55 protein-coding genes, 1 pseudogene and 1 riboswitch (2 of these 57 cut by a window edge) are annotated in these 55,844 nt (G+C 60.9%); of the genes and pseudogenes, 24 read left to right on the top strand and 32 right to left on the bottom strand.

The annotated features are described in order from the left end of the window. The 6 genes from recG to HGHM_RS00315 form a co-directional block, all read left to right on the top strand. Positions 1-1,701, top strand: the 3' portion of a protein-coding gene (gene recG / locus HGHM_RS00290; RefSeq protein WP_019139499.1) for an ATP-dependent DNA helicase RecG. 384 nt of this gene lie to the left of the window's left edge; only the last 1,701 of its 2,085 coding nucleotides appear in the window; the start codon falls outside the window, past its left edge; the stop codon is at positions 1,699-1,701. A gap of 163 nt (positions 1,702-1,864) precedes the next feature. Next, positions 1,865-2,812 (top strand): LysR substrate-binding domain-containing protein, encoded by a 948-nt coding sequence (locus HGHM_RS00295; protein WP_019139500.1) that lies wholly within the window; start codon positions 1,865-1,867, stop codon positions 2,810-2,812. An 85-nt stretch (positions 2,813-2,897) separates the two neighbouring features. Continuing rightward, positions 2,898-3,752 (top strand): 4-hydroxybenzoate octaprenyltransferase, encoded by an 855-nt coding sequence (gene ubiA, locus HGHM_RS00300; protein ID WP_026075558.1) that lies wholly within the window; start codon positions 2,898-2,900, stop codon positions 3,750-3,752. 107 nt (positions 3,753-3,859) lie between these two features. Further along, positions 3,860-4,177 (top strand): DUF883 family protein, encoded by a 318-nt coding sequence (locus HGHM_RS00305; protein WP_019139502.1) that lies wholly within the window; start codon positions 3,860-3,862, stop codon positions 4,175-4,177. 4 nt (positions 4,178-4,181) lie between these two features. Beyond that, on the top strand, positions 4,182-4,547 hold the full coding sequence (locus HGHM_RS00310) for a phage holin family protein (RefSeq protein ID WP_019139503.1): 366 nt from the start codon (positions 4,182-4,184) through the stop codon (positions 4,545-4,547). Then, positions 4,544-4,849: a YqjK family protein gene (locus HGHM_RS00315; RefSeq protein ID WP_019139504.1), complete on the top strand. Its 306-nt coding sequence runs from the start codon at positions 4,544-4,546 to the stop codon at positions 4,847-4,849. The genes HGHM_RS00310 and HGHM_RS00315 overlap by 4 nt, the downstream gene beginning before the upstream one ends. 72 nt (positions 4,850-4,921) lie before the next feature. Here the strand turns inward: HGHM_RS00315 and proC are convergent, their stop codons facing one another. Together proC and HGHM_RS00325 are read right to left on the bottom strand one after the other, a co-directional pair. After that, complete coding sequence (gene proC, locus HGHM_RS00320; protein ID WP_019139505.1) at positions 4,922-5,746, bottom strand: pyrroline-5-carboxylate reductase; 825 nt, start codon at positions 5,744-5,746, stop codon at positions 4,922-4,924. Beyond that, entirely contained in the window at positions 5,736-6,440 is a 705-nt protein-coding gene (locus tag HGHM_RS00325; RefSeq protein ID WP_026075559.1) for a YggS family pyridoxal phosphate-dependent enzyme, read from the bottom strand. Before HGHM_RS00325 ends, proC begins: the two co-directional genes overlap by 11 nt. An 82-nt stretch (positions 6,441-6,522) precedes the next feature. Between HGHM_RS00325 and HGHM_RS00330 the strand changes: the two genes are divergently transcribed. The 3 genes from HGHM_RS00330 to HGHM_RS00340 all read left to right on the top strand — a co-directional run bounded on the left by HGHM_RS00330 (position 6,523) and on the right by HGHM_RS00340 (position 9,439). Beyond that, positions 6,523-7,566 (top strand): type IV pilus twitching motility protein PilT, encoded by a 1,044-nt coding sequence (locus HGHM_RS00330; protein WP_019139507.1) that lies wholly within the window; start codon positions 6,523-6,525, stop codon positions 7,564-7,566. A gap of 254 nt (positions 7,567-7,820) precedes the next feature. After that, positions 7,821-8,957, top strand: a complete 1,137-nt coding sequence (locus tag HGHM_RS00335) for a PilT/PilU family type 4a pilus ATPase (RefSeq protein ID WP_019139508.1) — start codon at positions 7,821-7,823, stop codon at positions 8,955-8,957. Beyond that, on the top strand, positions 8,954-9,439 hold the full coding sequence (locus tag HGHM_RS00340) for a glutathione peroxidase (RefSeq protein ID WP_019139509.1): 486 nt from the start codon (positions 8,954-8,956) through the stop codon (positions 9,437-9,439). Before HGHM_RS00335 ends, HGHM_RS00340 begins: the two co-directional genes overlap by 4 nt. 111 nt (positions 9,440-9,550) lie before the next feature. Here HGHM_RS00340 and HGHM_RS00345 read toward each other — a convergent pair whose 3' ends face one another. Next, entirely contained in the window at positions 9,551-10,525 is a 975-nt protein-coding gene (locus HGHM_RS00345; RefSeq protein ID WP_019139510.1) for a LysR family transcriptional regulator, read from the bottom strand. Positions 10,526-10,731: 206 nt separating this feature from the next. Between HGHM_RS00345 and HGHM_RS00350 the strand changes: the two genes are divergently transcribed. Together HGHM_RS00350 and HGHM_RS00355 are read left to right on the top strand one after the other, a co-directional pair. Then, entirely contained in the window at positions 10,732-11,871 is a 1,140-nt protein-coding gene (locus HGHM_RS00350; RefSeq protein WP_051155301.1) for an alkene reductase, read from the top strand. Between the two features lie 147 nt (positions 11,872-12,018). After that, on the top strand, positions 12,019-12,345 hold the full coding sequence (locus HGHM_RS00355) for a DMT family transporter (protein WP_026075561.1): 327 nt from the start codon (positions 12,019-12,021) through the stop codon (positions 12,343-12,345). A 125-nt stretch (positions 12,346-12,470) separates the two neighbouring features. Here the strand turns inward: HGHM_RS00355 and HGHM_RS00365 are convergent, their stop codons facing one another. The 7 genes from HGHM_RS00365 to HGHM_RS00395 all read right to left on the bottom strand — a co-directional run bounded on the left by HGHM_RS00365 (position 12,471) and on the right by HGHM_RS00395 (position 20,012). Next, positions 12,471-13,196, bottom strand: a complete 726-nt coding sequence (locus tag HGHM_RS00365) for an LrgB family protein (RefSeq protein ID WP_019139514.1) — start codon at positions 13,194-13,196, stop codon at positions 12,471-12,473. Next, entirely contained in the window at positions 13,193-13,525 is a 333-nt protein-coding gene (locus tag HGHM_RS00370) for a CidA/LrgA family protein (protein WP_026075562.1), read from the bottom strand. Before HGHM_RS00370 ends, HGHM_RS00365 begins: the two co-directional genes overlap by 4 nt. A 135-nt stretch (positions 13,526-13,660) precedes the next feature. Beyond that, positions 13,661-14,890, bottom strand: coding sequence for a glycolate oxidase subunit GlcF (gene glcF / locus HGHM_RS00375; protein ID WP_019139516.1), 1,230 nt, complete (start codon positions 14,888-14,890; stop codon positions 13,661-13,663). A gap of 2 nt (positions 14,891-14,892) precedes the next feature. Further along, positions 14,893-15,960 carry a glycolate oxidase subunit GlcE gene (gene glcE / locus HGHM_RS00380; RefSeq protein WP_019139517.1) on the bottom strand — a complete coding sequence of 356 codons (1,068 nt, stop codon included), beginning with the start codon at positions 15,958-15,960 and terminating at the stop codon, positions 14,893-14,895. A 2-nt stretch (positions 15,961-15,962) separates the two neighbouring features. Continuing rightward, complete coding sequence (locus tag HGHM_RS00385) at positions 15,963-17,450, bottom strand: FAD-linked oxidase C-terminal domain-containing protein (RefSeq protein ID WP_019139518.1); 1,488 nt, start codon at positions 17,448-17,450, stop codon at positions 15,963-15,965. 210 nt (positions 17,451-17,660) lie between these two features. Continuing rightward, positions 17,661-18,548, bottom strand: coding sequence for a LysR substrate-binding domain-containing protein (locus tag HGHM_RS00390; RefSeq protein WP_019139519.1), 888 nt, complete (start codon positions 18,546-18,548; stop codon positions 17,661-17,663). A 54-nt stretch (positions 18,549-18,602) separates the two neighbouring features. Then, positions 18,603-20,012, bottom strand: a complete 1,410-nt coding sequence (locus tag HGHM_RS00395) for an FAD-binding oxidoreductase (protein WP_026075563.1) — start codon at positions 20,010-20,012, stop codon at positions 18,603-18,605. A gap of 130 nt (positions 20,013-20,142) precedes the next feature. Between HGHM_RS00395 and HGHM_RS00400 the strand changes: the two genes are divergently transcribed. Next, entirely contained in the window at positions 20,143-20,700 is a 558-nt protein-coding gene (locus tag HGHM_RS00400) for a cob(I)yrinic acid a,c-diamide adenosyltransferase (protein ID WP_019139521.1), read from the top strand. A gap of 77 nt (positions 20,701-20,777) precedes the next feature. On the opposite strand, the gene dxs is transcribed toward HGHM_RS00400, so the two are convergent. The 3 genes from dxs to HGHM_RS00415 are packed head-to-tail and all read right to left on the bottom strand — an operon-like array spanning position 20,778 to position 23,842. Beyond that, positions 20,778-22,664, bottom strand: coding sequence for a 1-deoxy-D-xylulose-5-phosphate synthase (gene dxs, locus HGHM_RS00405; RefSeq protein WP_019139522.1), 1,887 nt, complete (start codon positions 22,662-22,664; stop codon positions 20,778-20,780). A gap of 15 nt (positions 22,665-22,679) precedes the next feature. Further along, positions 22,680-23,591: a polyprenyl synthetase family protein gene (locus HGHM_RS00410; RefSeq protein WP_019139523.1), complete on the bottom strand. Its 912-nt coding sequence runs from the start codon at positions 23,589-23,591 to the stop codon at positions 22,680-22,682. Beyond that, the gene (locus tag HGHM_RS00415) at positions 23,588-23,842 is read right to left on the bottom strand and encodes an exodeoxyribonuclease VII small subunit (protein WP_019139524.1); all 255 of its coding nucleotides are present in this window, start codon (positions 23,840-23,842) and stop codon (positions 23,588-23,590) included. The genes HGHM_RS00410 and HGHM_RS00415 overlap by 4 nt, the downstream gene beginning before the upstream one ends. 431 nt (positions 23,843-24,273) lie before the next feature. Between HGHM_RS00415 and HGHM_RS00420 the strand changes: the two genes are divergently transcribed. The 4 genes from HGHM_RS00420 (at position 24,274) to HGHM_RS00435 (ending at position 29,221) form a co-directional block, all read left to right on the top strand. Beyond that, entirely contained in the window at positions 24,274-25,374 is a 1,101-nt protein-coding gene (locus tag HGHM_RS00420; RefSeq protein WP_019139525.1) for an aromatic ring-hydroxylating oxygenase subunit alpha, read from the top strand. 140 nt (positions 25,375-25,514) lie between these two features. After that, positions 25,515-26,450 (top strand): DMT family transporter, encoded by a 936-nt coding sequence (locus tag HGHM_RS20300; RefSeq protein ID WP_081583505.1) that lies wholly within the window; start codon positions 25,515-25,517, stop codon positions 26,448-26,450. Between the two features lie 71 nt (positions 26,451-26,521). Continuing rightward, positions 26,522-28,345 (top strand): O-linked N-acetylglucosamine transferase, SPINDLY family protein, encoded by a 1,824-nt coding sequence (locus tag HGHM_RS00430; protein WP_081583506.1) that lies wholly within the window; start codon positions 26,522-26,524, stop codon positions 28,343-28,345. A 21-nt stretch (positions 28,346-28,366) separates the two neighbouring features. Continuing rightward, a complete protein-coding gene (locus HGHM_RS00435; protein ID WP_026075564.1) occupies positions 28,367-29,221 on the top strand; it encodes a sulfurtransferase in 855 nt (284 codons plus the stop codon). Positions 29,222-29,254: 33 nt separating this feature from the next. On the opposite strand, the gene HGHM_RS00440 is transcribed toward HGHM_RS00435, so the two are convergent. Continuing rightward, positions 29,255-29,989 carry a ZIP family metal transporter gene (locus tag HGHM_RS00440; RefSeq protein ID WP_019139529.1) on the bottom strand — a complete coding sequence of 245 codons (735 nt, stop codon included), beginning with the start codon at positions 29,987-29,989 and terminating at the stop codon, positions 29,255-29,257. On the opposite strand from HGHM_RS00440, the gene HGHM_RS23345 reads away from it, so the two are divergent. Next, a complete protein-coding gene (locus HGHM_RS23345) occupies positions 29,925-30,191 on the top strand; it encodes a hypothetical protein (RefSeq protein ID WP_148415282.1) in 267 nt (88 codons plus the stop codon). The genes HGHM_RS00440 and HGHM_RS23345 overlap by 65 nt on opposite strands. Before the next feature lie 46 nt (positions 30,192-30,237). Here the strand turns inward: HGHM_RS23345 and HGHM_RS00445 are convergent, their stop codons facing one another. Together HGHM_RS00445 and polA are read right to left on the bottom strand one after the other, a co-directional pair. Beyond that, a complete protein-coding gene (locus HGHM_RS00445) occupies positions 30,238-31,122 on the bottom strand; it encodes a dienelactone hydrolase family protein (protein ID WP_019139530.1) in 885 nt (294 codons plus the stop codon). A 57-nt stretch (positions 31,123-31,179) separates the two neighbouring features. Then, entirely contained in the window at positions 31,180-33,924 is a 2,745-nt protein-coding gene (gene polA, locus HGHM_RS00450) for a DNA polymerase I (protein ID WP_019139531.1), read from the bottom strand. Between polA and HGHM_RS00455 the strand changes: the two genes are divergently transcribed. From HGHM_RS00455 to HGHM_RS00470, 4 genes are all read left to right on the top strand, one after another. Continuing rightward, positions 33,925-34,662: an LOG family protein gene (locus HGHM_RS00455; RefSeq protein ID WP_019139532.1), complete on the top strand. Its 738-nt coding sequence runs from the start codon at positions 33,925-33,927 to the stop codon at positions 34,660-34,662. A gap of 96 nt (positions 34,663-34,758) precedes the next feature. Next, a complete protein-coding gene (locus HGHM_RS20305; protein WP_019139533.1) occupies positions 34,759-35,196 on the top strand; it encodes a DUF2782 domain-containing protein in 438 nt (145 codons plus the stop codon). Between the two features lie 47 nt (positions 35,197-35,243). Beyond that, complete coding sequence (locus tag HGHM_RS00465; RefSeq protein ID WP_019139534.1) at positions 35,244-36,200, top strand: homoserine kinase; 957 nt, start codon at positions 35,244-35,246, stop codon at positions 36,198-36,200. A 2-nt stretch (positions 36,201-36,202) separates the two neighbouring features. After that, entirely contained in the window at positions 36,203-36,970 is a 768-nt protein-coding gene (locus tag HGHM_RS00470; RefSeq protein WP_019139535.1) for a BPSS1780 family membrane protein, read from the top strand. 34 nt (positions 36,971-37,004) lie between these two features. Here HGHM_RS00470 and HGHM_RS00475 read toward each other — a convergent pair whose 3' ends face one another. The 6 genes from HGHM_RS00475 to thiC all read right to left on the bottom strand — a co-directional run bounded on the left by HGHM_RS00475 (position 37,005) and on the right by thiC (position 43,759). Then, a complete protein-coding gene (locus HGHM_RS00475; RefSeq protein ID WP_019139536.1) occupies positions 37,005-39,296 on the bottom strand; it encodes a UvrD-helicase domain-containing protein in 2,292 nt (763 codons plus the stop codon). Between the two features lie 88 nt (positions 39,297-39,384). Next, the gene (gene thiE / locus HGHM_RS00480) at positions 39,385-39,999 is read right to left on the bottom strand and encodes a thiamine phosphate synthase (protein WP_034348343.1); all 615 of its coding nucleotides are present in this window, start codon (positions 39,997-39,999) and stop codon (positions 39,385-39,387) included. Next, complete coding sequence (gene thiD / locus HGHM_RS00485) at positions 39,996-40,790, bottom strand: bifunctional hydroxymethylpyrimidine kinase/phosphomethylpyrimidine kinase (protein WP_019139538.1); 795 nt, start codon at positions 40,788-40,790, stop codon at positions 39,996-39,998. The genes thiE and thiD overlap by 4 nt, the downstream gene beginning before the upstream one ends. After that, positions 40,787-41,587, bottom strand: coding sequence for a thiazole synthase (locus HGHM_RS00490; RefSeq protein ID WP_019139539.1), 801 nt, complete (start codon positions 41,585-41,587; stop codon positions 40,787-40,789). Before HGHM_RS00490 ends, thiD begins: the two co-directional genes overlap by 4 nt. A 46-nt stretch (positions 41,588-41,633) precedes the next feature. Beyond that, on the bottom strand, positions 41,634-41,834 hold the full coding sequence (gene thiS, locus HGHM_RS00495; protein WP_026075567.1) for a sulfur carrier protein ThiS: 201 nt from the start codon (positions 41,832-41,834) through the stop codon (positions 41,634-41,636). An 11-nt stretch (positions 41,835-41,845) separates the two neighbouring features. Beyond that, on the bottom strand, positions 41,846-43,759 hold the full coding sequence (gene thiC, locus HGHM_RS00500; RefSeq protein ID WP_019139541.1) for a phosphomethylpyrimidine synthase ThiC: 1,914 nt from the start codon (positions 43,757-43,759) through the stop codon (positions 41,846-41,848). Positions 43,760-43,810: 51 nt separating this feature from the next. Beyond that, positions 43,811-43,921, bottom strand: a riboswitch (TPP riboswitch). 99 nt (positions 43,922-44,020) lie between these two features. Here thiC and HGHM_RS00505 point away from each other — a divergent pair. Next, entirely contained in the window at positions 44,021-46,831 is a 2,811-nt protein-coding gene (locus tag HGHM_RS00505; protein ID WP_019139542.1) for a valine--tRNA ligase, read from the top strand. Between the two features lie 79 nt (positions 46,832-46,910). Beyond that, positions 46,911-47,351: a DUF2147 domain-containing protein gene (locus tag HGHM_RS00510; protein WP_019139543.1), complete on the top strand. Its 441-nt coding sequence runs from the start codon at positions 46,911-46,913 to the stop codon at positions 47,349-47,351. A gap of 129 nt (positions 47,352-47,480) precedes the next feature. On the opposite strand, the pseudogene HGHM_RS22525 reads toward HGHM_RS00510, so the two are convergent. The 4 genes and pseudogenes from HGHM_RS22525 to ruvA form a co-directional block, all read right to left on the bottom strand. Then, a pseudogene (locus tag HGHM_RS22525) lies at positions 47,481-47,777 on the bottom strand (DMT family transporter); the annotation flags it as partial. Positions 47,778-47,831: 54 nt separating this feature from the next. Next, positions 47,832-48,665, bottom strand: coding sequence for a 2-keto-4-pentenoate hydratase (locus HGHM_RS00515; protein WP_019139544.1), 834 nt, complete (start codon positions 48,663-48,665; stop codon positions 47,832-47,834). Positions 48,666-48,990: 325 nt separating this feature from the next. Then, positions 48,991-50,049 (bottom strand): Holliday junction branch migration DNA helicase RuvB, encoded by a 1,059-nt coding sequence (gene ruvB, locus HGHM_RS00525; RefSeq protein WP_019139546.1) that lies wholly within the window; start codon positions 50,047-50,049, stop codon positions 48,991-48,993. 34 nt (positions 50,050-50,083) lie between these two features. Beyond that, entirely contained in the window at positions 50,084-50,662 is a 579-nt protein-coding gene (ruvA, locus tag HGHM_RS00530; RefSeq protein ID WP_019139547.1) for a Holliday junction branch migration protein RuvA, read from the bottom strand. A gap of 191 nt (positions 50,663-50,853) precedes the next feature. Here ruvA and HGHM_RS00535 point away from each other — a divergent pair, with 191 nt between their 5' ends. Continuing rightward, the gene (locus tag HGHM_RS00535) at positions 50,854-51,315 is read left to right on the top strand and encodes a hypothetical protein (RefSeq protein WP_019139548.1); all 462 of its coding nucleotides are present in this window, start codon (positions 50,854-50,856) and stop codon (positions 51,313-51,315) included. Between the two features lie 60 nt (positions 51,316-51,375). Here HGHM_RS00535 and ruvC read toward each other — a convergent pair whose 3' ends face one another. From ruvC to HGHM_RS00565, 6 genes are all read right to left on the bottom strand, one after another. Then, positions 51,376-51,918, bottom strand: a complete 543-nt coding sequence (gene ruvC / locus HGHM_RS00540; protein ID WP_019139549.1) for a crossover junction endodeoxyribonuclease RuvC — start codon at positions 51,916-51,918, stop codon at positions 51,376-51,378. A 39-nt stretch (positions 51,919-51,957) separates the two neighbouring features. Continuing rightward, a complete protein-coding gene (purH, locus tag HGHM_RS00545; protein WP_019139550.1) occupies positions 51,958-53,523 on the bottom strand; it encodes a bifunctional phosphoribosylaminoimidazolecarboxamide formyltransferase/IMP cyclohydrolase in 1,566 nt (521 codons plus the stop codon). 108 nt (positions 53,524-53,631) lie between these two features. Further along, positions 53,632-53,865: a Fis family transcriptional regulator gene (locus HGHM_RS00550; protein WP_019139551.1), complete on the bottom strand. Its 234-nt coding sequence runs from the start codon at positions 53,863-53,865 to the stop codon at positions 53,632-53,634. Positions 53,866-53,895: 30 nt separating this feature from the next. Beyond that, complete coding sequence (gene dusB, locus HGHM_RS00555; RefSeq protein ID WP_019139552.1) at positions 53,896-54,912, bottom strand: tRNA dihydrouridine synthase DusB; 1,017 nt, start codon at positions 54,910-54,912, stop codon at positions 53,896-53,898. A 145-nt stretch (positions 54,913-55,057) separates the two neighbouring features. Then, on the bottom strand, positions 55,058-55,708 hold the full coding sequence (locus HGHM_RS00560) for a histidine phosphatase family protein (protein ID WP_019139553.1): 651 nt from the start codon (positions 55,706-55,708) through the stop codon (positions 55,058-55,060). Next, positions 55,705-55,844, bottom strand: the final stretch of a protein-coding gene (locus tag HGHM_RS00565; protein ID WP_026075570.1) for a YbhB/YbcL family Raf kinase inhibitor-like protein. 523 nt of this gene lie beyond the right edge of the window; only the last 140 of its 663 coding nucleotides appear in the window; its start codon lies off the right edge, out of view — the gene reads right to left on this strand; its stop codon occupies positions 55,705-55,707. Before HGHM_RS00565 ends, HGHM_RS00560 begins: the two co-directional genes overlap by 4 nt.

Genomic DNA, 55,844 nt, shown 5'->3' on the forward strand with positions numbered 1-55,844 from the left:
CCGACTTACAGGGTGGTGAAGGAAGGCGAGCCCTTGCCGACCGCGCTCACGCCGGTGTATCCCTCGGGCGAAGGCTTGTCACAGGCTTTCCTGCGCAAGGCGATCGCAGCGGCAATGACGCGCATCGACTGGCGCGACACCCTGCCGCCGCGACTGCTGGAAGCACTGAAGCTGCAGCCCTTCGAAGCGGCGGTCAGGCTTCTGCACAATCCGCCTTCCGACGTGGATGAGCATGCCCTGGAGGACCGCTCGCATTCGGCATGGATAAGGATGAAATTCGATGAATTGCTGGCCCAGCAGTTGTCGCTGAAGCGGGCCCAGGAGGCGCGACGTTCGCGGGAAGCCGCCTCCCTGCCGGTGGTCGGCGCCCTGTCCGAAGCCTTCCTCGCTGGTCTGCCCTTCGAACTGACCGCCGCCCAGCAACGGGTGCTGCGGGAAATCCGCGCCGACCTGCGCGAATCCTTCCCGATGCAGCGCCTGTTGCAAGGCGATGTCGGCAGCGGCAAGACGGTGGTGGCGGCGCTCGCCGCGGCGCAGGCGATCGATAGCGGCTTCCAGGCGGCCTTGATGGCGCCGACCGAGATCCTGGCCGAGCAGCATTTCCGCAAGATCGCGCAGTGGATGGAACCGCTCGGCGTGCAGGTGGCATGGCTGACCGGCAGTCTGAAAAAGAAGGAAAAGATGGAAGCGCAGGCGCGCATCGAATCGGGCGCGGCGCAGCTGGTGATCGGCACCCATGCGCTGATCCAGGAAGGCGTGCAGTTTGCCAGGCTGGGCTTGGTGATCGTCGACGAACAGCACCGTTTCGGCGTCGGCCAGCGCCTGGCCCTGCGCAACAAGGGCAAGGATGCCGGGGGCGCAGGCGATACCGCACAGACCGTGCCGCACCAGTTGATGATGTCGGCCACGCCCATTCCGCGCACGTTGGCAATGACCTACTATGCGGACCTGGAAGTGTCGGTGATCGACGAGTTGCCGCCGGGCCGCACGCCGGTCGTCACCCGCATCATCGACCAGAACCGGCGCGACGAAGTGATCGAACGCGTGCATGCGGCGGCCCTCGACGGCCGCCAGGTGTACTGGGTCTGCCCCCTGATCGAGGAATCGGAAGCGCTGCAGTTGCAGACCGCCACCGACACTCACGCCATGCTGTCGGCGGCACTGCCCGACCTGCGCGTGGGCCTCGTGCATGGGCGCTTGAAGCCGGCGGAAAAGCAGATGGTGATGGATGCCTTCATCCGCGGCAATATCCACGTGCTGGTCGCCACCACCGTGATCGAAGTCGGTGTCGATGTGCCGAATGCATCGCTGATGGTGATCGAGCATGCCGAGCGCTTCGGCCTGTCGCAATTGCATCAGCTGCGCGGACGCGTCGGGCGTGGAGCCGCAGCCAGCGTCTGCCTGCTGCTGTACCAGAGCCCGCTCGGCCCGGTCGCCCGGCAGCGCCTCATGACAATGCGGGAAACCACCGACGGCTTCGAAATTGCACGGCGCGACCTTGAAATCCGCGGGCCGGGCGAATTCCTTGGCGCCCGGCAATCCGGCCAGGCAATGCTGCGCTTTGCCGACCTGCAGACCGACCAGTGGCTGGTGGAACAGGCGCGGGATGTGGCACAGGCATTGCTGCGTGAGGACCCGGCAACCGTGGATGCGCATCTTGCGCGCTGGCTGGGCGGACGCGAGGATTACCTCAAGGCGTAACGGCCCGCGGACCTGTACATGCAACGTCCGGTCTCAACCGGAACATGGCGCATTTGCATTGTCCGACGCACAAGAGAATATTGTCTTTATACTTGCAGGATGATTCCGGCAATGGACTGTTCGGCCCATGCCCGTGCCAGTCCTTCAATGCGAACCTGACCGTATGACCCTTACTGAACTGAAATACATCGTCGCCGTCGCCCGCGAAAAGCACTTCGGCCACGCCGCGGAAGCATGTTTCGTTGCGCAGCCGACATTGTCGGTCGCCATCAAGAAGCTCGAAGACGAACTCGGCGTCGTCATCTTCGAGCGCGGCGGCACCGAAATTTCCATGACCCCCCTGGGCGCGCAAATCGTGGCGCAGGCGGAACGAGTACTGGAACAAACTGCGGCCATCAAGGAAATCGCCAAGCAGAACAAGGATCCTCTCGCGGGCCCCTTGCGCCTCGGCATCATCTATACCGTCGCGCCCTACCTGCTGCCGCCCCTGGTCAAGACCATGATCGAGCACGTGCCGCAAATGCCGCTGGTGCTGCAGGAAAATCTGACGGCACGGCTGGTGGAGTTGCTGCGTCAGGGCGAACTCGATGCCGCCATCATGGCCTTGCCTCTTCCCGAGCAGGGGCTGATGATTCAGCCCCTGTATGACGAACCCTTCATCGTCGCCCTGCCCAAGCATCATCCCTGGGCCAACCGCGAAGCAATCGATGCACATGAATTGAAATCAGAAACCATGCTGCTCTTGGGCAGCGGCCACTGCTTCCGCGATCAGGTGCTGGAAGTGTGCCCGGAGATGTCGCGCTTTTCAACCACCGGGGACGGCATTGCGCGCACCTTCGAAGGCTCCTCGCTGGAAACCATCCGCCACATGGTAGCGTCCGGCATCGGCATCACCGTACTGCCGCAGGCTTCGGTACCCGACATGCATGCCAAGGATGGCATGCTGCGCTATGTGCCTTTCAAGCCGCCGGTGCCATCGCGCCGCATCGTGATCGCCTGGCGCAAGAGCTTTACCCGGCGCGCAGCGATCGAAGCAGTGCGCCAGGCCGTGCTGGCCTGCGACCTGAGTGGCGTGACCATGCTGGGCGATGCCGAAATGGCCGAAGCCTGATTGCCGGTTCCCGACACACTTTGCATTGCATCTAAAAGCTGTCCGCACATGTGACGGCGAACGCACCATCCTTGTCATCAAGCCCATGAATAGACTGAAACTGTATGCACGACTGGTCCGCATGGACAAGCCGATCGGTATCCTGCTCCTGCTGTGGCCAACCCTGATCGCACTCTGGCTGGCGTCCGACGGCAAGCCGGACTGGAAGCTGGTCCTGATTTTTTCGCTCGGTACGGTGCTGATGCGCTCCGCCGGTTGCGCGATCAACGACTATGCCGACCGTGACTTCGACAAGCATGTCAAACGCACCGCGGAACGTCCGCTCACCAGCGGCAGGATCGCGCCGCGCGAAGCGCTCGCGGTGGCCGCGGTGCTGGCCTTTCTCGCCTTTGCCCTGATCCTTCCGCTCAACGCGCTGACCAAGGAACTGTCGGTCGCGGCAGTGCTGATCGCCGCCAGCTATCCCTACTTCAAGCGCTTCTTCGCCATCCCGCAAGCCTATCTGGGAATTGCATTCGGCTTTGGCATTCCGATGGCATTTGCAGCGGTACAAAACCAGGTGCCGCCGGCGGCATGGCTGCTGCTGCTGGCCAATATCTTCTGGGCAGTGGCCTACGACACCGAGTACGCAATGGTGGACCGCGATGACGATCTGAAAATCGGGATCAAGACATCGGCCATCACCTTCGGCCAATTCGATGTGCTCGCAGTCATGTTTTGTTATGCGGTGACGTTTGCGCTGGTATTCCTGGTCGGATGGCAGTACGGCCTGCGCCTCTGGTTCATTGCCGGCCTGCTGGTCGCGGCCGCCTGTGCCGCGTATCACTACACGCTGATACGCGAGCGTGACCGCGCCGGATGCTTTACGGCCTTCCTTCACAACAACTGGCTGGGTGCGGCGATCTTCGCCGGCGTTGCTCTCGATTACCTGTTCCGCTAGCGGCTTGCATCCATGTCCTGAGGATATAGTTTGATTCGTCGCAAGATACCGGGAAACCTGTTCAATACACTCCAAGATGAACAGTTGAATAACCGGACGGAATACGCATGGATAACATGGGACAGAAATTCGAGACACGCAGCAGGCTGATGGACGACCTGAAGGCGGTGATCAAGGAGGCGGAGGAATTCCTGCGCAACACCGGCTCGCAGGCGGGCGAAGGCTACCAGACTGCCCGCGCGCGGTTCGAATCCACGCTGAGCAATGCCAAGGATGGCTTGTCTTCGCTGCAGAGCCAGGCCATGTCCTCGAGCAAGGACGCCATGGAAGCGGCCGACCAGTATGTCCATACCAATCCCTGGCAGGCAGTTGGTATCGGCGCCCTCGCCGGCCTGATCGTCGGACTGGTCCTCGGACGCAAGTAAGGCCATGGTGCTTGCTGATTCGCTGACGCGGCTGGCGTCCAGCCTGCTCGCGACCATTCAGACCCGCGTGCAGCTCGTTGCCGCCGAAGTGGAAGAGGAATCGCTGCGATATTTCTCTTTCCTGATGCTGTCGCTGGCGGCGATGTTCTGCCTTGGCATAGCCATCGTACTCGGGGTCCTGTTGCTGGTGGTACTGTACTGGGACACCCACCGCGTGGGACTGCTTCTCACCCTGATCGCCTTGTTCGGTCTCGCAACCCTGATCCTGCTCCTGCGGCTGCGCGCGCGCTACCATGCCAAGCCGCGGCTGCTGGGACATACCATGGCAGAACTGTCGCGCGACCGGGAATTGCTGAATCCCCCCGCATGAACGCGCACGCACGCATGCTTGCCCAGCGGCGCCAGCAACTGGTCGCGCTAAGCCGTGCCCAGCGCGCCGACCTGGCAGACCAAATCCAGTCATTGAATCACTCGGCCATCGCCATGGGAATCGGCTTGCGGATTCTCGATCGCGTTCGCAGGCATCCGGAATGGCTGCTCGGTCTCGCGTTCGCACTCGCGGCGATCAAGCCGCGTCGCCTGTCATCCGCCTTGCGCCTGGGTGCCGAAGGCTTGCGCACCTGGCGCAATGTCATGCCCATGCTGCAGAATGCCTTGCTGCGGCGGGAATAAAGCCCGCGCAAGACGGCATACGCCAATAATCTCGCCACTCCATACTTCTCGCAGCCAAGCCGCAATACAGCCTCACTCGCGGCCGAATTCCTCGCCCAGCTCCTTGCCGCGCGCAGCCGCTGCTTTCATGGCCTTGACGATCGCCGCCTTCACCCCGCTCTGTTCCATGCTCGTCAGTGCGGCATAAGTCGTTCCACCCTTGGAAGTCACCTTGTCGCGCAGTGCGGAGACCGGCTCGGTCGAATCGGCTGCGAGCTGGGCGGCACCGACGAAGGTGGCGATCGCGAGCTGCGTCCCCTGCTCTGGGCTCAAGCCCATTTCCTGCGCCGCCTGCTGCATGGCTTCGATGAAATAGAACACATAGGCCGGGCCGCTGCCCGACACTGCGGTCACCGGATCGATCAGCGCCTCGTCATCCAGCCACACTGTCGCACCGACCGCGCGCATGATTGCATCCGCCACGCTGCGCTGCTGCGGCGACACGCCCTGCAGCGCGACCATGCCGGCAATGCCCTTGCCGATCAGTGCCGGCGTATTCGGCATGGTGCGTACGATGGCCGTATGCCCGTTCAACCAGCGCGACAAGTCGGCAGCGCGGATGCCGGCGGCAATCGACAGGATCAGTTGCGATGACAATTGCGGCTGCAGCTGCGCCACCACGTCCTTCATCTGCTGCGGCTTCACTGCAAGCACGATCACGTTGGCTTGCCGCACCGCTGCATCGATCTGCGTGGCCGTCGTGACGCCGAACTGCTGCGCAAGCTTCTGCAGGGAGTCCGGGTTGATGTCGACCACATGGATATTGGCCCCCGCCGTCAGTTTGCCGGCCAGCCCGCCGATCAGGGCCGTGGCCATGTTGCCGCCGCCGATGAAGCAGATTTTCACATCATTTTGCATAGTCTCTTTTTCCAAAAATTGCCGTACCTATTCTGACGATGGTCGCGCCTTCCGCGATCGCCGCCGCGAGATCGGCCGACATGCCCATCGAGAGCGTATCCAGCTTCAGTCCTGACGCGCGCAAGCGTTCGGCCAGCATGCGCAATTCGCGGAACGGCGCGCGCTGTTTTTCTGGATCGGCAACCGGCTCGGGAATCGCCATCAGCCCGCGCAAATTCAGCCGCGGCATGTCGGCAATCCTGCGCGCAAGATTTTCGGCTTCCTCGGCGCTTGCGCCGCTCTTGCTTGCCTCGCCACTGATGTTGACCTGCAAGCATACATTCAATGGCGGCAGGTGCGGCGGCCGCTGTTCCGACAGGCGCAGCGCGATTTTTTCGCGGTCGACGGAATGCACCCAGTCGAAATGCTCCGCGATCGGCCGTGTCTTGTTGCTCTGAATCGGGCCGATGAAATGCCATTCCAGCTGCAGGTCCGGATGCAGGGCGCGGACCGCTTCCATCTTGTCCAGGGCTTCCTGCAGATAGTTTTCCCCGAATGCCATCTGCCCGGATTGCGCGGCCTCGATCACTGCATCCGGCCCGAAAGTTTTCGAGACCGCCAGCAGGTGAATGTCGTGGGGATCGCGCGACATTGCGCGCGCTTCGGCCATGATCCGGTCTCGCACAGCTTGCAAGTTGTAAGAGATTGAAGACATAATCAATTTACTTTAGGCAACACTCTGCCGGTGTTGCTCTTTTCTCATGGCATTTTGCCAGCTCAGGGATTATAGGCTCACTATGGATATTTCCGAACTGCTCGCTTTCTCCGTCAAGAACAAGGCTTCCGACTTGCATCTGTCGGCAGGCCTGCCGCCGATGATCCGCGTGCACGGCGATGTACGGCGCATCAACCTGCCGCCACTGGAACACCAGGATGTGCACGGCATGATCTATGACATCATGAACGACGGGCAGCGCAAGATTTACGAGGAAACCCTGGAATGCGATTTCTCCTTCGCGATTCCCGGCCTCGCACGCTTCCGCGTGAATGCCTTCAACCAGGACCGCGGCGCGGCTGCCGTGCTGCGTACCATTCCCTCCAAGGTCCTGACGCTGGAGCAGCTGAATGCCCCCAAGATCTTCGCCGACCTGGCCCTGAAGCCACGCGGACTGGTGCTGGTGACCGGGCCGACCGGCTCCGGCAAATCGACCACGCTGGCGGCGATGATCAATCACCTGAATGAAACCGAATACGCGCACATCCTCACCGTCGAGGACCCGATTGAATTCGTGCATGAATCGAAGAAGAGCCTGATCAACCAGCGCGAAGTCGGCCCGCATACCATGTCCTTCAACAATGCCTTGCGTTCGGCATTGCGTGAAGACCCGGATGCCATCCTGGTCGGCGAATTGCGCGACCTCGAAACCATCCGCCTTGCGCTGACCGCCGCCGAAACCGGTCACCTGGTGTTCGGCACCCTGCACACATCCTCTGCGGCCAAGACCATCGACCGTATCGTCGACGTGTTCCCGTCGGAGGAAAAGGAAATGGTGCGCGCGATGCTGTCGGAATCGCTGCAGGCGGTGATTTCGCAAACCCTGCTCAAGACCAAGGATGGCTCGGGCCGCGTGGCGGCGCACGAGATCATGCTGGGCACCCCGGCGATCCGCAACCTGATCCGCGAAGCGAAGATCGCCCAGATGTATTCCGCGATCCAGACTGGCGCCAACATCGGCATGCAGACCCTGGACCAGAACCTGACCGACCTGGTCCGCCGCAACGTGATTTCCAACGCAACTGCGCGCGCCGCAGCGAAAACGCCGGAAAATTTCCCGGGATGAGCGCGGGGTTTCACAAAGCATGCTTTACGCCCTGCGAATCCGGGCCGCTTGCAAGTCACGAGCTGGGCCGCTTGTCGGCAGCGCGGGGGCAAGTCGGGGCGGCAGACGGATTGCCATCTGCCGGCGAACCGAAGCAAGCTTTGCACCGCTTGAAGCCGAGCGGCTTGCAAGCCGCGAGGTGGTGGTAGTGTACTGATATCTCTTCTCCCTCGAAGAGCTTGAAGAGGGGAAGCAAAGACTAAGGAAACCCAAACATGGAACGCGATCAGGCGACTAAATTCATGCATGACTTGCTGCGGCTGATGCTCAGCAAGAATGGCTCCGACCTTTTCATCACCGCCGATTTTCCGCCGGCATTCAAGATCGACGGCAAGATGACGCCGGTGTCGAACCAGCCTCTGTCCGCGACGCATACCGTCGAACTCGCGCGCGCCATCATGAATGACAAGCAGTCGGCGGAATTCGAAGCGACCAAGGAATGCAATTTCGCGATCAGCCCCGGCGGCCTGGGGCGCTTCCGTGTCTCCGCCTTCGTGCAGCAGGGACGGGTCGGCATGGTGCTGCGGACCATCACCACCACCATCCCGCGGCTGGAAGACCTGGGCGTGCCGGAAGTGCTGAAGGATGTGGTCATGACCAAGCGCGGCCTGGTGATCATGGTCGGTGCTACCGGTTCCGGCAAATCGACCACGCTGGCCGGCATGATCGGTTACCGCAATGAAAACAGCTACGGTCACATCATCACCATCGAAGACCCGGTGGAATACGTGCATCCGCACAAGAACTGCGTGATCACCCAGCGCGAAGTCGGCGTCGATACCGCCGACTGGAGCGCGGCGCTGAAGAATACGCTGCGCCAGGCGCCGGATGTGATCCTGATCGGCGAAATCCGCGACCGCGAGACCATGGATTACGCGATTGCCTTTGCGGAAACCGGCCACCTGTGCATGGCCACCATGCACGCCAACAGTTCGAACCAGGCGCTGGACCGGATCATCAACTTCTTCCCGGAAGAGCGCCGCGCCCAGCTGTTGATGGATTTGTCGCTGAATCTGAAGGCGATGATTTCGCAGCGGCTGATTCCCGCGAAGAGTGGCAAGGGCCGCTGTGCCGCGGTGGAAGTCATGCTGAACTCCCCCCTGATTTCCGACCTGATCTTCAAGGGCAATGTGCATGAAATCAAGGAAATCATGAAAAAGTCGCGCGAGCTGGGCATGCAGACTTTCGACCAGGCTTTGTTCGATCTGTATGAAGCCGACAAGATTTCCTATGAAGATGCCTTGCGCAATGCCGACTCGGTCAACGACCTGCGCCTGGCGATCAAACTCCATGGAAAAGAGTCCAAGGACAGAGACCTGAGCAAGGGTACCGAACATCTGGGAATCGTATGAACAGCATCTATGACATCCAGGCCCCGAGCCTGACCGGCACGCCGGTCGACCTCGCCAGCTTTCGCGGCAAGGTGCTGCTGATCGTCAATACCGCAAGCAAATGCGGCTTCACGCCGCAGTATCAGGGCCTGGAAGCGCTGTACAAGCAGTTCAAGGACAAGGGCTTCGAAGTGCTGGGCTTTCCTTGCAACCAGTTCGGCCGGCAGGAGCCGGGCACGGCGGACGAGATCGGCACGTTCTGCGAAAGGAATTACGGGGTAAGTTTCCCCATGTTCGCGAAGGTCGACGTCAACGGGGACGGCGCCCATCCGCTGTTCCGCCATCTGAAGAGCGCGGCACCGGGCATCCTGGGCACGCAAGCGATCAAATGGAATTTCACCAAGTTCCTGGTGAAAAAGGATGGCACGGTGTACAAGCGCTATGCGCCGAAAACGCCGCCGCAGGAATTGATCAGCGACATCGAGAGCTTGCTGGCGAAATGATGGGAGCCAAGCGCTTCCTTTCCCCTTGATCGTTCCCTGCCCTGTTCTTCCAATCCGTTTCGTCCATGAGCAGCAAGTCTTCTGCCCGGCCCGCCGGCGGGCATTCCTGAATTATTGGAATCGGCCGCGCCGCGCTGGTTGCTCTGGGCGGTCCGATTCAGTCGTTTCGTAATCGCTCAGCATCTGGGCAATATCAGGATCCCTATCGAACGCGTCGGAAAAGAAATCGACAAAGCTGTTGATTTTCAGGGAAGGCCGGCGTGCGGGCTGGAACACCACATTCAATGGCAAGGGCGGCGGCCGAAAGCGAGTCAGAATCGGCTTCACCCGGCCGGCGCGAATATCATTGCCGTAAATCCAGATCGTTGAATAGCTGATGCCGAGCCCTTCGCATGCGGCCTGGCGGATTGCTTCCGAACTGTTCGATTGGAAATTGCCGTTGACGCGTACCGTGTGCTGCTGGTCCTTGTCGTCGAGATATACCCATTCGTTAATGTTTGCAAGACCGGTATAGACAAGACAGTTATGCTCCAGCAGCTCGTCGGGATGCCGTGGTTCGCCGTATCTTGCCAGATAGTCGGGCGATGCCAGAGTGGCGCGATGGGCAGTGCCGATGCGGCGCGCAATCAGCCGGCTATCCTTCAGTTCGCCGACCCGGAACGCCACGTCGATTCCCGCCGCCACAAGATCGACAAAGCCATCCTCGAGCTGCAGGTCCACCTTGATCTTGGGGTGGCGGTCATAAAACGTCTGCAAGCGCGGCACGATATGCAGGCGACCGAAGGCCACCGGCGCAGCCACACGCAGGCTGCCGCTGATTTCATGTTCGACCTGGTGCACTTCGATGCGCGCCTCTTCCAGCGTATCCAGCACTTGCCGGCAACGCTCGTAGTACAGGTGGCCGGCTTCGGTCAGGGCATGGCTGCGTGTTGAACGTACCAGTAGACGCGCCCCGACCTGCGCCTCCAGCGCCTGTACCTGCTTGCTGATGGCCGATTGCGTCGTGCGTCCTTCCCGCGCTACGGCTGAAAAGTTGCCGGTCTCCACCACCCGCACGAAGGTTTCCATCAAGCGCAATCGGTCCATTTTCCGCTCCATTCCAACCAGGAATAAATACTATCACCCTGAGTGTGTATTCATCTCCGACAGGAATACGCATAATTACACCTTTCGGCTCCGCGATGATGTTACGGCAATGCCCGGTGGATAGCCGGTTGCCTTGCCTTCATCCATCGTGCCGAAGGTTTCAGCTATTGTTCAACAATAAGCATTTTTCCAAAGAACTCGAAAATATGAAGACTTCCTTGCCACAAGAAAATACCAACCCTTCCCGCTCCGCTCTCCCCAAACTGTTTCAACCCGCCCGCATTGGCGACATCGAAGTCGCGAATCGGATCGTCATGGCGCCGCTGACGCGCAGCCGCGCCGACGAAGCCAATGGCGACATTCCGGGCAGCGAAATGAATGTCGAATACTATCGCCAGCGCAGCAATGCGGGACTGATCATCAGCGAGGGCACGCAAGTATCGCCGGCAGGCAAAGGCTATATGGCGACGCCGGGCATTTATTCCGACGCGCAAGTCGAAGGATGGAAACCCATCACGGAAGCGGTGCATGATGCGGGCTCGAAAATCGTTGCCCAGATCTGGCACGTGGGCAGGATTACCCATCCCGATCTCACCGGTGGCGTGCAACCGGTAGCGCCTTCCGCAGTGCAGCCGAAAGCCATTGCCTATACGCACAAGGGCAAAGTCGATATCCCGGTACCGCGCGCACTGAGCGTGGAAGAAATTGCAGCCGTCGTCGATGAATATCGCCGTGGCGCTGCGAATGCCATCCGTGCCGGTTTCGACGGCATGGAAATCCACGGCGCCAATGGCTACCTGATCGATCAGTTCCTGCGCGACGGCGCCAACAAGCGTGATGACCGCTATGGCGGCTCAGTGGAGAATCGCTGCCGCTTCGCGCTTGAAGTGGTGGATGCCGTCATTGCCGAAGTCGGTGCCGGCCGCGTCGGCATTCGCCTGTCTCCCGTGACACCCGCCAACGACCTGTCGGACAGCAACCCTCAGGCAGTCTTCGGCTATCTGATCGAACAGCTGAACAAGCGCGGCATCGCCTTCATCCACTTCATCGAAGGCGCAACCGGCGGGCCGCGCGATGTGCCGGGCTTTGACTTTGCCTGGGCGCGCAAGGCCTTCAACGGTACCTACATCGCCAACAATGGCTATGACCGGGACATGGCGATCGATGCCGTGGAGTCTGGCAGAGCCGACGCGGTTGCATTCGGGCGCCTTTTCATCGCCAATCCGGATCTGGTGCAGCGTCTGCGTGTGAATGCGCCGCTCAACACCCCGAATCCGCAAACCTTCTACACGCCGGGGCCGGCCGGGTACATCGACTATCCGGCTCTGGACAAGAAGGCAGCCTGAGCAGCGCTTCCATCGGTGTTGGAGCAAGGCGGCATGCGCAAGCGCATGCCGCCGCCACGCAGTCTTCGCGATCGGAACGATGCCATCCATCCCTTGTCAGCATCATGGCAAAGGAATGCCGCATGTTTGACCAGACAGGATGATTCGATGAACCCTTGGCTAATGTTGACCGTCGCCATCGCCGCGGAGCTCTGCGCCACCACCGCCCTGAAATTCTCAGACGGCTTCACCAGGCTCGGCCCCTCCTCGCTGGTGGTCGCAGGTTACATAATTTCCTTTTACCTGCTGTCCCAGGTGCTTAAGACGCTGGAAGTGGGGATTGTCTATGCGATCTGGAGCGGCGCAGGGCTGGCGATCATCGCCCTGATCGGAGTGGTTTTCCTTGGTGAATCGGTCAGCCTGTACAAGATCGCCGGATTGATCGCCATTCTCGTCGGCGTGCTGCTCCTTAATCTCGCGGGCACGGCACACTGACGCCTGTCCTGAAGAATGAAGAAGCTTGAAGGCATTCAATCCGACCTGCTTACGCAGCCGGGCAACGGGCATCAGGCAACCGTCCCGATGACTATGCTGTCGCGGACACTCGCCCGGGATGGATGCTAAAACACCCCAAACAGCTTCAATAACAGCGGCAGCAATACCGCGGTCAAGACGCCTGAAATCCCCATCGCCAGTCCGGCGAACGCGCCCATTTCCTCGCTCACCTGGAACGCGCGCGCAGTGCCGATGCCATGCGAAGTCACGCCGAGCGCAAAGCCGCGCACGGCATGGTTCTCGATCTTGAGGAAATTGAAGAGATAGCGGGCAGTGGCCGCTCCCAGCACGCCCGTCAGCATGACCAGCACTGCCGTCAGCGAAGGCAGGCCACCCACCTTCTCGGCGATGCCCATCGCAATCGGCATGGTGACGGATTTGGGTGCGATCGACAGAACGGTCGCCGGCGAGGCGCCCAGCGCCCATGCCACACCCATGGCCGACGCGATCGCAGCCGCACAACCTGCCAGCGCGCTGGCCAGCAAGGCGAACCAGTTGCGCCTGAGCTTGTCGATCTGCTGATAGAGCGGAATCGCCAGCGCGACCGTCGCCGGCCCGAGCAGGAAGTGCACGAATTGTGCGCCGTCGAAATAGGTCCGGTAGGGCGTGTCCGTGAGCACCAGGATCAGGACCAGGATCGCGATGGCGATCGCAACCGGGTTGACCAGGGGATTGAACTTGCTGCGCGCATAAAGCGAATACGCCAGCTGATATGCCACGAGCGTGGCGGTCAGCCACAGCAAGGGCGAAGTCGCAAGATAAACCCAGATCTGGTTGAGGCCGGACGTCATTTCTGCAACCAGCGCAAGACGTAAGCGGTCACCACCAGCGACACCATGGTGCTGATGAGGAGTGCTGCCGCGATCGGCAGCCATTCGGTCGCGACGCGGTGTGCATGCACCATGATGCCCACGCCGGCGGGCACGAACAGCAGTGACAGGTGCTTGAGGAATTCGACCGTAGTGGGCGCCAGCTTTTCCGCCGCGCCACGTTTCACCAGCAGATAGCAGAACAGCAGCAGCATGCCGATCACCGGGCCGGGGATAGGCAGCGAAAGTGCATAGGCCAGACTCTCGCCCAAGGTCTGGAATATGAGCAGGGTGGCGAAGGTATTGATCATGGTTTTGGCATTTGCATGCGCATGAGGGAGATCATGCGATTTTAATACCGTGAAATAGTTGCGGTGCAAAGCATTGCTTTGCACCGCAACCATCCCCGCCGCTTGCAGGCGGCGCGGCGAAGGGAACAACCCGGATCAGGCAGCTGCCAGCGCGCTGTCCACCAACTCGATCCAGTGCCGGACCGGCGTTTCGGTACCCGATTGCAAATGCGTCAGGCAACCGATGTTCGCGGACACGATCATTTCCGGATTGCCCGCCTCCAGGTTGGCCAGCTTGTTGTCGCGCAGCTGGTAAGCCAATGCCGGTTGCAGCACCGAATAGGTTCCGGCCGAGCCACAGCACAGGTGGCTGTCGGCGCACAGTTGCACATCGACGCCGATTGCGCGCAGCAAGCCTTCGACCTTGCCGCGGATCTGCTGGCCATGCTGCAGCGTGCAGGGCGGATGATAGGCTACGCGCCTGGTCACTTTCCCGTCGAGCTTGCGCAGCAGTTCGCTTTCAAATGCGGGCAGGATTTCGCTCAAGTCCTTCGTCAGCGCCGAAATGCGCTTTGCCTTTTCGGCGTAGTGGGGGTCGTCCGCCAGCAGATGGCCGTAATCCTTCACCATCACACCGCAGCCGGAGGCGGTCATCACGATCGCTTCCGCTCCGGCTTCGACATGCGGCCACCATGCATCGATATTGCGGCGCATGTCTTCCAGGCCGCCCGCGTGGTCGTTCATGTGATAGCGGATCCCGCCGCAGCAGCCCGCCTTGGGCGCGACCACCAGTTGCACGCCGAGCGCATCGAGTACGCGTGCCGTGGCGGTATTGATGTTCGGCGCCATCGATGGCTGTACGCAGCCGTCCAGCAGCAGCATCTTGCGCGCATGTTCGGTGCGCGGCCACTTGCCCGCCTGCTGTCTTGCCGGCACCTTGTTGCGCAGGGCTTGCGGCAACAGCGGACGCACCGCCTGTCCCACTTTCATCGCGGGAGAGAACAGCCACTTGCGCGGCAGCGCTTCCTTCAGCACGGTGCGCGAGATGCGCTGCGACAGGGGCCGCGGCACCTGATCCTCGACGATCTTGCGTCCGATGTCGACCAGGCGGCCGTATTGCACGCCGGAAGGACAGGTCGATTCGCAATTGCGGCAAGTCAGGCAGCGATCCAGATGCAGCTGGGTCTTTTCGGTGGCCGGCTTGCCTTCCAGGACCTGCTTCATCAGGTAAATGCGTCCACGTGGTCCGTCGAGTTCGTCGCCGAGCAATTGGTAGGTGGGACAGGTCGCAGTGCAAAAGCCGCAATGCACGCACTTGCGCAGGATGACATCCGCTTCCTTGCCTTCGCGGGTGTCCTTGATGAAATCAGCCAGATTGGTTTGCATGGTTAAAAATCTTGGTACATCCGGCCCGGATTGAAAATGCCGGCCGAATCAAATGCCTTCTTCAAGTTGCGATGAATTTTGGCGACGGCGGGCGCGAGCGGATGGAAGACGCCAACGCTCTTGTCGCCGCCATGGAACAAGGTAGCGTGTCCGCCGACATCCTGTGCAGCCTTGCGGACCGCGGCTGCATCCACCTCGGTTTTCAGCCAGCGCTGGGCGCCGCCCCACTCGATCAGCTGCTCGCCCGGCAAGGCCAGCGGCGGCAAGGTGGAAGGCACCGACAGCCGCCACAGGCTGCTGCCCTCGCCCAGGCTGGTGAAGTAATCATTGCTCTGGTCGCGCAGGCCGGCCCACAGCGGTTCGGCTTGTGTAATTTCTTCGCCGCCCATCTTCTGCTTCGCGGCTTTCAGCGCCGCTTCGGAACCGGACAGGCGCACGATCAGGTGGCCGCCGTGCCAGGCGCTGGCCGAAATCGGCAAGGGCTGGCCGCCCCACTGGTTCAGCTGGCGAATCGCATCGGTCTTGCCCATGGTGAAGCGCAGCGTGGATTCGGCGAAGGGCTTGGGCAGCACCTTCAGCGACACTTCCAGGATCAGGCCGAGCATGCCGAGCGATCCCGCCAGGAGGCGCGACACGTCATAGCCGGCGACATTCTTCATCACCTGCCCGCCGAAATGCAGCACTTCGCCCTTGTCGTTCATCAGGACAGCGCCGAGCACGAAGTCGCGCACTGCCCCCGCTGCCTGCCGGCGCGGGCCGGACAGACCGGCAGCAACCACGCCGCCGATGGTGGAAGCCGCGCCGAAACGCGGCGGTTCGAAAGCCAGCATCTGATTGTGCTGCGCCAGCGTCACCTCGATCTCGGCCAGCGGCGTGCCGCTGCGCGCGGTGATCACCAGCTCGGTCGGATCGTAGGCGACGATGCCGCTGTAGCTTGCCGTATCCAGCACATTCCCTTGCAGGGACTGGCCATACCAGTCCTTGGTGCCACCACCGCGGATGCGCAGGGGCGTCTTGTCGACGCTCGCCGCTAGGATGCGGTCCTTGAATTGTCGCAATGCCTGTTCCATGTTCAAAACCGTGGTAGATCCGCGAACTTCATCTGCCCGCGCTTGATATGCATCTTGCCGTACTCGGCGCAGCGATGCAGGGTGGGGATGGCCTTGTCGGGGTTGAGCACGAATGCGGTGTCGAATGCACGCTTGACCGCAAAGAACGCGTCGCGCTCGAGCGGCGAGAATTGCACGCACATCGAGTTGATCTTTTCGATGCCCACGCCGTGTTCGCCGGTGATGGTGCCGCCGACTTCGACGCACAGTTCGAGGATTTCGGCGCCGAACAATTCGGCACGATGAAATTCGCCTTCCTGGTTGGCATCGAACAGGATCAGCGGATGCAGGTTACCGTCGCCCGCATGGAACACGTTCGCGCAGCGCAAGCCGTACTTGCTTTCCATCTCCGTGATGCGGGTCAGCACGTCCGCCAGCCGCTTGCGGGGGATCGTGCCGTCCATGCAATAGTAGTCGGGCGAAATGCGGCCGGCTGCCGGGAAGGCATTCTTCCGGCCCGACCAGAATTTCAGGCGCTCGACTTCATTCTGCGACACCGCGATCGCGGTCGCGCCCGAAGCCTGCAGCACGTCGGTCATGCGCGCGATTTCCTCTTCAACTTCTTCCGGCGTACCGTCGGATTCGCACAGCAGGATCGCTTCGGCATCGGTATCGTAGCCGGCCTTCACGAAAGGTTCCACCATGCGCGAGGAAGTCTTGTCCATCATCTCCAGCCCGGCCGGGATGATGCCGGCGGCGATCACGTTCGCAACCGCATTCCCGCCTTTGACCACATCGTCGAAGCTGGCCATGATCACGCGCGCCAGCTGCGGCTTGGGCACTAGCTTGACCGTCACTTCCGTCACCACGCCGAGCATACCTTCGGAACCAATGAACACTGCCAGCAGATCCAGTCCGGCCGCGTCGAGCGCCTCGCTGCCGAGTTCGACGATCTCGCCTTCCGAGGTCACCATCCGCACCCGCAGCACGTTGTGCACGGTCAGGCCATATTTCAGGCAGTGCACGCCGCCGGAATTTTCCGCGACGTTGCCGCCGATGCTGCAGGCGATCTGCGAGGAAGGATCGGGCGCGTAATACAGACCGTGCGGCGCCGCGGCCTCGGAGATGGCGAGGTTGCGCACGCCGGGCTGAACTACCGCGGTGCGTGAATACGGGTCGAGCTTCAGAATCCGGTTGAATCTGGCGGTCGACAGCACCACGCCATCGGCAATCGGCATCGCGCCGCCGGACAGGCCGGTACCTGCACCGCGCGGCACGATCGGCACCTGCAGCTCGCGGCAGGTTTTCAGGATGGCGACGACCTGCTGCTCGTTCGAAGGCAACACCACCACCATCGGCAGCTGGCGGTAGGCCGCCAGACCGTCGCATTCATAGGGGCGCGTATCTTCCTCGTTAAAGAGGACGCTGCCTTCGGGCAGGAGCTGCCGCAAGGCGGCAACCACTTGGCGCTGACGCTCCAGGGTAAATCGGTTTTCTACGGGGGCATTCATAAGCAGCCTCTGGGGACTCAATGCTTGCGCCATGCCGACATGGCAATGGAGAACGGAAACTCATGCAGAATAAGGGAATTGTAGGCTCCGGCGAACCAAAAATGTGCATCTGCAAACGTGAAATATTTTCACGCCGGCATGTTCGCCATCGAGAAGATTCCGGCGAAGCCTTTGGCCGAACTGCTGCCGCACTGAGGCAGGCAGCGAAGTTCATCTATTGCCGAAGACCTCCAGCAGCCAGTCGATGAAAAGGGCCGTGGCGGGCCGATCACGGGCCGCATACTCGTGCACCATGTAGTAGCCGTGCGGCGGTGTGGCCAAACAAATATCGAAGAGTTGCACGATCTCGCCGCTGTCGATCAAATGCTGCGCGAAGTGCGATCTTGCCAGACCCACTCCGTATCCCTGGCGAATGGCTTCCATCAGCAGGCCGAGATCGTCTAGGCGCAGGCCGGTGGATGGTTCCGGCCAATCGAGGCCAGCCACTTCGAACCAGGGCTGCCAGGGTTCGAGTGCGGACCGCAGCAGGGTTGCCCTTTGCAAGTCCGCCGGAGTGTTGATCGGGCCAATCTTTTCCAGATATGCCGGGCTGGCTGCGGGAAATGTCGGTTCGTCAAACAGCTTTTCAGTGACCAGATCCGGATATTTCCCGATACCAAAACGCACTTCCACATCGCTTTCGGCAAGACTCAGGTCATACAGCGGAACCGAGAGGAACAATTCGATGACGATGTCCGGGTGACGGCTGGTGAATTCATGCAGGCGCGGCACCAGCATGCAGCGGGCGAAGGTCGGAGGCACAGTGACCTTCACCCGTGGCTGCGCCGGCGTGCTCTTGTGCGGCATCGGGAAATCGCTCAGCGCCCGCAAGGCGCCACGCACCACCTCGAGGTAGCGGCGACCGAATTCCGACAGGCTGACTGTACGCCCGTCGCGGATGAACAGGCGCTCGCCGACGTATTCTTCCAGCAGACGAATGCGGTGCGAAAGCGCCGAAGGGGTAATGCACAACTCTTCTGCTGCAACTGCGAAAGAGCCGTGGCGGGCTGCTGCCTCGAAAGCGGACAGGGCATGAACCGGTGGCAGGCGTGTGGCCATAAGAAACTAATCCTCGTGCTGGCAAGCTGTTCTGAAAGACTTCGAACAGATCTCTTACCAGCGAATAATTTTACCGGGATTCATGATGTTCTTCGGATCGAAAGCATGCTTGAGGGTGCGCATGGTGTCGATCGCGGCTTCGCCATGTTCCTGGACCAGGAAATCGATCTTGTGCAGGCCGACGCCATGCTCGCCGGTGCAAGTGCCATCCATCGAGATTGCCCGTGCGACCATCCGTGCATTTACGCCTTCCGCTCTTGCCAGATCGGCAGGATCGTGCGGATCGACCATGAGCAGCACATGGAAATTGCCGTCACCGACATGGCCGATGATGGAATAGATCATGCCGCTCTTCTCGCAATCGGCCTGGGTGTCGAGTATGCATTCCGCCAGCCGCGAAATCGGCACGCAGCAGTCAGTGGAGATTGCCCGCGCGCCGGGCCGCATCTGCAACATCGCAAAGTAGGCATGATGGCGCGCCTTCCACAGGCGCGAGCGGTCCTCCGGCCGGGTCGCCCATTCGAAACCGGTGGCATGGTACTCGGCGGCGATTTCCTGCACGACCTGCGCCTGTTCCTGCACGCCGCTTTCGCTGCCATGGAATTCGCACAGCAGCAGCGGCTTTTCCGGCAGGTTCAGCTTGTCATGGGCATTGATCGCCCGCACGCCGTTTTCATCGAGAAATTCCACGCGCGCAATCGGCACGCCCATCTGCATCGTCCTGATCACGGTATTGACCGCATCCGCCGTCGAGGAGAAGGAGCACACTGCTGCCGAGACGGCTTCCGGCTGCGGATACAGCTTGACCGTCACTTCGGTGATGATGCCGAGCGTGCCCTCGCTGCCGACGAAGATGCGCGTCAGGTCATAGCCGGCAGACGATTTCTTGGCGCGCGTGCCGGTCTTGACGATGCGGCCATCGGCAGTGACCACGGTCAGCGCCAGGACGTTTTCGCGCATGGTGCCGTAGCGCACCGCGTTGGTGCCGGAGGCGCGCGTCGCCGCCATGCCGCCAAGCGAAGCATCGGCGCCCGGATCGATCGGGAAGAACAGGCCGGTGTCGTGGAGCTCGCGGTTCAGTTGCATGCGCGTCACGCCGGCCTGCACCGTGGCCGTCAAGTCGTCGGCATCGACTGCGATCACATTGTTCATCTGCGACAGATCGATGCATACCCCGCCCTGCAATGCCAGCACATGGCCTTCCAGCGAAGTCCCGGCGCCATAGGGAATCACCGGAATCTCATGGCTGGCGCAGAGCCGCACGGCTTCTGCGACTTCTTCCGTAGTCTGGGCGAACACGACCGCATCCGGCGGCATCGGGTCGTAGGAAGATTCGTCTCGGCCGTGCTGGTCGCGCATTGCCTGGGCGATTGACAGGCGGTCGTCGAACAGAGATTGCAGCGCTGCCAGCAGGGTTTCGGGAAGCGGCTTTCGCAGGGCAAGTAGTTGGGCGGGATGGTTCATGGGCGTCTCCTTTGCAGCCGATTCTACTCCCTGCACGTGCATGGCGGCATGGCTGAGCATGACATTTAGCAAAGAGGAGGGTTTTGCCTTATCCTCGCTTCGTCTTCAACCAATTCCGCGGAAATCAGACATGGGCAACCGACTCTCCAAGATCGCCACCCGTACCGGCGACAATGGCACGACCGGACTGGGCGACGGCAGCCGCACGACCAAGGACAGCCTGAGGATCCAGGCGATCGGTGACGTGGATGAATTGAATTCTCATCTCGGCCTGCTGCTGTGCGAAGACTTGCCGCAGGCAATGGCGGAGGAGCTGATCTCGATCCAGCATGACTTGTTCGACCTGGGCGGCGAACTGTGCATTCCGGGTTATGCCATGCTTGGCGAAACGCATGTGACCCGCCTCGACGGACTGCTGCAGAAATACAATGCGGACTTGCCGCCCTTGAAGGATTTCATCCTGCCGGGCGGGTCGCGAGCCGCTTCGCTTGCGCATGTCTGCCGCACGGTCTGCCGCCGCGCGGAACGCTCGCTCGTCAGCCTCGGCAATCATGAAGCGCTGAACGATCCGCCGCGCCAATATCTGAACCGCCTGTCCGACCTGCTGTTCGTGCTGTCGCGGGTTCTTAACCGGCATGCCGGCAGAGGAGATGTGCTGTGGGAAAAGGACAGGAAACGGGATGGATGAGACAGGAGCGGTTGATGCCGCTGGCGCGGTCCGCTCCTCTCAGGCCGGACACCGGCGATAGCCGCCGGCCCGCATTTTTACTTTCTCAGGATAGTTTCCTGATTGTTGACAACCAGGCGCGGCTCGTTCTTGCCGAAACGCCTCCTGATCGATGCAGCAATGCCCTTGCCATCCAGGCCGCAGGTCGCAAGCAATTGCTGGGCGTCGCCATGGTCGATGAACTTGTCCGGCAGGCCGAGATGCAATACCGGTTTCACGACGCCGGCCGCCGCCAGTGCTTCCGCCACTGCTGAACCTGCACCGCCCATGATGCAACCCTCTTCCACCGTCACCAGGGCATCGTGGGATTGGGCCAATTGCTTCACCAGCTCGACATCGAGCGGCTTGACGAAGCGCATGTTGGCAACCGTGGCATCCAGTTCGTCGGCCGCCGCCAGGCTGGGAGCGACCATTGTGCCGAAAGCCAGGATGGCAATGTTCTTGCCTTCGCGCCGGATCTCGCCCTTGCCGATTGGCAGCGTGCTCAACTCCTTGTCTACTGCCGCGCCGATGCCGGCGCCACGCGGATAGCGCACCGCGGCCGGACCGGAATAATGGAAGGCAGTCGACAGCATCTGGCGGCACTCGTTTTCATCAGAAGCCGCCATCACCACCATGTTCGGGATGCAACGCAGGTAGGCAATGTCATAGTTGCCGGCATGAGTCGCGCCGTCGGCACCGACCAGGCCGGCGCGGTCGAGGGCGAAAGTCACGTCCAGGTTTTGCAGCGCGACGTCATGGATCAATTGGTCGTACGCGCGCTGCAGGAAGGTGGAATAGATCGCCACGACCGGCTTCAAGCCTTCGCAGGCGAGACCGGCGGCAAACGTGACCGCATGCTGCTCGGCGATGCCGACGTCATAGTAGCGGTCGGGGAAGCGCTGCTCGAACTGCACCAGGCCGGAACCTTCGCGCATGGCCGGCGTAATGCCGATCAGGCGCTTGTCCTGCGCCGCCATGTCGCACAGCCAGTCACCGAATACTTGAGTATAGGTGAGCTTGCTGCTGGCAGCAGGCTTGATGCCTTCGGCCGGATTGAACTTGCCCGGGCCGTGGTATAGCACCGGGTCGGCTTCGGCCAGCTTGTAGCCCTGCCCCTTCCTGGTCACCACATGCAGGAACTGCGGGCCTTTCAAATGCTTCAGGTTTTGCAGCGTCGGGATCAGGGAATCGAGGTCGTGGCCGTCGATGGGGCCGATGTAGTTGAATCCGAATTCCTCGAACATGGTGGCAGGCACCACCATGCCTTTCGCATGTTCCTCGATACGCTTGGCGAGTTCCAGCATCGGTCCGGGCAGGACCGACTTGCCGACATTCTTCGCCGCCGCGTAGAACTTGCCCGACATCAGGCGCGCCAGATAGCGGTTGAGCGCACCCACCGGGGGTGAAATCGACATGTCGTTGTCGTTCAGGATCACCAGCAGGTTGATGTCGTCATACACCCCGGCATTGTTCAAGGCTTCGAAGGCCATGCCCGCAGTCATCGCGCCGTCGCCGATCACCGCGATCGAATGACGATTCTCGCCTTTCGTCTTCGCTGCCAGCGCCATGCCGAGCGCCGCGGAAATCGAGGTCGAGGAATGCGCCGTCCCGAAAGTGTCGTATTCGCTCTCCACCCGGCGTGGGAAGCCGGAGATGCCGTTCAGCTGGCGCAGCGTGCCCATCCGGTCGCGACGTCCGGTCAGGATCTTGTGCGGATAGGTCTGGTGGCCGACATCCCACACGATGCGGTCTTCCGGCGTGTTGAATACGTAGTGCAAGGCGATCGTCAGTTCGACCGTGCCGAGATTGGACGAGAGGTGGCCGCCGGTCTTCGATACCGAATCGAGCACGAAGGCCCTCAGCTCGTCGGCCAGCGGTATCAGCTGCGTGCGCGGAAGTTTGCGTAAATCCGCAGGTCCATCAATCTGTTTGAGCAATTCCATAAGGCCTATACCAGTCTATGCTTTACGCTGCACGATCAAATCAGCAAGTTCGCGCAGGCGCCGTGCGCCGTCGCCGAACGGAGCAAGCGCTGCATGCGCGTCATTGCGCAGCTTTTCCGCCAGTACCCGCGATTCTTCCAGGCCGAGAATCGACACATAGGTCGGCTTGTTGGCCGCCGCATCCTTGCCGGCAGTCTTGCCCAGCGTTGCGGAATCGGCGGTGGCGTCGAGCACGTCATCCACCACCTGGAAGGCGAGGCCGATGGCACCGGCATAAGCATCGAGCGCTGCCGTCTCCGCTGCCGTCAAGGCCTTGCCGGCCAGAGCCCCCAGCAGCACCGAAGCCCGCAGCAAGGCGCCGGTTTTCAGGCGATGCATTTGCTCCAGCTCCGCCAGCGACAATGTAATGCCAACGCTTTCCAGATCGATTGCCTGACCGCCGCACATGCCGCAAGAGCCTGCCGCATGTGCCAGCACCCTGATCATTGCCAGGCTGCGGCGGGCGGCATCGCCATCACTCATGGCTTCACCAAGCTCCGATAGCACCAGAAAGGCCTGCGCCTGCAGCGCATCGCCCACGAGTAGCGCGGTGGCTTCGTCGAACTTCACATGCACAGTCGGCTTGCCGCGCCGCAGTTCATCATCATCCATGCAAGGCATGTCGTCATGCACCAGCGAATACACATGGATCATCTCGACCGCGGCCGCCACGCGCGCCAGCGCTTCCGCATTTGCATGAAACAGATCGCCTGCCGCAAAGGCGAGCAGCGGCCGGATGCGCTTGCCGCCGTCCAGAGCCGCATACCGCATCGCCTGATGCAATCGTGCCGGCACTTCGATCTCTGGCGGCAGGTATGCCGCCAGTGCCTGCTCCATCCTCGACTGGACGCCTTTCATCCAATCGCCGATATCCTGGGTCCCGGTCATTCGTCCGCCTCGTCCGTGGTGTCGCCTGGGAAAGGTTTGAGCATGTCGCCTTCCAGCACCTTGACCTGGCTGGCCACCTTGTCAAGCTGCCCGGAACAAAACTTGACCAGTTCGGAGCCGCGCTTGTAGGCAGCGACCGAGGCTTCGAGCGGCAAATCTCCCGCCTCCATCTGGGCAACCAACTGCTCCAGCTCCGCCATGGCTTCTTCGAAGGATGCGGGCTGATTGGAGGAAATCGGGTTTTTCGGCATGATGAAGAAAAAAAGTTTAGCCCGGTATTTTAGAGCAAACGCCCCTCTTGGGTTGAGAATCAGCAATTGCACCGCAGTGCCAGAGCCTCACAAAATTTCCGGGCGAGAAGGCCACTGTGAAACTCCCCTACACTTCGGCGACAGGCCGAAAACATCTTGAAAACCTGGCAAACAATGACCGGTCCAAGTTTCAGGCGAATGCATGCACCTTCTGCAAGCTAGGAGTACAACAAAATACTGCAAGTTTCATTATAGGTTTCATCACAAGTTTATACGCCCAATTTTTGTGCATTGACGATTTGCAGGGCCGAAATTGTCATCTCGGGTATAATTACAGGTTCTGTCCAAAATTTCCGTTTCATCTTATTTGAATACTGGTTTTTGCGGATTCTTTCTCTCTTAGGTTGGTGCAAATTAATTTGGGGGTGGGGATGTCCGATCTGGCTCAAATCGCCAAACTTGCGCGTTCTGACGCGCAACTTCCTGTCAACGTCTACTTCGACGAAGCATTACTAAAGCAGGAAATCCAGCAACTATTCCAGCAGGGGCCACGCTATGTCGGGCATGAACTCATGGTGCCGAATGTCGGCGACTATGCGACGCTGGCCTGGGAAAACGAAGGGCGCATGCTGGTGCGCAACAAGCACGGCATTGAACTGATGTCCAACGTCTGCCGCCATCGCCAGGCGAAGATGTTCGACGGCCGCGGCAACGCGGATCTCATCGTCTGCCCGCTGCATCGCTGGACTTACGACTTGAAAGGTGAATTGATCGGCGCGCCGCATTTCGGCGAAACGCCGTGCATGAACCTGTCGAAGACACAACTGCAAAGCTGGAACGGCCTGCTGTTCGAACGGAACGGCATGAATGTCGCACAGCAGATGGCGCAACTGAGCGTCACCAGGGACCTCGATTTCAGCGGCTACATGCTGGACCACGTCGAAGTCCATGAATGCGACTACAACTGGAAGACCTTCATCGAAGTCTATCTGGAAGACTATCACGTCGAGCCCTTCCATCCGGGCCTGGGCAGCTTCGTGACCTGCTCCGACCTGCGCTGGGAATTCGGCGACACCTACAGCGTGCAGACTGTCGGCGTCAACCACGCGCTGTCGCGCTCCGGCACGCCGAAGTACAAGCGCTGGCAGGAACAGGTGCTGAAGTTCCGCAACGGGGAACCGCCGCCCTACGGCGCGATCTGGCTGACGCTTTATCCGAACATCATGGTCGAGTGGTATCCGCACGTGCTGGTGGTATCCACCCTGTGGCCGAAAGGTCCGCAGAAAACCGTGAATGTGGTCGAGTTCTATTATCCAGAAGAAATCGTGCTGTTCGAGCGCGAATTCGTCGAAGCCGAGCGCGAAGCCTACATGGAAACCTGCATCGAGGACGATGAAATCGCACTGCGCATGGATGCCGGCCGCCGCATCCTGATGGAGCGCGGCACCAGCGAAGTCGGCCCGTACCAGTCGCCGATGGAAGACGGCATGCAGCATTTCCATGAGTGGTACCGCAAGCACATTGCCGTCTAAGACCGGTTTCCGAGATTGACCATCACAAGGCCGCCCGGATCATTTCGGCGGCCGTTTTTTTGGTGCAGCACAAATTGAATCCTCCTCAATCCGACCGCCACGCATCATCCGCGGCTGAGTCTTACTACCCCAGTCATTCCATGCAGTCCCTCTGGATGCTCTTTGCCAGCTTCATGTTCGCCATCATGGGCGTATGCGTCAAACTGGCTTCCGACCTGTATTCAACCTCCGAAATCGTGATGTACCGCGGCATGATCGGCGTGTTTTCCCTGTTCATCCTGATCATGCTGCAGGGCGGTACGCTCAAGACCTCCCTGCCCTGGCATCATCTGTGGCGCGGCACCGTCGGCGTGATTGCGCTCTGGCTCTGGTTCTACGCAATCGGCAAACTGCCGCTGGCCACCGCCACCACCCTCAATTACATGGCGCCGATCTGGATCGCGGCCTTCCTGTTCACTGCGGGACTATGGCGCGGGGACAAGAAATTCGAGTGGGGCCTCGCGGCCGCCATCCTGATGAGCTTCGTTGGCGTGACGCTGCTGCTGCGCCCGGCGATTCATGCAGACCAATGGCTGAGCGGATTGATGGGACTGGGATCCGGCGTGCTGTCCGCGCTTGCCTACCTTCAAGTCAAGAAGCTGGGGCACATGGGTGAACCGGAATATCGGGTCGTCTTTTATTTTTCCGCCACGGGCATCGTGGCCGGCTTCCTGGGTGCCCTCGCAGGACCTTACTTCTCCGGCGCGGATACGGCGGGCTGGCATGCCCACACCGGCACCGGCATCGCCCTGCTCCTGGGCAGCGGCATCTGCGCCACGATCGCGCAAATGGCCATGACCCGCGCCTACCGGCTTGGCAACACCCTGGTCACCGCCAACCTGCAGTACACCGGCATCATCTTTTCAAGCTTCTGGGGCATCCTGATCTGGAAGGACACCTTGAGCTGGATGGGCTGGACCGGCATCGCCGTGATCCTGGTCAGCGGGTTGACTGCAACGTACTACAATACACGCGGCTTCCGGAAAATGACGCCGAAGGCTGCGCAAGCCGAAGCCGATGCGCCGAGCGCCACCTAGTGCCGCGGCAGGATTGATCGCCCGAATTCCGGCCGGCAGTGCCGGCAGAAGAAACAAAGAAACTTCACGGTATGTCTCAATTATTGAAGCGAGCGGAGCAACTCCTGGCGGCCGGCGAATTCGCCGCGGCAGAAGAACTGTGCCGGCAGGTGCTTGCCGCGCCCGGGCCAGCGGGAGCTGCACGAAAACTGCTTGGCGAGTGCCTGTACAACCAGGGCGTACTGCTGATGTACAGCGGGATGCACACTGAAGCGGAGGAGCGCTTTGGCGAAGCATTGCAGGCCAATCCGAAACATGTCCTCGCGCTCAACAATCTTGGCAGCTTTGCCGAAAGCGCCGGCCTGTTCGACAAGGCGATTGCGCTTTACAAGGAAGCCCTGGCCGCGGATCCGCGCTCGGTCATTTGCCTGCGAAACCTCGCGACCTGCTACCAGCGCACCGACCGGATAGAGGAGGCTGCGCCCCTGTTCGATCGCCTGGCACGACTGGACCCGGGCAACACCGGCCTCTACATGCTGAGAAATGCGACACTGATCAAGGCCATCATTCCGGACCGGTTTTATCCGGAACAGGTCCGGGAACGCATGCATGCCATGCTGGGCAAATGTCTCGAAACCAGATCGAGAAGCAGTCATCCGGAAAAGCTGGCCTCGCCCTACTTCTATCTTTCCTACCACGGCAAATCCAACAGGGAACTTCACTCCAGGATTGCGCAGGCTTACCTGCATGTCTGCCCCTCGCTCGGATGGGAAGCGCCGCACATCAGGCATGAACACAATGCCTCGAACCGCATCCGGATAGGCATAGTGTCGGCGCACATGTACAACCACAGTATCGGCCATACGACTCGCGGCCTGGTGGAGCATCTGGACAAGGCGCAGTTTCATGTCACTGTCATCCGTCTCGGAAGCCATCCGCAGGACGAGATTGCAACCGCAATCGACCAAGCCGCCGATGCCGTCATCAAAGTCGGGACTTCGGACCTGCAACAGAGCCGCGAACAAATCGCGGCGCTTGAACTGGACCTCCTGTTTTACCAGGACATCGGGATGGAACCGTTCAGCTACCTCCTGTCGTTTTCGCGCCTGGCACGGGTACAAGTCACGTCGTTCGGGCATCCTGATACGACGGGTATTCCGAACATGGATTACTTCATCTCGTCCGAATTGTATGAACCGGAAAACGCGCAGGACGACTATTCGGAAAAACTGGTGCTGATCCCCAATGCGGGCACGCTGTCCTACTACTACCGTCCATTGCCTCCGGCGGAAGCGATGCTTCGCTCCGAATTCGGTTTGGACGAGAGCGACCATATTTATTTCTGCCCGCAAACGCTCTTCAAGATCCATCCCGACATGGATGCGGTTTTCGCCGGCATCGTTCAGCGCGACGCGCAAGCAAGGATCGTCCTGATCGAACCCAAGGATGCCTTCTTCCGCCAGGCACTCGAAAAACGATTCCAAACCATGCCGCACGCCGCTTCCGAGCGGATCCAGTTCATCAAGCGCATGCCGCATGCCGCCTACCTGAGGCTGATGAGTTGCGCGGACGTCATGCTGGACACGATCCACTTCAACGGGCAAAACACGAATCTCGAAGCGTTTTCCATCGGAATCCCCGTCGTGACCTGGCCCGGCACGATGCAGCGTGCCCGGCATACCCTGGGCATGTACAAGAAGATGGGCGAAGACCTGTTCGCGGACCTGATCGCTGAAAGCGCGGATGACTATGCCGACAAGGCGGTGAAGGTCGCATCCGACCAAGCACATCGAGAAACGCTGCAGGCCAGAATTGCCAGCCGCCGGTCCATGCTGTATGAAGACATCGAGTTCGTACGGTCCTGTGAAAGGCTGTTCCGGCAGATGCTGCAGGCGCCGGCGAAACCCGCAAACTGATAAGCGCTCCAGGAGTTTGTCATGCGACACACCACACTTATTTCCGCCACAGATCTTGTGCAGCATATCCAGGATCCAAACTGGGTCGTGCTCGATTGCCGACACGACCTGACCAACCCCGATGCCGGCCGCCTGGCCTTTGATGCGGGACATATCCCGAACGCGCAGTTTGCGCACCTGGATGTCGACCTGTCCGACAAGCGCCCGGACCCGAATGGCGAATTCCGTGGGCGCCATCCTCTGCCCGACCGGAATGCATTCGTCGACACCTTGCGCCGCTGGGGCATCAACCAGGATACTCAAGTAGTTGCTTACGATGCGCATGGCGGCATGTTTGCCGCACGGCTTTGGTGGATGCTGCGCTGGGTCGGGCATGATGCCGTCGCCGTACTGGATGGCGGATTGTCTGCATGGCAGGCGCAAAGTCTGCCGTTAACTTCCGAAACCATCACCAAGCCACAGGGCAACTTGCAGGCAGCCGCGCCGCTGGTCTCCGCCGTCGGCGTCACTGAGGTATTCGACAATCTGAATGGGGGCTCACGGACCGTCATCGACGCACGCGCGCCCGACCGCTTCCGCGGCGAGAATGAAACGCTGGATCCGGTCGGCGGCCATATCCCGGGCGCGAAGAACCGCTTCTTCAAGGACAACCTGCAGGCCGACGGGTGCTTCAAGCCAGCCGCGCAACTGCATCAGGAATGGCAGGCACTGGTTGCCGCGCCGCAGGATGCGATCATGCAGTGCGGCTCCGGCGTCACTGCCTGCCACAACCTGCTGGCGCTGGAAGTTGCCGGGCTGACGGGAGCTGCGCTGTATCCCGGCTCGTGGAGTGAATGGTGCGCCGATGGCTCGCGGCCGGTGGCGACCGGAAGCTGAGTTTTCAGGCGCTGCAAGACCGGCGCCGCGCCATCAGTGCCGGTGCGCCGAATTCGTCAGGAACAGCACGACGGCGACGCCGACCGCGATCAGCAATACTTGCGGAATGGTTTCGCGGATGGTGGCGCGGCGCTGCATCTGGGGCATCAGGTCGCTGACGGCGATATAGATGAAGCCGGACGAGGCAAACACCAGCACATACGGAATCCACCCTGAGGCGCGCTCCAGCGTCAGATAGCCGAGCACGCCTCCCACCACCGCCATCAGGCTGCACAGCAGGTTGTAGACGTAAGCGCGCGCACGGCTGAAGCCGGCATTGAGCAGCACGATGAAGTCGCCGATCTCCTGGGGGATCTCGTGCGCGATGATCGCCAGACCGGTGATCACGCCAAGGTTCGGATCCGCGAGGAAAGCCGCGGCGATCAGGATGCCATCGGTGAAGTTGTGCAAACCGTCGCCGATCAGGATCATCCACCCAGCCTTGCCCGCTTCATGCGCGTCGTGGCCATGTTCATGGGCATGGCCGTCGCCTTCGTAATGATGAGAATGGCGCAGGATCGCGAGCTTTTCGAGCAGGAAGAATCCGAGCAGGCCACCCAGCAGCGTGGCAAACAGCGCATGCGCATTCGCCTGCGACTCGAAGGCCTCCGGCAGGGCATGCAGGAGCGAAGTCGACAGCAGGATGCCGACCGACAGACTGACCATGCGCTCGACCATTTTCGACAGCAGCGAAAAGGAAAATGCCGCCGCCGCCGAGATGCTGATCACGCCGGAAATGGTGGTGGCAAGCAGGATGGAAAGCAGTGTCGGATTGATTTTGGGCCCCGGGTGTGATGCGGCAAGGTTGCAGATTATAGATCACAGGGCGCAGAGGTTTCAGCAAACGACCTGGGAAACCCCGCTTTCGTCAGACGGCGAACCTGGCGCCGCAGACATTCATGCATCCTCAAAAAGAAACATCCCGGCCTGAGCCGGGATGGATTTGGATCGGCAAAACTCTTTTCCAGTGACGCGGATCAGGCGACGCCGTGCTGCCGGAACCATGCCAGGCAACGCTTCCAGCCTTCCTTCGCATCGGCCTCCACATAGCTCGGCCGGTAATCCGCATGGAAGGCGTGGCCGGAATCCGGAAACACGACGATCTCGGACTTGCTGCCACCTTCTGCCAGCGCCACCTTCATCTTGTCGACAGTGTCGAGCGGAATGCCGCTGTCCTTGCCGCCATACAGGCCGAGCACCGGCACCTTCAGGTCGGCGGCAATGTCGACCGGATGTTGCGGCGTACGCGCATTCTTGTCGCCAACCAAGCGGCCGTACCAGGCCACGCCAGCCTTGACCTTGGGATTATGGGCGCAATACAGCCAGGTGATGCGCCCGCCCCAGCAGAACCCGGTGATGCCGACCTTGCCGGCATTGCCGCCGTTCTGCCCGGCCCATGCCACCACCGCGTCGAGATCTTCCATGACCTGCTGGTCCGGCACTTTCGATACCACTTCCTTCATCAACTCGGGAATCGAAGAATAGGCAGCCGGATTGCCCTGGCGTATGAACAGGTCCGGCGCCAGCGCAAGATAGCCCAGCTTGGCAAATCGCCGGGCCACATCGGCGATATGCTCATGCACGCCAAAGATTTCGGACACCACGATCACCACCGGCAAATCCTTCTTGCCTTCCGGCTGCGCCCGGTACACGGGCACCGCATGGCCATTGACGCTGATCTTCATCTCGCCCGCCGTCAGTCCCGCGGTATCGGTTTTGATCATGCTTTGTGCAGCCACCGGCAGTACGGCGGCGGCAAAACCAGTGCCGAGCGCCGTCTGCAGGAATGTCCGCCTGTCCATGCCATCGGACAGCGGAGTTCTTGCGACCAGACTATCGAAATCTTCCTTCAAATCCTGCATGGCAATCCTCCAGAAAAATATTCAACTTCCGACTTCACCAGGAGACGTCCCGATTCCTCAGTGCGCCTCATCCCAATTGCTGCCGACACCAACCTCTGCGATCAGCGGCACTTTCAGCTTGGCCACGCCGCTCATCAGTTCCGGCAATCTCTGCCGTACTATTTCCAGTTCCTCCTGCGGCACTTCCAGCACCAGCTCGTCATGCACCTGCATCACCATCATCGACTGCATGCGCTCGGCTTCGAGCCAGTCCTGCACCGCAATCATCGACAGCTTGATCAGGTCGGCAGCCGTGCCCTGCATCGGCGCATTGATCGCAGCGCGCTCGGCTGCCTGGCGCCGCGGGCCGTTCGGCGAATTGATCTCGGGCAGCCACAGGCGACGGCCGAACACGGTTTCCACATAGCCGCGTTCCTTCGCCTGCACACGCGTATCGTTCATGTATTGCGCCACCTTGGTATAGCGGGCGAAATACCTGTCGATATACATCTGCGCCGCCGAACGCTCGATGCCGAGATTGGAGGCCAGCCCGAAAGCGCTCATGCCATAGATCAGGCCGAAATTGATCACTTTGGCATAGCGGCGCTGCTCAGCGCTCACTTCAAGCGGCATCACGCCGAAGATCTCGGCGGCAGTCGCGCGGTGGATATCCTCCCCTTGCGCAAAGGCGCGCAACAGGCTTTCATCGCCGGAGATATGCGCCATGATGCGCAACTCGATCTGTGAATAATCCGCCGACACGATCACCTTGCCGGGTGAAGCGACGAAGGCTTCGCGGATGCGCCGGCCTTCGGCGGTACGGATCGGGATGTTCTGCAGGTTGGGGTCGTTCGAGGCGAGCCGGCCGGTTACCGCGACCGCCTGCGCATAATTGGTGTGCACCCGGCCGGTAGCGGGATTCACCATCTTCGGCAGCTTGTCGGTATAGGTGGACTTCAGCTTGGACAGTCCGCGGTATTCCAGCAGGATTTTCGGAAGCGGATAGTTTTCCGCCAGCTTCTGCAGCACTTCCTCGTCGGTGGATGGCGTGCCGGAAGGCGTCTTCTTCACGACCGGCAACTGCAGCTTGCCGAAGAAAATCTCCCCCAGCTGCTTCGGTGAGTTGAGATTGAACGGCTGTCCCGCCATCTCGTATGCCTTCTGCTCCATCTCCAGCATGCGCGCGCCGAGCTCGTTCGATTGCGACGCAAGCAGGTGGGTGTCGATCAGCACGCCGTTTCGCTCGATCTTGCGCAGCACGACCGACGTCGGCAGTTCGATCTTTTCATAAATGAATGTCAATCCGGCGTTTTCAGTCACATGCGGCCACATGGCATGATGCAGCTGCAGCGTGACGTCGGCATCTTCCGCCGCATAGTCGGTCGCGCGCTCGATCGCGACTTCATCAAAGCCGATCTGCGACGCGCCCTTGCCGCACACTTCTTCGAAGGTGATGGTCTTGCGGTCCAGGTGGCGCAGCGCGAGGCTGTCCATGTCATGGCTCTTGTGCGACTCGAATACATAGGATTCGAGCAGCGTGTCGTGCGCGATGCCGCGCAGCTCGACGCCATGGTTGGCGAACACGTGGCTGTCGTATTTCAGATTCTGCCCGACCTTGGGCTTGCCTTCATCTTCGAGCCAGGGTTTGAGTTTCGCCAGCACCAGTTCGAGAGGCAGCTGCTGCGGCGCGCCCTGGTAGCGATGCGCGACCGGAATATACGCGGCGATGCCCGGCGTGCAGCACAAGGAAATGCCGACCAGCCGCGCCTGCATCGGGTCGAGCGACGTGGTCTCGGTGTCGACCGAGGTCAGCGCAGCGTCATGGATGATTGCCAGCCACTTGTCGAGCTGCTCCTCCGTCAGCACGGTCTCATACTCGGTTTTTTCCGGAGCAGCAGGGGCAGAAGCGCGTCCGGTGCCGCCCTCTGCGGGCTGGCTCGCTGACGCTGCATTGCCGGCAGATTTGGCACTCAGCTCGCGCAGCCAGGTCTTGAAGCCATAGCGCTTGAAGAAATCGATCATGGCGTCGTCGTCCGCCGGCTTTGCTACCAGCGATTCCTGGATCGACACCATGTGCCCAACCAGTTCGCAGTCGGTCTTCACGGTCACGAGGGTGCGCGCCGTGGGCAGCCAGTCGAGGGCGCGCCGCAGGTTTTCCCCGACCGCACCGCCGATGTCGGCGGCATGTTCAATGATGCCGTCGAGGCTGCCGTACTGGTTCAGCCACTTCACCGCCGTCTTCGGGCCGACCTTGTCGACGCCCGGCACATTGTCGACAGTGTCACCGACCAGAGTCAGGTAATCGACGATGCGGTCCGGCGGCACGCCGAACTTGGCGATCACGCCCTCCCGGTCCAGCTTTTCATTGCTCATCGTGTTGATCAGCGTGACATGCTCGTTGACCAGCTGCGCCAGGTCCTTGTCGCCGGTGGAGATCACGGTTTTCAGTCCGTGCGCCGTCGCCTGCGTCGCCAGCGTGCCGATCACGTCATCCGCCTCGATTCCCTCCACCATCAGGATCGGCCAGCCGAGCGCGCGTACCGCTTCATGGATCGGCTCGATCTGCCGGACCAGGTCCTCCGGCATCGCGGCCCGCTGCGCCTTGTATTCCGCATACAAGTCATCCCGGAAGGTCTTGCCTTTTGCATCGAAGACGCAGGCGATGTATGCTGCGCCGTAATCGTTGCGCAAGCGCCGCAACATGTTGATCATGCCGTAGATGGCGCCGGTCGGCGCGCCTTCCGCGTTCCGCAGATCGGGCATCGCGTGAAACGCGCGATACAGATAACTCGAGCCGTCAACCAGCAACAGGGTTTTATTCATATGGAATTCAAGGGAAAAAATGTGCCGCGCCTGCGGCAGGTGGCCGATCTTGAGCGCGCCACTTCGAAGAAGGCGCGCGAATCGTGGCATATTCTGACGATTATGGCAGAGTTTATCGACTCGACCGAGCGCCTCTCAGAACTGCGCCCGGCAGTCTCGATTTTCGGATCAGCCCGCATCCAGCCTGACAATCCCTACTATGCCATCTGCGTCGACATCGCCCGCCGCCTTTCCGATGCCGGCCTGGCCGTCATTTCCGGCGGCGGACCGGGCCTGATGGAAGCGGCCAACAAGGGGGCTTTCGAAGGCAAGTCTTCATCGGTCGGACTGAACATCGAATTGCCGCATGAACAGAAGTCCAACACCTGGCAAGACATTTCCATCAGCTTCCGCCATTTTTTTGCGCGCAAGGTCGCCTTCGTCAAATATGCGGACGCTTATGTCGTGCTGCCGGGCGGCTTTGGTACGCTGGATGAACTCACGGAAGTGCTGACCCTGATCCAGACTGGCAAAACCAGGCGCATTCCAGTGATCCTGGTCGGCACCACCTTCTGGCGCGGACTGCTCGACTGGTTCCAGACCCAGCTGGTGGGCAATGGAATGATCAACCCGAAGGACATGGAACTGGTGCAGCTGATCGATGAGCCGGCCAATGTAGTGGATGCGATCTTTGCCTTTTACGAGGCGCGGGACATCGTGCTTGCGGATTCCGACAAGCAAAATGGAGCCTTTCTGTAGCCAGGGATTGCTGAGTGGCGGGACCGGTTTGCTACAATGCTTCATAGGGAGTCCCGACTCACCCATTGCACCAATAACAATCACCCACGAATTGCCATGCGCACTCTGAAGGTCTGGTCGCTTGTCCTGGTATGCCTTGCTGCAAGGCCGCTCATCGCCGATGCGCAGCAACCGGACGGGAAGGCGCCGCCGCCGCCACAGCTTGAGAACCTGGAAGAAGGCGAAGAAGCGCCGGCGATCACCATTCGCAAACCGGAGGGCGGCAGCAGGAGCGAGGAAAAGCGCGCGCCCGGCGGCAAAGTGACGGAAATAAAAGTCAGCAGCGGCGGGAGCACGTATTATCTGAAGCCGAACGACCAGGCGGGGAGCGCAGCGCCAGGTGATATCCAGGGCAGCATGATGCGTGCGGCACAGTGGGAAATCCTGACCTTTGATCTTGGACGTCCCGAGCAATCCCAGCCAGTGGAAGATGCCGAGGGTCCTGCCCCGCTACCGCCCGGAGCAACCGAGCCTCCCGATCGGCAAAAGAAATAATTTCTTTGCGGTTCCCCTCTTTCAAACTCAACACCACTCACGCGCACATGGCAGTATTCACCCCGGTCAATCTGGATGACCTCAAGCACTGGATCACCCAGTTTTCCCTCGGCAAGGCACTCGCCATCAAAGGCATTTCATCCGGCATCGAAAACAGCAATTTCTTCCTCACCACCGAGACCGGCGAATATGTGCTGACCATATTCGAAAAACTGACTTTCACCCAGCTGCCGTTTTACCTGCAGCTGATGCGCCATCTCGCCGAACGCGGCGTGCTGGTGCCAGCGCCCATCGCCAACAAGCAGGGAGACATCCTGCATACGCTGCACGGCAAGCCTGCGTCGATCGTCACCAAGCTGGAAGGCACATCGCAACTCGCGCCGAAGCCGGTGCATTGCGCCGAAGTCGGTGCGATGCTGGCGAAAATGCATTTGGCCGGGCAGGATTTTCCGCTGCGCCAGCCGAACCTGCGCGGCCTCGAATGGTGGAAGGCCGCGACTCCGGTCGTGCTGCCTTATCTTCCGGAAGAAGGCCAGCACCTGTTACGCGCGGAAATGCATTTCCAGGAAGCGTACGCCACATCCCGCGCCTACAAGCAGCTGGCGCGCGGCCCGATCCATGCCGACCTGTTCCGCAACAATGTGATGTTCAACGGCGAACGGCTCACCGGCTTTTTCGACTTTTATTTTGCCGGCTGGGATACCTGGTTGTTCGACGTGGCGGTCACCGTCAACGACTGGTGCATCGACCTCGAATCCGGGGCGTTCGATGTGCCGCGGGTACGCGCCATGCTCGACGCCTATCATGCGGTGCGTCCATTTACCGAGGCGGAACAAGCCGCATGGCAAGCGATGCTGCGTGCAGGCGCATTGCGCTTCTGGCTGTCGCGCCTGTACGATTTCCATCTGCCGCGGGAGGCGGAAATGCTGACGCCGCACGATCCGGCGCATTTTGAACGAATCCTGCGGCAAAGAATCAACAATCCTGTCCCGGCTCTCTTCTGACCATGGAAAAATTGCCTGCAAGCGCCGGCTGGCAGTGGGTCAAGGATGGATTTTCCCTGTTCCGCAAACAGCCTGCCGAAATGTCGACGCTGTTCCTGAGCTACCTGTTCCTGATGCTGGCGGTCGGGATCATCCCGCTGCTCGGTCAGGTATTGCCGATCATACTGGTGCCCGCGTTTTCGATGGCCTTCATGCAAGCCTGTCTGCAGATCGAGCGCGGCAAGCGGGTGTATCCGAGCATGCTGTTCAAGATTTTCCGCACCCCCGCGCTGGGCCGGCTGCTGCAGCTTGGCGCCTTGTACCTGATCGCCGCCATCGTTGCGGTGGCGTCCTCGGCCCTTATTGATGGTGGGGTTTTCTGGCAGGTGATGAGCGGCCAGCTGCCATTGAATGCAACCGCAGTGCGCAGTTCCAACATGACGCTGGCGATGATTTTTGCCGCCGTGGTGTACACCCCGGCCATCATGGCCTTCTGGCATGCCGCGCCGCTCATCACCTGGCAGAACATGGGCGTGGGCAAGGCGCTGTTCTACAGCTTCTTCGCGGTGCGCCGCGCTGGCAAGGCTTTCCTGGTGTACGGACTCGCCTGGGTCGCGATCGGCGTCATCCTGCCCTCGATTGCCAGCAGCATCCTCGCGCTGGTGTTCGGCCAGCCGGGGATCGTGATGATGCTGCTGCTGCCGCTGACGCTGGTCATGACCGTGGTGATGTACTGTTCGTTCTATCCCACCTATACCCAGATCTTCGGCAAGCCGGAACAACCTGCGTGACGGCAGGCGTCCGGCGCGGTCTCAGCGGTTGACCTCAGCTTCCGATTTTCGGCGCGACCTTTTCCAGCTTGGCGATATTCAGGTCCAGCAGCTTCATCCCGTGGCGGCCGAAGTTGATATGGGCCCGTGTATTGGCGCCGCCGCCTTCGATGTTGACGATCACGCCCTCGCCGAATTTCGGATGCGCCACCGTCTCGCCGATGCGCCAGCCGGCATCCTGCTTGGTAAAGCTTTGCGCGATGGCATTCACCCCCGACTCGGGCGCATCGTCCCATGCCGATTTCCTGGGAGCGAACCACTGGTGCTGCACCTTCGGTGACAGCCACTTCAGCGCCTCTTCCGGCAATTCATCGAAAAAGCGCGACCGCATGTTGAAGCGCGTCTGGCCGTGCAGCATGCGGGTTTGGGAAAAGCTGAGATACAGCCGCTTCTTGGCGCGCGTGATCGCCACGTACATGAGACGCCGCTCTTCCTCCAGGCCGCCCTCTTCCTGGGTGCTGTTCTCATGCGGGAACAAGCCTTCTTCCAGGCCGGTGATGAACACCGCGTCGAATTCCAGCCCCTTGGCGGAATGCACCGTCATCAGTTGCAGCGCATCCTGGCCCGCCGCCGCCTGATTGTCGCCGGCTTCCAGCGAAGCATGCGACAGGAAGGCCGACAGGGGCGACATCACGGTGGGCAATGGCGCGTCGGCATCGAGCACCTCGCTGCCATTCCCGTCTGCCAGCGCCTCTCCCGCAACTGGCTGCGCCTTCGGACCCAGCAGCGCCGGGCTGTCAATGCCGAAGCCTTCTTCGGACACGAACAGCATTGCCGCACTGACCAGCTGCTCCAGGTTTTCGATGCGGTCGGCGCCATCCTTCTCATTCCGGTAGTGCTCCATCAGGCCGCTCATTTCGAGCACCACCTGCACCATTTCCTGCAGCGGCAACTGCTGGGTTTCGAAGCGCATGCCCTCGATCAGCTTGACGAAGGCGCCGAGCACGGAACCCGCCTTGCCCGTGACATAGGGAACCGCAGCGTAGAGGGAGATGCCGTACTGGCGCGCCGCGTCCTGCAACTGTTCGATCGAGCGCGCACCGATGCCGCGAGTCGGGAAATTCACCACCCGCAGGAAGGCGGAGTCATTGTGCAGGTTGTCGATCAGCTGCAGGTAGGCGATCGCATGCTTGATCTCGGCGCGCTCGAAGAAGCGCTGGCCGCCGTACACGCGATAGGGAATGCCGGCGGTGAACAGCGCATGCTCGATCACCCGCGACTGCGCGTTCGAGCGATACAGGATGGCGATCTCGCTGCGCGCCGCGCCTTCGTTGATCAGGCTTTTCGCTTCCTCGATGATCCATTGCGCTTCCTGCAGGTCGCTGCTGGCTTCATAGATGCGCACCGGCTCGCCATGACCGGCATCGGTGCGCAGGTTCTTGCCAAGGCGCTTGCTGTTGTTGGCGATCAGGGTATTCGCGGCGTCGAGGATGTGGCCGTGCGAACGGTAATTCTGCTCCAGCTTGATCAGGTTTTCGACCTTGAATTCGCGCTCGAAGGCAATCATGTTGCCGACGTTCGCGCCGCGGAAGGCATAGATGCTCTGGTCGTCGTCACCCACCGCGAACACCGCGTTGTGCTGCCCGGCCATCAGCTTGAGCCAGTTGTATTGCAGGTTGTTGGTATCCTGGAATTCGTCGATCAGGATGTGGCGAAAGCGCGCCTGGTAATGTTCGCGCAGCGGCTGGTTACGCTGCAACAATTCATAGGTGCGCAGCAGCAGCTCGGCGAAATCCACCACACCTTCGCGCTGGCACTGGTTGTCATAAATCTCGTACAGCTCGACGAACTTGCGGTTGTAATCGTCGTAGGCCTCCACATCCTTCGCGCGCAGGCCTTGCTCCTTCGCGCTGTTGATGAAGTACATCAGGTTACGCGGCGGGTATTTCTCGTCATCGACATTCAGCGCCTTCAGCAGGCGCTTGATCATCGACAGCTGGTCTTGCGAATCGAGGATCTGGAAGGTTTGCGGCAAGCCCGCATCGCGGTAATGCGCGCGCAGGAGACGGTTGCACAGGCCATGGAAGGTGCCGATCCACATGCCGCGCGTATTCACCGGCAACATCGCTGACAGGCGCGAGATCATTTCCTTCGCCGCCTTGTTGGTGAACGTGACCGCCAGTATGCCGGCGGGAGAGACTTGTCCAGTCTGGATCAGCCATGCGATCCGCGTCGTCAATACCCGGGTCTTGCCGGACCCCGCGCCTGCAAGAATGAGCGCATGCTGCGGGGGCAAGGTGACTGCTGCAAGTTGTTCGGGATTGAGATTGTGGAGGAGGTTCTGCATGCCGAGATTATAGCCGCGCCGCCCGCACGGCTTCGGATAAATCTGCGCACTTGCCTCACTGGCAATGCCGGGATGCGAAGAGCCGGGCTCAGCCAGGCATGAACATTTGTGCAAACCTGCGAGCAGCCGCCTCCGGTTCATCGACCATGTACACGCTGCTGATCACCGCCACCATGTCGGCGCCCAGCGCCACGAGCGGTGCGGCATTTTCATGCGTCATGCCGCCGATCACCACGTTCGGCAAGGGGATCTCGGCCCTGGCGCGCGTGACGATCTCCGGCTGTGTGGCGACTTCATATTTCTTGACGCGCGAAGGATAAAAGCCGCCGAACGCGACATAGCTCGCGCCAGCACTATGAGCATCGCGCGCGAGCTCCAGGCTGCCGTAGCAGGAAGCGCCGACGATCTTGCCGGGCCCCACTGCGGCACGCACGTCGGCGACCGGCACGTCGGTGCCGCCGACATGGATGCCATCGGCGTTCAGCGCCAGGCACAAGTCCACGAAGTCATTGATGATGAACGGCCGTCCATGGCGCCGGCACAAGGCCTGCAGCTGCCGCGCCTGTTCCTCGCGCAGCTGCGGGCTCGCGGTCTTGTGCCGGTACTGCACCAGCGCCGCGCCGCCGCGCAGCGCAGCCTCGGTCACTTCCAGCAACCTGGTGGTGTCATCCCAGTCGGGCGTGACGATATACAAACCTTTCATGCATTTCCCGTGAAAGAAGGAACCCATCGGTTCGGAATGCGCTGGCCCTGGGCGATCGCATACGAAGACAGCAGCGCCTGGTGGCAATAGGATTGAGCCCGTTCCAGCGCGTCGACGAGCGGCACTCTCTGCGCCAGCAGGGCCGCGATCGCCGATGCCAGGGTACAGCCGGTGCCATGGAAGCTGCCTTGTAAGCGCGGCCAATTCCAGGAGCGGGAATCGCCAACGGCGAACCAATGGTTCATCACTTCCGGTCCGCTGCCATGGCCGCCCTTGATCAGCACATTCGGACAGCGGCGCAACAGTTTTTCCACCTGCTCGTCGAGCCGGCGGTCGCCGTCGCACAATGCTGCCGCCTCGAGAAGATTCGGCGTGATCAGCGTCGCCACCGACAGCAGTGGCTCGATCGCCTGCACCGCATTGTCCGTCGACAGCGCATCGCCATGGCCGCTGGCCAGTACCGTGTCCACGACGACGGGCAGGTCCGGCCTGCGCCGCTTGAGCTGTTCGACGATGCCGGCAATTGCCGCAGTATTGGCATGGTTGCCGGCGATGCCGACCTTGACCGCCGCCACCTCGATCTTGTCGATCAAGGCTTGGGCCTGCTGCTGCACCAGCGCAGCCGGCACCGGATGCACGGCATGCACCCGGTCATTGTCCTGTACCGTCAGCGCGGTTGTCACCGACAGCGGATGCGCGCCCAGTGCGGCAACGGCCTGGATATCGGCCTGCAGTCCGGCTCCGCCGCTCGGATCCGAGCCGGCGAAGATCAGCACGCTGGGTCGATTCATGCGACCCGCCCTTCAACCGGCGATGACGGCGATGCGGCGAACTTCTTCGGAATGCGTCCGGCAAGATAGGCTTCGCGGCCGGCTTCCACCGCCAGCTTCATGGCACGCGCCATGCGAATGGGGTCGCGCGCGCCGGCAATCGCGGTATTCATCAGCACGCCATCGCAGCCCAGCTCCATTGCAATCGCCGCATCCGACGCCGTGCCGACGCCGGCATCCACCAGCACCGGCACTTTCGACTGCTGAATGATCAGCGACAAATTCCATGGATTGAGGATACCCATGCCGGAACCGATCAGCGATGCCAGCGGCATCACCGCGACGCAGCCGATGTCTTCCAGCATGCGGGCCTGGATCGGGTCGTCGCTGCAATACACCATGACGTCGAAGCCATCCTTCACCAGCAGCTCGGCTGCCTTCAGCGTTTCCGGCATGTTGGGGAACAGCGTCTTTTCATCGCCAAGCACTTCGAGCTTGACGAGCTTGTGCCCGTTGAGCAGTTCGCGCGCGAGCTGCAGGGTGTAGACGGCGTCCTTCGCGTTGTAGCAGCCGGCGGTGTTCGGCAGGATCGTGTATTTCGAGGGCGGAACCGCATCCAGCAAGCTGGGCGCATTCGGATCCTGGCCAATGTTGACCCGGCGGATCGCCACCGTGATGATTTCCGCGCCGCTGGCTTCCGTCGCTGCGCGGGTCTGCTCCAGGTCACGATACTTGCCGCTGCCGACCAGCAGGCGCGAGCGATAGGTTTTGCCGGCGATGGTGAGGCCGTGGTCCTGAGTCGTATCTTGTGTATGCATAAAAGCTCCATTGCCACACCCTCCCCTTCAAGGGGAGGGTGCATTATCACCCACCGCCTATTGCGCGGACGATATCCACCCGGTCGCTCGGCTGCAGCACGCGCTGCGACCACAACTGCCGCGGCACCACTTCCCGATTGACTGCGACCGCCAGCGACTTGCCTGCCAGGTCGAGCGAAGCGATCAGATCCTGCACATTCTGGTTTGCCGCAATCGGATGCGGCACGCCGTTCAGTTCGATTTCCATCGCCATTTCGCCTACTGCTTGCGATAGATTTCCGCGCCGCTCTTGATGAACTCGACCGCCTTGACTTCCATGCCTTTCTTCAGCGCCTGTTCATCCGAAATACCCTGGCTGGCCGCATAGTCGCGCACATCCTGGGTGATCTTCATCGAGCAGAAATGCGGGCCGCACATCGAGCAGAAGTGCGCCACCTTGGCGGAATCCTTGGGCAGAGTCTCGTCGTGGAATTCGCGTGCCTTGTCCGGATCGAGGCCGAGGTTGAACTGGTCTTCCCAGCGGAATTCGAAGCGTGCTTTCGACAGCGCGTTGTCGCGGATCTGCGCGCCCGGATGGCCTTTCGCCAGATCGGCCGCGTGCGCCGCCAGCTTGTAGGTGATGATGCCTTCCTTCACATCGTCCTTGTTCGGCAGGCCGAGGTGTTCCTTCGGCGTGACGTAGCACAGCATGGCCGTGCCATACCAGCCGATCATTGCGGCACCGATGCCGGAGGTGATGTGGTCGTAGCCGGGCGCGATATCGGTAGTCAACGGGCCCAGCGTGTAGAACGGCGCTTCCTTGCACTGTTCGAGCTGGATGTCCATGTTTTCCTTGATCAGGTGCATCGGCACGTGGCCCGGGCCTTCGATCATCACCTGCACATCATGCTTCCAGGCGATCTGGGTCAGTTCACCCAGCGTCTTCAGCTCGCCGAGCTGGGCTTCGTCGTTGGCGTCGTAGATCGAGCCAGGACGCAGGCCGTCGCCGAGCGAGAACGACACGTCGTACGCCTTCATGATTTCGCAGATCTCTTCGAAATGCTCGTACAGGAAAGATTCCTTGTGATGCGCGAGACACCACTTTGCCATGATCGACCCCCCGCGCGAGACAATGCCGGTCATGCGCTTGGCGGTCAGTGGCACGTATTGCAGGCGCACCCCGGCATGGATGGTGAAGTAATCCACGCCCTGCTCCGCCTGCTCGATCAGCGTGTCGCGGAAGATTTCCCAGGTCAGGTCTTCCGCCTTGCCATTGACCTTTTCCAGCGCCTGGTAGATCGGCACGGTACCAATCGGCACCGGCGAATTGCGGATGATCCATTCGCGGGTTTCATGGATGTGCTTGCCGGTCGACAGGTCCATCACTGTGTCGCCACCCCAGCGGATTGCCCAAGTCATCTTTTCCACTTCCTCGCCGATCGAGGACGTGACAGCAGAGTTGCCGATATTGGCATTGATCTTCACCAGGAAATTGCGGCCGATGATCATCGGCTCGGATTCCGGGTGGTTGATGTTGGCGGGAATGATGGCGCGGCCGCGGGCAACTTCATCGCGCACGAATTCCGGCGTGATCTCCGCCGGAATCGAGGCGCCGAAACTCTGCCCCGGATGCTGGCGTCCCATCAAATCGGCCAGCTTCTGCCCCATCGGGCCGGACGCTTTCAGGTTTTCCAGGTATTCCTTACGCCGCATGTTTTCGCGGATCGCGATGTATTCCATTTCCGGGGTGATGATGCCCTGACGCGCGTAATGCATCTGCGACACGTTCTTGCCCGGCAGCGCGCGGCGCGGCTTGCGGTGCAGGTCGAAACGCAGCTCCGCCAGCTTCGGATCGTTCAGGCGTTCGATGCCGTACTTCGAGGTCGGTCCCGGCAATTCTTCGGTGTCGCCGCGCTCGGCAATCCATGCGGCGCGCAAGGCCGGCAGGCCGGAGCGGATGTCGATCTTCGCTTCCGGATCGGTGTAGGGGCCGGAGGTGTCGTAGACGTAGATTGGCGGATTCTTTTCGGCGCCGAAGGAGGCCGGCGTGTCGGCCTGGCTGATTTCGCGCATCGGCACACGAATGTCCGGGCGCGAGCCTTCGACATAGATCTTGCGCGAATTCGGCAGCGGCTGAATGGCGGCCTCATCCACCTTGGCGGTGGCGGCGAGGAATTGGGGATTGGCGCTCATGATGCTCCTTTGCTCAGACTAGAAACAGCGAAGGAGCGGCGGAAACAGGGAAAGGCCTTCCGATTGCTTCCCTTCGCTGGCATTACCCAGATCAGGTTTGAGGGTATTTCTCACCCGGCCCGCAAAATGCGTTTGTTCTGGCCAGGACCCCTAGCGTTTTGCCTCATAAAAACAGCATTGGCGAATTATACGCCTCGTTCCAAGGCAAGTCAGCGACCGCCTCCCTTATAATGTGAGGTTTCGCAAAACTTACGTCCAATCATGGAATTAGCCAAATCCTTCGAGCCCACCGACATTGAAAAGCACTGGCGCGTCGAATGGGAAAAACGCGGTTACTACACCGCTACTACCGATGCCGGCAAGCCTTCCTTCAGCATTCAGTTGCCGCCGCCCAATGTCACAGGCACCCTGCACATGGGGCATGCCTTCAACCAGACCATCATGGATGGCCTGACCCGCTATTACCGGATGCGCGGCTTCAATACCGCGTGGATCCCGGGCACCGACCATGCGGGCATTGCCACGCAAATCGTGGTCGAACGCCAGCTCGACGCGCAAAAGGTTTCGCGCCATGACCTCGGACGCGCAAAATTCCTGGAAAAAGTGTGGGAGTGGAAAGAGCATTCCGGCTCCACGATTACCGGCCAGATGCGCCGCCTCGGCGCTTCCACCGACTGGAGCCGCGAATACTTCACGATGGACGCGAAGATGTCCAAGGCGGTGACCGAAGTCTTCGTGCGCCTGTACGAGCAGGGTCTCATCTATCGCGGCAAGCGCCTGGTGAACTGGGACCCGAAACTCCTGACCGCGGTCTCCGACCTGGAAGTGGTGTCGGAAGAAGAAGACGGTTCCATGTGGCAGATCCGCTATCCGCTCGCCGACGGTAGCGGGCACATCACGGTAGCCACCACCCGCCCCGAGACCATGCTGGGTGACGTCGCGGTGGCGGTCGATCCGACCGACGAACGCTATACGCACCTGCACGGCAAGCTGCTGAAGCTGCCCCTGACCGGCCGCGAAATCCCGATCATCGCCGACGATTACGTGGACAAGGAATTCGGCACCGGCTGCGTGAAGATCACGCCGGCGCACGACTTCAACGACTATGCCGTCGGCCAGCGCCACCAGCTCCCCCAGATCAACATCTTCACGCTCGACGCCAAGATCAACGAGAACGGTCCCGAGAAATACCGCGGCCTGGACCGCTACGAAGCGCGCAAGCAGATCGTTGCCGACCTTGAAGCCCAAGGCTTGCTGGACTCGGTCAAGCCGCACAAGCTGATGGTGCCGCGCGGCGACCGCACCAGTGTGGTGATCGAGCCGATGCTGACCGACCAGTGGTTCGTCGCCATGAGCAAGCCGGCGCCGGCAGGCACGTACTTCCCGGGCAAGTCGATCGCCGAAGTCGCGCTGGAAAAGGTCGCGGATGGCTCGATCAAGTTCATCCCGGAAAACTGGACTACCACCTATAACCAGTGGCTCAACAATATCCAGGACTGGTGCATTTCCCGCCAGCTCTGGTGGGGTCACCAGATTCCGGCCTGGTATGACGACGAAGGCAAGATCTACGTCGCGCGCAACGAGGAAGATGCGAGGAAGCAGGCCGGCGGCAAGGCGCTGCGGCGCGAAAGCGATGTGCTCGACACCTGGTTCTCGTCGGCGCTGGTGCCCTTCTCTTCCCTCGGCTGGCCGGAAGAAACCCCGGACTACAAGCTGTTCCTGCCATCCTCGGTGCTGGTGACCGGCTTCGACATCATCTTCTTCTGGGTGGCGCGGATGGTAATGATGACCACCCACTTCACCGGCAAGGTGCCGTTCGAGAACGTGTACGTGCACGGCCTGGTGCGCGACGCCAGTGGCCAGAAGATGTCCAAGTCCAAGGGCAATACGCTTGACCCGATCGACCTGATCGACGGCATCGATGTGGAATCGCTGGTCGCGAAACGCACCACCGGCCTGATGAATCCAAAACAGGCAGAAAGCATCGCGAAGGCCACGCGCAAGGAGTTTCCGAATGGCATTCCGGCTTTCGGCACCGACGCCCTGCGCTTCACCATGGCGAGCTACGCCTCGCTCGGCCGCAACATCAACTTCGACCTGAACCGCTGCGAAGGCTATCGCAATTTCTGCAACAAGCTGTGGAACGCGACCCGCTTCGTGCTCATGAATACCGAAGGCAAGGATTGCGGTTTCGAGGGCGCCTCCTGCAAGGAAGGCGGCCGCGACTTTTCGCAGGCCGACCGCTGGATCGTGTCGCTTCTGCAGCACACCGAAGCCGAAGTCGAGAAAGGCTTTGCCGACTACCGCTTCGACAACATCGCCTCCGCCATCTACAAGTTCGTCTGGGATGAATACTGCGACTGGTATCTGGAGGTCGCGAAAGTGCAGATCCAGAACGGGACCGAAGCACAGCAGCGCGCCACCCGTCGCACCCTGCTGCGCGTGCTGGAAACCGTGCTGCGCCTGGCGCACCCGATAATTCCCTTCATCACCGAAGAACTGTGGCAGACCGTGGCGCCGCTGACCGGCCGTACCATGAATCCGGGCGATTCGATCATGTTGCAGCCGTATCCGGCCGAGAACCGCGAAAAGCTGGATGAACAGGCGGAAGCCTGGATGACGCAGCTGAAGGCGCTGACCGATGCCTGCCGCAACCTGCGCGGCGAGATGCAGCTCTCGCCCGCCCAGCGGGTGCCGCTGGTGATCGAATCCAGCGCGGACGACAGGCAGCAATTGCTATCCTTCGTGCCCTACCTGCAGGCGCTGGCCAAGCTGTCTGACATACAAGTGCTCGAAGCCCTGCCCGCCTCCCCTGCGCCGGTGTCAGTCGTCGGCGCGGCGAAGCTGATGCTGAAGGTGGAGATCGACCTGGCGGCAGAACGCGAACGCCTGTCGAAAGAACTCAGCCGCATCGAGGGAGAAATCGCGAAAGCCAATGCCAAGCTGAGCAACGACAGCTTCATCGCACGCGCGCCGGCCCAGGTGGTCGCCCAGGAGAAGGATAGGCTGGCCAATTTCATGACCACACAAGCCAAGCTGCGTGAGCAGTTTGAGAAACTGCAAAAGTCTTGATTCGCCCCCTTGATAGGTTCTGATTCCAGGTTTTGACATTCATATATATTGAGGAGGCGACATGCTTAAAAAAACAGCGATGGTCGTGGCTGCGGCCACGGCGATCATTTCCCTGGGCGCACACGCGCAGCAGGCTTCACCCGTCGGTCTGTGGAAAAACATCGATGACAAGACGGGCAAGCCGAAGGCCCTGATCCGCATTACCGAAAGCAATGGCGAATACAAGGGCAAGATCGAAAAGCTGTTCCGGGAACCGGGCGAAGACCCGAACCCGAAATGCGACCAGTGCCAGGATAGCCGGAAAGACCAGCCCATCATCGGCATGACGATCCTGACCGGCCTGAAACAGGACGGCGAGGAATTCACCGGCGGGCAAATCCTCGATCCGGCCAATGGCAAGGTCTACAAGAGCAAGATGGCCGTGGTCGATGGCGGCAAGAAGCTGGATGTGCGCGGCTATATCGGCATGCCGGCATTCGGACGAACCCAGACTTGGGTGCGCGCCGACCGGGCCGACTGACTTGGCCATGCAAAGCAAAAAGGCGCCTCGTACGGCGCCTTTTTTCATGGGCTTGCGGAGTCCGCGTAGCTGACACCCGGGTTTAATGCGTAGCTTCAGCCCGACGATTCCCAGGATGATCAGTCCGACGCAGATGAGGCGCAGCGCATTTGCCGGTTCATTGAACAGCACGATGCCGACCAGAGCGCCTCCGGCTGCGCCCATTCCGGTCCAGATGGCATAGGCTGTGCCGACAGGCAAAGTTTTCAGCGTCCAGCCGACCAGGCCAAAGCTCACGAAGGAAACACTCAGAGCCGCCACGGCATACTCCCGTCGGGCATAGCCTTCCGACTGCTTGAACAATACCAGCCAGACCACTTCCAGCAATCCTGCAAAGAACAAGACGATCCAGGCCAATTCTTCCTCCGTGGTGCCGCATGGGCGCATTGATCCATTCCAGCGCTTTCGCACCGTGCGCGAAAGCGCCGCAGGGAAGATGGCTTACACGAAGGAAATAGTCAATCCGGGCAGGAGCACGCCGGAACATGCGGACGCCCAGGTTTCGCCGGGCGCGATCGGACAGACATCGGTCCAGGTGCCGGTGGTGATGATTTCGCCGGCGGTCAGCGGCTTGAATTGCTCCGACTGCGATTTGAGCATCTGATGCAGATGCCATACGGCATGCACGGGGCTGCCGAGCACGTCGCTCCCGAAGCCGGCCGAACGCAGCTCGTCATTGCAGGACAGCGACAGGCTGGTGTTGGCCAGCAGCGCGGGCAGGTTCCTGCGCGTGGCGGACGAGAGCATCTTCGGTTCGCCGACGATCAGCGACCCATGCAAGCCGTAGGCGGCAATCGCATCGACCATCTCGAATTTCCAGTCGGGGAAAGGGCAGACGACGATTTCAAAGGCATGCGCCATCCATTCGATGCATTCGGCCATGTCCTCGACCGTTGCATCCGGCGGCGGCGTCTGCCCGAGCTTGAATACGACTTCCGGCCCGATGCGCGGCTGCAGCGCGCCGAGCAGGCTCTGGATGCCGCGGTTGTCCTCGGCAAACCGCACGGTGGAGTCGAACATCGGCGTCCAGACCGGATTCTGGATAGGCTCGGAAACCCCGTACTTCGACCAGATCTTGCGGTTGGTAAAGCCGATCTTGCGTCCGATCGGCACTTCCCCTTGCGCGATCCGCAAATCCAGCATGCTCTTGACGATGTCGTACCCGTCGGCGATCGACAACTCGGCGCTTGCCGACAAGGGCGCAATCAGTTTTGCATCCGCGCGCGCCTCCAGCAAGAGATGCGCGTAGCGGTTGGCTTGGGTGGACATGAGCATAGCGGGACCGGACCTGAAATGATGTGAATGCCGGCAACCGCATTCCCTGCAACCATGACGGATGCTGTAAAAAGTGGCACAACGGGAATGGCGGAGGCGCAGGCAAAAACGGAACACCTCTGCTAGAACCGAAGATTATGAGGGAAAATGTCCGGGTTTTAATAAAAATCTGCAATCCGCGTATTTTCCCGGATTCCCTCCAATCCCCTCTAAAGATCATGCCTGTCCATCAAAAGTTCGGCGTCTTCAAGCCAGACTTGGGAGCGGTGGCGCTGGCCTGATATCCGGGCAGGCCGGGTGTGGACAGCTCAGTGTGCACCCGCTGTCACGGCGCATCCCATAAATCGCCGCTGGAACCGGTGCGAGGTGCCGTGATGCCGAAGTGGGTATAGGCAGCCGCAGTGGCGATGCGGCCGCGCGGGGTGCGCTGCAGATAACCCTGCTGGATCAGGTAGGGTTCGAGCACGTCTTCGATGGTGTCGCGCTCTTCCCCGATGGCGGCAGCGAGGTTGTCCAGGCCCACCGGGCCTCCGTTGAACTTGAACAGCACGGCTTCGAGCAGCTTGCGGTCCATCACATCGAAGCCCACCGGGTCGACATCCAGCATCACCAGCGCTGCATCCGCCATCGCTTTCGTGATTTCGCCCGTGCCCTTGACTTCGGCATAGTCGCGCACGCGGCGCAGCAGGCGGTTGGCAATACGCGGCGTGCCGCGGCTGCGCCTGGCGATTTCGAAGGCGCCGTCGGGAACGATGGGGGCATTCAGCAGCGAAGCGCTGCGGGTAATGATTTTTGCCAGTTCTTCCGGCGTATAGAACTCCAGTCGCGCCACAATGCCGAAGCGGTCGCGCAGGGGATTGGTAAGCATGCCGGCACGGGTGGTGGCCCCGACCAGGGTGAACGGCTGCAGGTCCAGCCGCACCGAACGCGCCGCCGGGCCTTCACCGATCATGATATCGATCTGGTAATCCTCGAGCGCCGGATACAGGATTTCCTCCACCATCGGCGACAGCCGGTGGATTTCATCGATGAACAGCACATCGTTCGGCTCCAGGTTGGTGAGCAGCGCGGCCAGATCGCCGGCGCGCTCCAGCACCGGGCCGGAAGTCTGGCGCAGGTTCACCCCCATTTCGCGCGCAATGATGTGCGCGAGCGTGGTCTTGCCCAGGCCCGGCGGGCCGAACAGCAGGGTATGGTCGAGCGCTTCGCGCCGCTGGCGCGCAGCCTTGATGAAGATTTCAAGCTGGCTATGGATTTTTTCCTGCCCGACATATTCGTCGAGCTGTTTCGGCCGCAGCGCGCGTTCGATGGCTTCTTCATTCGGCGACACCGGGGTGGCGGCAATGATGCGCTGTTCGCTGAAGTTGTCGGTCTGGATACTCATGGTTCTGCTTCCTCAAGCGGGAATGTATTGCGCCTCACCCCTTCGACAGGGCTTTCAGCGCCAGCTTGATGCCTTCGGACACGCCGCTCCCGGCAGGCACCTGCTTCATCGCCAGCATCGCTTCCTTGTCGGAATAGCCGAGCGCGAGTAGCGCGTTCAGGATGTCGGAGGTCGTGTCATGCTGCTGCAATCCGCCCGCCGCGCCCAAGTCGGCGCCGAGCTTGCCCTTCAGTTCGAGCAGCAGGCGCTCGGCCGTTTTCTTGCCGATGCCCGGGATCCTGGTCAGCCGCCCCGCTTCCTGCAGGGTGATGGCCTGGGCCAGGTCCGCCACCGACATGCCGGACAGGATCGCCAGCGCAGTGCGCGCGCCTATGCCGGAAATCTTGATCAGCTGCTTGAAGACATCGCGTTCCCCGGCAGTGCCGAAGCCATACAGCAGGTGCGCATCCTCGCGCACGGCAAGATGGGTCAGGAGGACGACCTTTTCTCCGGTGCCGGGCAAGTTGTAGAAGGTGCTCATCGGCACATCGACTTCATAGCCGACACCACCGCAATCGACCAGCAACTGAGGGGGATTCTTTTCAAGCAGGATTCCGGAAAGGCGACCGATCATAGTGCGAAGACCTTAAAAACGCAGATGGCATCATACAGGACAACGAATAGGACAACGACTGGGGTGATGAGGCAGAAGCAAGTTGAACATTCCACAAGGCAAGCAAGCGCTGCTTTCGATTTGCCGCGCACCTGCCTCAGCCTTGACGCCGCATAAGGATTTTTCTCAGAGTGCCATGCTCTAATAGGCTCATGCGTACCCGGCAACGAAAACTCCTGAACAACAATTACATACGCTTTCCCTTATTCTGGATAGGCACCATCCTGGGAATCGTATGGGCATCGCCATTGACCGTGCTCGGTCTGCTGATGGCGTTGCCGGTTGTTCTGATTCGCGGCCAGATGCAACTAGTCCGGCATCCGACGATTGCGATCCTGGTACGCGGCCCGTTTGCCGATCAGTTGCTGAGCCGTCACCCCTTTGGCGCCATGACAGCCATGGCGCTCGGCCATGTCGTCATTGCCGAGCAACAGGGATTGTCCTCACGCGTGCTGATACATGAACTTGCACATGTACGCCAGGCGGCTCGCTGGGGCATTATCTTCCCCTTCGCCTACATCGCTTCCAGCGCCTGGGCGGGAATCCGCGGGCGCGATGCCTACTGGCACAACAAGTTTGAAATCGACGCCCGGGAAGCGGAAAAGCAGTTTTAACGCCCTGTCCGCGCGACGCCAGGTCGCACTTGCCTGAAGCTCAAGTCTGGCGCAACGGTCTCACCCGACCAGCCTCCCGCGCCGTACCCGCAACCCCTTCTTCGCCAGCGCCGGCGCCAGTCCGCCAAGAGTGTCCAATATCTCGCCGCCATGCGCGTGGCAAATCGCGACGCCGAGCGCGTCCGCCGCATCCGGCCCCGGGACACCCGGCAACAGCAGCAGGCGCTGCACCATGTCCTGCACCTGCTGCTTTTGCGCCTTGCCATGGCCAACGACCGCCTGCTTGATTTGCAGCGCCGTGTATTCGGCAACCATGAGGTCCGCATTGACCAGCGCGCAGATCGCGGCACCGCGCGCCTGGCCGAGCAGGAGCGTGGATTGCGGATTGACGTTGACGAACACCTTTTCGATCGCGGCACAGTCGGGTGCATAGGTGCGGATGATTTCCGACACGCCCGAAAGGATGACCTTCAGCCGCTGCGGCAGATCGGCATCCGGCGTCTTGATGGTGCCGGAAGCGATATAGGACAGCTTGTTGCCCTGCTTGTGGATTACGCCGAAGCCGGTGGTGCGCAAGCCGGGGTCGATGCCGAGAATTTTCATGCAGTCGCCCTTCCCGCTTGCAGGAAGGGCCCTTTACTATCAATGTCTGAAATGGCGCGTGCCTGTCAACAGCATCACCACGCCGCGCTCGTTGGCGGCGTCGATCACTTCCTGGTCGCGCATGGAGCCGCCGGGCTGGATCACGCAAGTCGCGCCCGCATCCACCACCACATCGAGACCGTCGCGGAACGGGAAGAAGGCATCGGATGCCACCGCCGAACCGGCCAGCGACAGCCCGGCATTCTGCGCCTTGATCGATGCGATGCGCGCGGAATCGACACGGCTCATCTGGCCGGCGCCGACGCCCAGCGTCATGCCATTGCCGCAGAATACGATCGCATTCGACTTGACGAACTTGGCCACGCGCCAGGCGAACATCAGGTCCTGCATCTGCTGCAGGGTCGGCTGCTTCTGGCTCACCACTTTCAGCTCGGCCGGCAGGACATTTTTTGCGTCCGGCGACTGCAGCAGCAGGCCGCCGCCGACGCGCTTGAAGTCATAAGCATTGACGTCGGCAGCCAGCGGGATTTCCAGCAGGCGCACGTTCTGCTTGGCTGCGAAGACGTCCCGCGCTTCCTGGGTGAACGACGGTGCGATCAGGACTTCGACGAATTGCTTGGCTACGGCTTCCGCCGCCTTGCCGTCCAGCGTGCGGTTGAAGGCGATGATGCCGCCGAAGGCGGAAGTCGGATCGGTCTTGAATGCCTTGCTGTAGGCGTCCAGCGGGTTGGTGCCGGTCGCCACGCCGCAGGGATTGGCATGCTTGATGATGACGCAGGCGCTTTCCTCGAAAGTCTTCACGCATTCCCAGGCAGCATCGGCATCGGCGATGTTGTTGTAGGACAGTTCCTTGCCCTGCAATTGGCGGTAATTGGCGAGTGCGCCTTCGACCGGCACCAGATCGCGGTAAAACGCCGCCGACTGGTGCGGGTTTTCGCCATAGCGCATGTCCTGCACCTTTTCGAAATGCAGATTCAGCGTCTGCGGATAGGCGCTGCGGGTCGCATGCTGGCGGTCTTCGCCGAGCGAGGTGAAGTAGTTGGTGATGGCGCCGTCGTATTGTGCGGTATGGGCAAAGACTTTCTTCGCCAGCGCGAACCGGGTCTCGTAGCTCACCTCGCCCTTGTTCGCTTCCATCTCGCCCAGCACGCGGGCGTAATCGGCCGGATCGCAGATCACCACCACATCCTTGTGGTTCTTCGCCGAGGAGCGCAGCATCGCCGGGCCGCCGATATCGATGTTCTCGATCGCATCTTCCAGCGTGCATTGTTCCTTGGCCACGGTCTGCTGGAAGGGATACAGGTTCACCACCACCATGTCGATGGTTGGAATGGCATGCTTTTGCAGCGCCGCCATATGCTCAGGAAAGTCGCGACGCGCAAGGATGCCGCCATGGACTTTCGGATGCAGCGTCTTCACGCGGCCGTCGAGCATTTCCGGAAATCCGGTGTAGTCGGCGACTTCGGTCACCTGCAGGCCGTTATCGGCCAGCAGTTTGGCGGTGCCGCCGGTGGAAAGCAGCTTGACGCCCATGGAAGAAAGCGCGCGTGCGAATTCGAGTACGCCGGCCTTGTCGGACACGGAGATGAGGGCTTGTCTGATCATGATGAGGATGCCGAAAGTAATGGATAACCTAAAGGCGCCGGTTGCAGTCTTCGCTGCTCCGACGCCCTTATGTTATCGATCACCGCTGTCGATCAGTATGTCTGTCGATCAAAGCAGGCCGTGCTGCTGCAGCTTCTTGCGCAGGGTATTGCGATTGATGCCCAGCATCTCTGCCGCCAGTGACTGATTGCCGCGGGCGCGCTCCATCACCGCTTCCAGTATCGGCTTCTCCACGGTAAACACCACCATTTCATAGACATTGGACGGCTGCTGCTCGCCCAAATCCTTGAAATATTTTTCAAGGCTTTTCTTGACGACGTCCTGAATGGTGTCTTTGCTCATGTCTGTGACAGATTTGTATTTTTGGGCAATTTACGCCGCCAACTTTTGGTCGACGTGACCGTATTGTAACCGCTCGCCGTACGGCAACAATGACTCAAAATAGGTATCCACTGCAGCCAACTGCTCTTCGCAGTCTTCAATCCGGTTCATGCGCTGACGGAAGCTTTCGCCGCCCGGCAGGTCCTGCACATACCAGCCGATATGCTTGCGCGCCGTGCGCACGCCCAAGTACTCGCCATAGAAGGCATAGTGGGCGCGCAAATGCTCATCCATCAGGCGGCGCGCCTCGGCTACCGTGGGTGGTGTCAGGTGCTGGCCGGTGCGCAGGAAATGCTCGATTTCCCGGAAAATCCAGGGCCTCCCCTGGGCTGCACGGCCGATCATCACCGCGTCTGCGCCGGTATGGGCGAGCACAAACTGCGCCTTTTCCGGGGTGGTGATGTCACCGTTGGCGACGACCGGTATCGACACTGCCGCCTTGACCGCCGCAATCGTGTCGTATTCGGCTTCGCCGCGATAGCCGTCGGCGCGGGTGCGTCCATGCAGCGTCAGCATCGCGATGCCGCCGGCCTGCGCCATTTTCGCAATCGTCAATGCATTCTTGTTCAGCCGGTCCCAGCCGGTGCGGAATTTCAGGGTCACCGGAACGTCCACTGCGCCCACCACGGCATCGATGATGTCGCCGACCAGCTTTTCGTTTTGCAGCAGGGCCGAACCGCACCAGCTGTTGCAGACTTTCTTGACCGGACAACCCATGTTGATGTCGATGATCTGCGCACCGCGGTCCACGTTGAAGCGCGCGCAATCGGCGAGCATCGCAGGGTCGGCGCCCGCAATCTGTACCGCCTTCGGTTCCATCTCGCCGTCATGGTTGGTGCGACGGGCGGTTTTTTCGCTGGCCCACAGGCGCGGATTGGAAGCCGCCATTTCGGACACCGCGTATCCTGCTCCCAACTGCTTGCACAATTGCCGGAATGGCCGGTCGGTCACCCCTGCCATCGGGGCGACGAACACATTGTTCCGCAAGGAATAGGGACCCAGTTTCACGGCGTGATTGCTGCAAGGGAAAAAGCTGCTATTTTATCGCGATCACGCTTCCATCAGAAGGCCCGGGAAGACGCGGCCTCGGAGAAATTGCTGTGCCTGGCGTGCTGCCAACATGTTTCCAGGGCCATGCTGGAGGCATCCCTGCTTATTTGTCGACTTCGTCCAGCACTTTCGCTTCCGCTGCGAGGTGCGCGATATCACCCCAGTGCATCAACTGCAACGCGGCACCGTTCCAGCTCAGCCGGTTGATGCTGGCATTGAAGATGTCGAAGTCCCGCGCCCGCTCGAAGCCCATGCCCCTCGCTGCCCGATAGGCGCAATCCAGTACGCCGCCATGGGCGACGATGGCGATTTTCCGGTAGCCGTCCCGACTTGCCAGTCGGGCAATCGCACTGACGGCACGTTGCGAAAACTCGCGCAGGGATTCCGCCAAATTCTGCCCCGGCGGAAAACGCGCATCGGGATCGCGTGCCTTCCACGCCAGGTAGGCTTCCGGATAGCGCTCGCCGATTTCCTCATAGGTCAGCCCTTCGAATCCGCCATAGCAACGCTCGCGCAGGCCCGGATCGATCTGCACCGTCATCCCGCGCGGCGCGGCGATGGCCTCGGCAGTCTGCCGGGCGCGCTGCAAGTCGCTGGAAAAAATTGCGTCCAGCGGTTCATCCAGAAGCGACCGGCCGAGTGCCGCAGCCTGGCGCCGGCCTTCGGCATTGAGCGGAATGTCGAGATGGCCCTGCAGACGCTTTTCAGCATTCCAGTCGGTTTCGCCATGGCGGATCAGCAGGATTTCCGTCACGCTGCCCCCGGCTTTCCGTATCCGCGCGCGACAACGGCAGGATTGAGCGAATACAGGCCGGTGATCTTGGCTTCGCCCAGGATGTGTCCGCGGATCGCATCGCGCACCTGCTGGCCGGTAAATTTGCCCTCCACCG

Origin of the sequence: Noviherbaspirillum massiliense JC206 (assembly GCF_000312045.1) — a bacterium.
Taxonomy (GTDB): Bacteria; Pseudomonadota; Gammaproteobacteria; order Burkholderiales; family Burkholderiaceae_D; genus Noviherbaspirillum; species Noviherbaspirillum massiliense.

What these genes read in the sequence shown, in the direction of transcription:
- HGHM_RS00470 (WP_019139535.1), top strand. Translation starts at nt 36,203, where the DNA reads ATGGAAAAATTGCCTGCAAGCGCCGGCTGGCAGTGGGTCAAGGATGGA.
- HGHM_RS00465 (WP_019139534.1), top strand. Translation starts at nt 35,244, where the DNA reads ATGGCAGTATTCACCCCGGTCAATCTGGATGACCTCAAGCACTGGATC.
- ruvB (WP_019139546.1), bottom strand. Translation starts at nt 50,049, where the DNA reads ATGAGTATCCAGACCGACAACTTCAGCGAACAGCGCATCATTGCCGCC.
- HGHM_RS00350 (WP_051155301.1), top strand. Translation starts at nt 10,732, where the DNA reads ATGAAGACTTCCTTGCCACAAGAAAATACCAACCCTTCCCGCTCCGCT.
- polA (WP_019139531.1), bottom strand. Translation starts at nt 33,924, where the DNA reads ATGAATAAAACCCTGTTGCTGGTTGACGGCTCGAGTTATCTGTATCGC.
- ruvA (WP_019139547.1), bottom strand. Translation starts at nt 50,662, where the DNA reads ATGATCGGTCGCCTTTCCGGAATCCTGCTTGAAAAGAATCCCCCTCAG.
- HGHM_RS00330 (WP_019139507.1), top strand. Translation starts at nt 6,523, where the DNA reads ATGGATATTTCCGAACTGCTCGCTTTCTCCGTCAAGAACAAGGCTTCC.
- ubiA (WP_026075558.1), top strand. Translation starts at nt 2,898, where the DNA reads ATGAATAGACTGAAACTGTATGCACGACTGGTCCGCATGGACAAGCCG.
- HGHM_RS00490 (WP_019139539.1), bottom strand. Translation starts at nt 41,587, where the DNA reads ATGCATACACAAGATACGACTCAGGACCACGGCCTCACCATCGCCGGC.
- thiE (WP_034348343.1), bottom strand. Translation starts at nt 39,999, where the DNA reads ATGAAAGGTTTGTATATCGTCACGCCCGACTGGGATGACACCACCAGG.
- HGHM_RS00550 (WP_019139551.1), bottom strand. Translation starts at nt 53,865, where the DNA reads ATGAGCAAAGACACCATTCAGGACGTCGTCAAGAAAAGCCTTGAAAAA.
- HGHM_RS00400 (WP_019139521.1), top strand. Translation starts at nt 20,143, where the DNA reads ATGGGCAACCGACTCTCCAAGATCGCCACCCGTACCGGCGACAATGGC.
- purH (WP_019139550.1), bottom strand. Translation starts at nt 53,523, where the DNA reads ATGATCAGACAAGCCCTCATCTCCGTGTCCGACAAGGCCGGCGTACTC.
- HGHM_RS20305 (WP_019139533.1), top strand. Translation starts at nt 34,759, where the DNA reads ATGCGCACTCTGAAGGTCTGGTCGCTTGTCCTGGTATGCCTTGCTGCA.
- proC (WP_019139505.1), bottom strand. Translation starts at nt 5,746, where the DNA reads ATGCAAAATGATGTGAAAATCTGCTTCATCGGCGGCGGCAACATGGCC.
- HGHM_RS23345 (WP_148415282.1), top strand. Translation starts at nt 29,925, where the DNA reads ATGCGCTCGACCATTTTCGACAGCAGCGAAAAGGAAAATGCCGCCGCC.
- HGHM_RS00455 (WP_019139532.1), top strand. Translation starts at nt 33,925, where the DNA reads ATGGAATTCAAGGGAAAAAATGTGCCGCGCCTGCGGCAGGTGGCCGAT.
- glcE (WP_019139517.1), bottom strand. Translation starts at nt 15,960, where the DNA reads ATGGAACAGGCATTGCGACAATTCAAGGACCGCATCCTAGCGGCGAGC.
- HGHM_RS00510 (WP_019139543.1), top strand. Translation starts at nt 46,911, where the DNA reads ATGGTCGTGGCTGCGGCCACGGCGATCATTTCCCTGGGCGCACACGCG.
- HGHM_RS00475 (WP_019139536.1), bottom strand. Translation starts at nt 39,296, where the DNA reads ATGCAGAACCTCCTCCACAATCTCAATCCCGAACAACTTGCAGCAGTC.
- thiD (WP_019139538.1), bottom strand. Translation starts at nt 40,790, where the DNA reads ATGAATCGACCCAGCGTGCTGATCTTCGCCGGCTCGGATCCGAGCGGC.
- dxs (WP_019139522.1), bottom strand. Translation starts at nt 22,664, where the DNA reads ATGGAATTGCTCAAACAGATTGATGGACCTGCGGATTTACGCAAACTT.
- HGHM_RS00420 (WP_019139525.1), top strand. Translation starts at nt 24,274, where the DNA reads ATGTCCGATCTGGCTCAAATCGCCAAACTTGCGCGTTCTGACGCGCAA.
- HGHM_RS00435 (WP_026075564.1), top strand. Translation starts at nt 28,367, where the DNA reads ATGCGACACACCACACTTATTTCCGCCACAGATCTTGTGCAGCATATC.
- thiC (WP_019139541.1), bottom strand. Translation starts at nt 43,759, where the DNA reads ATGAGCGCCAATCCCCAATTCCTCGCCGCCACCGCCAAGGTGGATGAG.
- HGHM_RS00505 (WP_019139542.1), top strand. Translation starts at nt 44,021, where the DNA reads ATGGAATTAGCCAAATCCTTCGAGCCCACCGACATTGAAAAGCACTGG.
- HGHM_RS00335 (WP_019139508.1), top strand. Translation starts at nt 7,821, where the DNA reads ATGGAACGCGATCAGGCGACTAAATTCATGCATGACTTGCTGCGGCTG.
- HGHM_RS00315 (WP_019139504.1), top strand. Translation starts at nt 4,544, where the DNA reads ATGAACGCGCACGCACGCATGCTTGCCCAGCGGCGCCAGCAACTGGTC.
- HGHM_RS00445 (WP_019139530.1), bottom strand. Translation starts at nt 31,122, where the DNA reads ATGCAGGATTTGAAGGAAGATTTCGATAGTCTGGTCGCAAGAACTCCG.
- HGHM_RS00310 (WP_019139503.1), top strand. Translation starts at nt 4,182, where the DNA reads ATGGTGCTTGCTGATTCGCTGACGCGGCTGGCGTCCAGCCTGCTCGCG.
- HGHM_RS00305 (WP_019139502.1), top strand. Translation starts at nt 3,860, where the DNA reads ATGGATAACATGGGACAGAAATTCGAGACACGCAGCAGGCTGATGGAC.
- ruvC (WP_019139549.1), bottom strand. Translation starts at nt 51,918, where the DNA reads ATGAAAATTCTCGGCATCGACCCCGGCTTGCGCACCACCGGCTTCGGC.
- HGHM_RS00340 (WP_019139509.1), top strand. Translation starts at nt 8,954, where the DNA reads ATGAACAGCATCTATGACATCCAGGCCCCGAGCCTGACCGGCACGCCG.
- HGHM_RS00325 (WP_026075559.1), bottom strand. Translation starts at nt 6,440, where the DNA reads ATGTCTTCAATCTCTTACAACTTGCAAGCTGTGCGAGACCGGATCATG.
- thiS (WP_026075567.1), bottom strand. Translation starts at nt 41,834, where the DNA reads ATGGAAATCGAACTGAACGGCGTGCCGCATCCGATTGCGGCAAACCAG.
- HGHM_RS00415 (WP_019139524.1), bottom strand. Translation starts at nt 23,842, where the DNA reads ATGCCGAAAAACCCGATTTCCTCCAATCAGCCCGCATCCTTCGAAGAA.
- HGHM_RS00410 (WP_019139523.1), bottom strand. Translation starts at nt 23,591, where the DNA reads ATGACCGGGACCCAGGATATCGGCGATTGGATGAAAGGCGTCCAGTCG.
- glcF (WP_019139516.1), bottom strand. Translation starts at nt 14,890, where the DNA reads ATGCAAACCAATCTGGCTGATTTCATCAAGGACACCCGCGAAGGCAAG.
- HGHM_RS00430 (WP_081583506.1), top strand. Translation starts at nt 26,522, where the DNA reads ATGTCTCAATTATTGAAGCGAGCGGAGCAACTCCTGGCGGCCGGCGAA.
- HGHM_RS00395 (WP_026075563.1), bottom strand. Translation starts at nt 20,012, where the DNA reads ATGAACCATCCCGCCCAACTACTTGCCCTGCGAAAGCCGCTTCCCGAA.
- HGHM_RS00355 (WP_026075561.1), top strand. Translation starts at nt 12,019, where the DNA reads ATGAACCCTTGGCTAATGTTGACCGTCGCCATCGCCGCGGAGCTCTGC.
- HGHM_RS00515 (WP_019139544.1), bottom strand. Translation starts at nt 48,665, where the DNA reads ATGCTCATGTCCACCCAAGCCAACCGCTACGCGCATCTCTTGCTGGAG.
- HGHM_RS00385 (WP_019139518.1), bottom strand. Translation starts at nt 17,450, where the DNA reads ATGAATGCCCCCGTAGAAAACCGATTTACCCTGGAGCGTCAGCGCCAA.
- HGHM_RS20300 (WP_081583505.1), top strand. Translation starts at nt 25,515, where the DNA reads ATGCAGTCCCTCTGGATGCTCTTTGCCAGCTTCATGTTCGCCATCATG.
- HGHM_RS00370 (WP_026075562.1), bottom strand. Translation starts at nt 13,525, where the DNA reads ATGATCAATACCTTCGCCACCCTGCTCATATTCCAGACCTTGGGCGAG.
- HGHM_RS00365 (WP_019139514.1), bottom strand. Translation starts at nt 13,196, where the DNA reads ATGACGTCCGGCCTCAACCAGATCTGGGTTTATCTTGCGACTTCGCCC.
- HGHM_RS00390 (WP_019139519.1), bottom strand. Translation starts at nt 18,548, where the DNA reads ATGGCCACACGCCTGCCACCGGTTCATGCCCTGTCCGCTTTCGAGGCA.
- HGHM_RS00535 (WP_019139548.1), top strand. Translation starts at nt 50,854, where the DNA reads ATGCGTACCCGGCAACGAAAACTCCTGAACAACAATTACATACGCTTT.
- HGHM_RS00295 (WP_019139500.1), top strand. Translation starts at nt 1,865, where the DNA reads ATGACCCTTACTGAACTGAAATACATCGTCGCCGTCGCCCGCGAAAAG.
- HGHM_RS00345 (WP_019139510.1), bottom strand. Translation starts at nt 10,525, where the DNA reads ATGGACCGATTGCGCTTGATGGAAACCTTCGTGCGGGTGGTGGAGACC.